This is a genomic window from Leucobacter sp. CX87, from assembly GCF_018682295.1.
Taxonomy (GTDB): domain Bacteria; phylum Actinomycetota; class Actinomycetes; order Actinomycetales; family Microbacteriaceae; genus Cx-87.
Genome location: NZ_JAFIRI010000008.1, coordinates 115,344 through 173,014 on the forward strand (window position 1 = coordinate 115,344; position 57,671 = coordinate 173,014).

The 57,671-nt window shown below is 68.1% G+C and carries 46 protein-coding genes and 1 other RNA gene (2 of these 47 cut by a window edge); 16 read left to right on the top strand and 31 right to left on the bottom strand.

Annotated features, from left to right (window positions below; genetic code table 11):
• A protein-coding gene (locus KOE53_RS12300; RefSeq protein WP_188058684.1) for an MFS transporter crosses the window boundary here: on the top strand, window positions 1–30 show its 3' portion. 1,245 nt of this gene lie to the left of the window's left edge; 30 of the gene's 1,275 nt are visible here — the last part of the coding sequence; its start codon lies off the left edge, out of view; it ends in the stop codon at window positions 28–30.
• Window positions 31–147: 117 nt separating this feature from the next.
• Here the strand turns inward: KOE53_RS12300 and KOE53_RS12305 are convergent, their stop codons facing one another.
• Complete coding sequence (locus tag KOE53_RS12305; RefSeq protein ID WP_188046380.1) at window positions 148–906, bottom strand: FadR/GntR family transcriptional regulator; 759 nt, start codon at window positions 904–906, stop codon at window positions 148–150.
• Window positions 907–1,155: 249 nt separating this feature from the next.
• On the opposite strand from KOE53_RS12305, the gene KOE53_RS12310 reads away from it, so the two are divergent.
• The 5 genes from KOE53_RS12310 (at window position 1,156) to KOE53_RS12330 (ending at window position 7,905) form a co-directional block, all read left to right on the top strand.
• Complete coding sequence (locus tag KOE53_RS12310; protein ID WP_188046379.1) at window positions 1,156–2,676, top strand: ABC transporter substrate-binding protein; 1,521 nt, start codon at window positions 1,156–1,158, stop codon at window positions 2,674–2,676.
• A gap of 106 nt (window positions 2,677–2,782) precedes the next feature.
• The gene (locus KOE53_RS12315; protein WP_188058685.1) at window positions 2,783–3,730 is read left to right on the top strand and encodes an ABC transporter permease; all 948 of its coding nucleotides are present in this window, start codon (window positions 2,783–2,785) and stop codon (window positions 3,728–3,730) included.
• A 2-nt stretch (window positions 3,731–3,732) separates the two neighbouring features.
• Window positions 3,733–4,653: an ABC transporter permease gene (locus KOE53_RS12320; RefSeq protein ID WP_188046377.1), complete on the top strand. Its 921-nt coding sequence runs from the start codon at window positions 3,733–3,735 to the stop codon at window positions 4,651–4,653.
• Entirely contained in the window at window positions 4,653–6,449 is a 1,797-nt protein-coding gene (locus KOE53_RS12325) for an ABC transporter ATP-binding protein (protein WP_188058686.1), read from the top strand. Before KOE53_RS12320 ends, KOE53_RS12325 begins: the two co-directional genes overlap by 1 nt.
• A gap of 46 nt (window positions 6,450–6,495) precedes the next feature.
• Window positions 6,496–7,905, top strand: coding sequence for an amidase (locus tag KOE53_RS12330; RefSeq protein ID WP_188058687.1), 1,410 nt, complete (start codon window positions 6,496–6,498; stop codon window positions 7,903–7,905).
• A gap of 157 nt (window positions 7,906–8,062) precedes the next feature.
• Here the strand turns inward: KOE53_RS12330 and KOE53_RS12335 are convergent, their stop codons facing one another.
• Window positions 8,063–8,863: an SDR family NAD(P)-dependent oxidoreductase gene (locus KOE53_RS12335; protein WP_188058688.1), complete on the bottom strand. Its 801-nt coding sequence runs from the start codon at window positions 8,861–8,863 to the stop codon at window positions 8,063–8,065.
• 47 nt (window positions 8,864–8,910) lie between these two features.
• Window positions 8,911–10,383 carry an aldehyde dehydrogenase family protein gene (locus KOE53_RS12340; protein ID WP_188058689.1) on the bottom strand — a complete coding sequence of 491 codons (1,473 nt, stop codon included), beginning with the start codon at window positions 10,381–10,383 and terminating at the stop codon, window positions 8,911–8,913.
• Between the two features lie 174 nt (window positions 10,384–10,557).
• Between KOE53_RS12340 and KOE53_RS12345 the strand changes: the two genes are divergently transcribed.
• Window positions 10,558–11,691: a 3-isopropylmalate dehydrogenase gene (locus KOE53_RS12345; RefSeq protein WP_188046372.1), complete on the top strand. Its 1,134-nt coding sequence runs from the start codon at window positions 10,558–10,560 to the stop codon at window positions 11,689–11,691.
• A 57-nt stretch (window positions 11,692–11,748) separates the two neighbouring features.
• Here the strand turns inward: KOE53_RS12345 and KOE53_RS12350 are convergent, their stop codons facing one another.
• On the bottom strand, window positions 11,749–12,633 hold the full coding sequence (locus KOE53_RS12350) for a hypothetical protein (RefSeq protein ID WP_188058690.1): 885 nt from the start codon (window positions 12,631–12,633) through the stop codon (window positions 11,749–11,751).
• A 212-nt stretch (window positions 12,634–12,845) separates the two neighbouring features.
• On the opposite strand from KOE53_RS12350, the gene purL reads away from it, so the two are divergent.
• Entirely contained in the window at window positions 12,846–15,185 is a 2,340-nt protein-coding gene (gene purL, locus KOE53_RS12355; protein WP_241095510.1) for a phosphoribosylformylglycinamidine synthase subunit PurL, read from the top strand.
• A gap of 231 nt (window positions 15,186–15,416) precedes the next feature.
• Here the strand turns inward: purL and tmk are convergent, their stop codons facing one another.
• The 7 genes from tmk to KOE53_RS12390 all read right to left on the bottom strand — a co-directional run bounded on the left by tmk (window position 15,417) and on the right by KOE53_RS12390 (window position 22,325).
• Window positions 15,417–16,073 (bottom strand): dTMP kinase, encoded by a 657-nt coding sequence (gene tmk, locus KOE53_RS12360; RefSeq protein ID WP_370566977.1) that lies wholly within the window; start codon window positions 16,071–16,073, stop codon window positions 15,417–15,419.
• The gene (gene topA / locus KOE53_RS12365; protein ID WP_188058691.1) at window positions 16,070–18,925 is read right to left on the bottom strand and encodes a type I DNA topoisomerase; all 2,856 of its coding nucleotides are present in this window, start codon (window positions 18,923–18,925) and stop codon (window positions 16,070–16,072) included. The genes tmk and topA overlap by 4 nt, the downstream gene beginning before the upstream one ends.
• 127 nt (window positions 18,926–19,052) lie before the next feature.
• Window positions 19,053–19,385 (bottom strand): Rv3654c family TadE-like protein, encoded by a 333-nt coding sequence (locus KOE53_RS12370; protein ID WP_188046368.1) that lies wholly within the window; start codon window positions 19,383–19,385, stop codon window positions 19,053–19,055.
• A 13-nt stretch (window positions 19,386–19,398) separates the two neighbouring features.
• Window positions 19,399–19,734, bottom strand: coding sequence for a TadE family type IV pilus minor pilin (locus KOE53_RS12375; RefSeq protein WP_188058692.1), 336 nt, complete (start codon window positions 19,732–19,734; stop codon window positions 19,399–19,401).
• Complete coding sequence (locus KOE53_RS13635; protein WP_251364331.1) at window positions 19,712–20,155, bottom strand: DUF4244 domain-containing protein; 444 nt, start codon at window positions 20,153–20,155, stop codon at window positions 19,712–19,714. Before KOE53_RS13635 ends, KOE53_RS12375 begins: the two co-directional genes overlap by 23 nt.
• A 173-nt stretch (window positions 20,156–20,328) precedes the next feature.
• Window positions 20,329–21,351, bottom strand: a complete 1,023-nt coding sequence (locus tag KOE53_RS12385; protein ID WP_188058693.1) for a type II secretion system F family protein — start codon at window positions 21,349–21,351, stop codon at window positions 20,329–20,331.
• Window positions 21,348–22,325 (bottom strand): TadA family conjugal transfer-associated ATPase, encoded by a 978-nt coding sequence (locus KOE53_RS12390; RefSeq protein ID WP_188058694.1) that lies wholly within the window; start codon window positions 22,323–22,325, stop codon window positions 21,348–21,350. Before KOE53_RS12390 ends, KOE53_RS12385 begins: the two co-directional genes overlap by 4 nt.
• 201 nt (window positions 22,326–22,526) lie before the next feature.
• Here KOE53_RS12390 and acs point away from each other — a divergent pair, with 201 nt between their 5' ends.
• Entirely contained in the window at window positions 22,527–24,518 is a 1,992-nt protein-coding gene (acs, locus tag KOE53_RS12395) for an acetate--CoA ligase (RefSeq protein ID WP_188046364.1), read from the top strand.
• A 65-nt stretch (window positions 24,519–24,583) separates the two neighbouring features.
• Here the strand turns inward: acs and KOE53_RS12400 are convergent, their stop codons facing one another.
• The 3 genes from KOE53_RS12400 to sp36 form a co-directional block, all read right to left on the bottom strand.
• Window positions 24,584–25,024, bottom strand: coding sequence for a hypothetical protein (locus KOE53_RS12400; protein ID WP_188058695.1), 441 nt, complete (start codon window positions 25,022–25,024; stop codon window positions 24,584–24,586).
• A gap of 92 nt (window positions 25,025–25,116) precedes the next feature.
• Window positions 25,117–25,593 carry a RidA family protein gene (locus KOE53_RS12405; RefSeq protein ID WP_188046362.1) on the bottom strand — a complete coding sequence of 159 codons (477 nt, stop codon included), beginning with the start codon at window positions 25,591–25,593 and terminating at the stop codon, window positions 25,117–25,119.
• Between the two features lie 3 nt (window positions 25,594–25,596).
• A complete protein-coding gene (gene sp36 / locus KOE53_RS12410; RefSeq protein ID WP_188046361.1) occupies window positions 25,597–25,773 on the bottom strand; it encodes a Sp36 family protein in 177 nt (58 codons plus the stop codon).
• A gap of 93 nt (window positions 25,774–25,866) precedes the next feature.
• On the opposite strand from sp36, the gene KOE53_RS12415 reads away from it, so the two are divergent.
• Both KOE53_RS12415 and KOE53_RS12420 read left to right on the top strand, forming a co-directional pair.
• Window positions 25,867–28,464, top strand: coding sequence for a transglycosylase domain-containing protein (locus KOE53_RS12415; protein ID WP_188058696.1), 2,598 nt, complete (start codon window positions 25,867–25,869; stop codon window positions 28,462–28,464).
• Window positions 28,465–28,468: 4 nt separating this feature from the next.
• On the top strand, window positions 28,469–29,410 hold the full coding sequence (locus KOE53_RS12420) for a metallophosphoesterase (protein WP_188058697.1): 942 nt from the start codon (window positions 28,469–28,471) through the stop codon (window positions 29,408–29,410).
• Window positions 29,411–29,414: 4 nt separating this feature from the next.
• Here KOE53_RS12420 and KOE53_RS12425 read toward each other — a convergent pair whose 3' ends face one another.
• Both KOE53_RS12425 and KOE53_RS12430 read right to left on the bottom strand, forming a co-directional pair.
• Window positions 29,415–30,878: an alanine/glycine:cation symporter family protein gene (locus KOE53_RS12425; protein ID WP_188058698.1), complete on the bottom strand. Its 1,464-nt coding sequence runs from the start codon at window positions 30,876–30,878 to the stop codon at window positions 29,415–29,417.
• 23 nt (window positions 30,879–30,901) lie between these two features.
• Entirely contained in the window at window positions 30,902–32,518 is a 1,617-nt protein-coding gene (locus KOE53_RS12430; protein WP_188058699.1) for a PucR family transcriptional regulator, read from the bottom strand.
• Between the two features lie 104 nt (window positions 32,519–32,622).
• Between KOE53_RS12430 and KOE53_RS12435 the strand changes: the two genes are divergently transcribed.
• Genes KOE53_RS12435 through KOE53_RS12450 form a run of 4 tightly spaced genes read left to right on the top strand, consistent with a single transcriptional unit; the run spans window position 32,623 to window position 36,626 of the window.
• Window positions 32,623–33,879, top strand: coding sequence for an alpha-hydroxy acid oxidase (locus tag KOE53_RS12435; RefSeq protein ID WP_188058700.1), 1,257 nt, complete (start codon window positions 32,623–32,625; stop codon window positions 33,877–33,879).
• 46 nt (window positions 33,880–33,925) lie between these two features.
• Window positions 33,926–34,858: a transporter substrate-binding domain-containing protein gene (locus KOE53_RS12440; RefSeq protein ID WP_188058701.1), complete on the top strand. Its 933-nt coding sequence runs from the start codon at window positions 33,926–33,928 to the stop codon at window positions 34,856–34,858.
• Window positions 34,859–34,860: 2 nt separating this feature from the next.
• Window positions 34,861–35,865 (top strand): amino acid ABC transporter permease, encoded by a 1,005-nt coding sequence (locus tag KOE53_RS12445; RefSeq protein WP_188058702.1) that lies wholly within the window; start codon window positions 34,861–34,863, stop codon window positions 35,863–35,865.
• Window positions 35,862–36,626 carry an amino acid ABC transporter ATP-binding protein gene (locus KOE53_RS12450; RefSeq protein WP_285895465.1) on the top strand — a complete coding sequence of 255 codons (765 nt, stop codon included), beginning with the start codon at window positions 35,862–35,864 and terminating at the stop codon, window positions 36,624–36,626. Before KOE53_RS12445 ends, KOE53_RS12450 begins: the two co-directional genes overlap by 4 nt.
• A 109-nt stretch (window positions 36,627–36,735) precedes the next feature.
• On the opposite strand, the gene KOE53_RS12455 is transcribed toward KOE53_RS12450, so the two are convergent.
• The 6 genes from KOE53_RS12455 to pta all read right to left on the bottom strand — a co-directional run bounded on the left by KOE53_RS12455 (window position 36,736) and on the right by pta (window position 45,731).
• Window positions 36,736–37,797, bottom strand: coding sequence for an aspartate-semialdehyde dehydrogenase (locus KOE53_RS12455; protein ID WP_188046353.1), 1,062 nt, complete (start codon window positions 37,795–37,797; stop codon window positions 36,736–36,738).
• A gap of 19 nt (window positions 37,798–37,816) precedes the next feature.
• Window positions 37,817–39,094: an aspartate kinase gene (locus KOE53_RS12460; protein ID WP_188058703.1), complete on the bottom strand. Its 1,278-nt coding sequence runs from the start codon at window positions 39,092–39,094 to the stop codon at window positions 37,817–37,819.
• A 169-nt stretch (window positions 39,095–39,263) separates the two neighbouring features.
• Window positions 39,264–39,860: a recombination mediator RecR gene (gene recR, locus KOE53_RS12465; protein ID WP_188046351.1), complete on the bottom strand. Its 597-nt coding sequence runs from the start codon at window positions 39,858–39,860 to the stop codon at window positions 39,264–39,266.
• 3 nt (window positions 39,861–39,863) lie between these two features.
• Window positions 39,864–42,356 (bottom strand): DNA polymerase III subunit gamma and tau, encoded by a 2,493-nt coding sequence (locus KOE53_RS12470; RefSeq protein WP_188058704.1) that lies wholly within the window; start codon window positions 42,354–42,356, stop codon window positions 39,864–39,866.
• Window positions 42,357–42,414: 58 nt separating this feature from the next.
• A complete protein-coding gene (locus tag KOE53_RS12475) occupies window positions 42,415–43,605 on the bottom strand; it encodes an acetate/propionate family kinase (RefSeq protein WP_188058705.1) in 1,191 nt (396 codons plus the stop codon).
• On the bottom strand, window positions 43,602–45,731 hold the full coding sequence (gene pta / locus KOE53_RS12480; protein ID WP_188058706.1) for a phosphate acetyltransferase: 2,130 nt from the start codon (window positions 45,729–45,731) through the stop codon (window positions 43,602–43,604). The genes KOE53_RS12475 and pta overlap by 4 nt, the downstream gene beginning before the upstream one ends.
• Before the next feature lie 238 nt (window positions 45,732–45,969).
• On the opposite strand from pta, the gene KOE53_RS12485 reads away from it, so the two are divergent.
• Entirely contained in the window at window positions 45,970–46,797 is an 828-nt protein-coding gene (locus KOE53_RS12485) for a DUF559 domain-containing protein (protein ID WP_188046347.1), read from the top strand.
• A gap of 111 nt (window positions 46,798–46,908) precedes the next feature.
• On the opposite strand, the gene ffs is transcribed toward KOE53_RS12485, so the two are convergent.
• From ffs to KOE53_RS12530, 9 genes are all read right to left on the bottom strand, one after another.
• Window positions 46,909–47,005: signal recognition particle sRNA small type (gene ffs / locus KOE53_RS12490), an RNA gene on the bottom strand.
• Window positions 47,006–47,010: 5 nt separating this feature from the next.
• Window positions 47,011–49,629, bottom strand: a complete 2,619-nt coding sequence (locus KOE53_RS12495) for a S8 family serine peptidase (protein WP_188058707.1) — start codon at window positions 49,627–49,629, stop codon at window positions 47,011–47,013.
• A gap of 71 nt (window positions 49,630–49,700) precedes the next feature.
• Complete coding sequence (locus KOE53_RS12500) at window positions 49,701–49,994, bottom strand: hypothetical protein (RefSeq protein ID WP_188058708.1); 294 nt, start codon at window positions 49,992–49,994, stop codon at window positions 49,701–49,703.
• 380 nt (window positions 49,995–50,374) lie between these two features.
• Window positions 50,375–52,456, bottom strand: coding sequence for an ABC transporter ATP-binding protein (locus KOE53_RS12505; protein WP_188058709.1), 2,082 nt, complete (start codon window positions 52,454–52,456; stop codon window positions 50,375–50,377).
• A 2-nt stretch (window positions 52,457–52,458) separates the two neighbouring features.
• Window positions 52,459–54,195 (bottom strand): ABC transporter ATP-binding protein, encoded by a 1,737-nt coding sequence (locus KOE53_RS12510; RefSeq protein ID WP_188058710.1) that lies wholly within the window; start codon window positions 54,193–54,195, stop codon window positions 52,459–52,461.
• Between the two features lie 244 nt (window positions 54,196–54,439).
• The gene (gene rplL, locus KOE53_RS12515) at window positions 54,440–54,817 is read right to left on the bottom strand and encodes a 50S ribosomal protein L7/L12 (protein ID WP_188046341.1); all 378 of its coding nucleotides are present in this window, start codon (window positions 54,815–54,817) and stop codon (window positions 54,440–54,442) included.
• A gap of 71 nt (window positions 54,818–54,888) precedes the next feature.
• Entirely contained in the window at window positions 54,889–55,404 is a 516-nt protein-coding gene (gene rplJ, locus KOE53_RS12520) for a 50S ribosomal protein L10 (protein ID WP_188046340.1), read from the bottom strand.
• A gap of 202 nt (window positions 55,405–55,606) precedes the next feature.
• Window positions 55,607–57,130 carry a sensor histidine kinase gene (locus KOE53_RS12525; RefSeq protein ID WP_188046339.1) on the bottom strand — a complete coding sequence of 508 codons (1,524 nt, stop codon included), beginning with the start codon at window positions 57,128–57,130 and terminating at the stop codon, window positions 55,607–55,609.
• Between the two features lie 21 nt (window positions 57,131–57,151).
• Window positions 57,152–57,671, bottom strand: the 3' portion of a protein-coding gene (locus tag KOE53_RS12530) for a response regulator transcription factor (RefSeq protein WP_370566978.1). It continues 206 nt past the right edge of the window; only the last 520 of its 726 coding nucleotides appear in the window; its start codon lies beyond the right edge, outside the window; it ends in the stop codon at window positions 57,152–57,154.

Consider the following 57,671-nt stretch of genomic DNA (forward strand, 5'->3'; position numbering starts at 1 on the left):
CAGCGGGCGGGAAACCCGAAGGCCTCGTAGCTCCCCGCCTGGCCCGCCAGAGCGTGCGGATCTCGTGAGCGCAATATGTTGCTTCGCGCGCCGTGAACGAGCGCATTGCGTTCAGGAGATGCGGGGTGGGGCCCTGCGCGCCGCCCGCTAGTCCGCGAGGCTGCGCAGCGCGGCGCGGTCTGCGTCACTCTCGAGCAGATCGGCGAAGCGGTCGGCGATCGCCTGCCGGGCGATCAGGCTCGCCCGCGCCGCGTCGCGCCCCTCGATCGCGTCGAAGAGCCCGCGGTCGATCTCGGCCGAAGCGACCTTCTCCGACCCGTCCATCGGGTTGGCGTCGATGCGCCGATGCATCAGGCCGCGCAGCACACCGGAGACGGCCTCGCCGCTCAGGCGCAGCACCTTGTTGCCACTCGCCGCCCAGATAGCCTCGTGAAACTCGAGGTCGGCGTCGATGAAGCCGGCGGAGTTCTCGGCGGCCTCGGCCGCCATGCGCTGCACCGCGGCGCGCATGCGCTCGAGTTGCTCGGGGGTGTGCCGGATCGCCGCGAGCCGGCTCGCGGAACCCTCGAGCACCACCCGGTACTCGACGAGTTCCGCGACGCTCAGCACGTCGGTGCCGACCATTGCCCGGAACGAACGCGTCAGGTTCTCGGACGACGGCGCGAGCACGACCGGGCCGCCCCGGGTGCCGGGGCGCGACTCAAGCAGCCCCCGACTCTGCAAGACGCGCAGGGCTTCGCGCACGGTGGGTCGGCTCACCCCGAACTGCCCCATGAGGTCTCGCTCGCTCGCCAGCTGAGCCCCCACCGGGATGTCCCCGGAGACGATTGCTTGCTCGATCTGGTCGACAATGCGCTGGTAGGTGTGCACAGGCACCGCTGGTTCAAAGCTGTGAGACGTCATCATCCGGAGCTCTTCCTGGTCTGTGAGACCGAACGTGGTGGGGCGCCTTCCGCAAGGCGCTCCCGAATCTTACCGCGTGACTAAGTGGCCTTACCATGTATCCTGGTTCGAACCTCTCGGCGCAACTGGAAGGATGCACCCGAGCCGGTACGGCTCAGCCTCTGCGCCGCCGGGCAGCTCGACGGGCAACGCAGCCCACTCCAGGACAATCCGGTCACGGGGAACGCCTCGACACCATCAAGGAAAGCAAAGATGCAACGTAAGAACACATTCCTCGCCGCCGCCGCGCTTGCGGCCACCGGCTCCCTCCTGCTCGCTGGCTGCTCCGCCGGCGCCGGCAGCACCGCTGACGCGGGCGCCGAAAAGTCCACGAAGGCAGTGCTCGCCCTCACCGGCGCACCCACCAACCTTGACTTCACCACGACCGCCGGGGCCGCGATCCCGCAGGCCATGATGTCGAACGTGTACGAGGGCCTCGTCGAGCTGAACGACGCCGGCGAGATCGAGCCGCTGCTCGCGTCCGAGTGGACCGTCAGCGACGATCGCAAGACCTACACCTTCACCCTGCAGGACGGGGTCACCTTCTCGAACGGCGATGCGTTCACCGCGGACGACGTGAAGTTCAGCTTCGACCGCGTCAAGAGCGACTGGGTCTCGAGCCTCAAGGCGAAGATGGACGTCGTCGACAATGTCGAGGTCCTCTCGGACACCGAGGTCGCCGTACACCTGAGCGCCCCCTCGAACGCCTGGCTGTTCAGCCTCGCAACGCCCGTCGGCGCAATCTTCAGCCCCGATGGCGTGGCGGACCTCGCAAACGCTCCCGTCGGCACCGGCCCGTACACGGTCGAGACCTGGACCCCGAACGAGAGCATTGTGCTCGACACCCGCGACGACTACTGGGGCGAGGGCCCCGGCGTCGAGCAGGTCACCCTGCGCTACTTCGCGGACGCCACCGCCACGACGAACGCGCTGCGCACCGGCGACGTCGACGCGATCATCAACCTGCAGGCGCCCGAACTGCTCGACAGCTTCGAGTCGGATGACAAGTTCAAGGTCATCACGGGCACCTCGAGCGGCGAGGTCTCGCTTTCGCTGAACAACCAGGCGGCACCGTTCGACGATGTGCGCGTGCGCCAGGCAGTGCTCTATGCGCTGGACGAGCAGGCCATCATCGACACCGCCTGGAACGGTTACGGCACGCCCCAGGCGACGTTCGCCACGCCGACCGACCCGTACTACGAGGACCTCACGGACGTCTACGCGTACGACCCCAAGAAGGCGAAGGCCCTGCTGGCGGAAGCCGGCTACGAGAACGGCCTGGACATCACCTACACCGTTCCGACCCGCCCCTACGCGCAGGCCGTCTCGGAGATCGTCGTCTCGCAGCTCAAGGACGTCGGCATCAACGTCACCATCAAGTCCTCCGAGTTCCCCGCGGTGTGGCTCGACGAGGTCTTCACGAACCACGACTACCAGATGACCACCGTCCTCGCGGTCGAGGCTCGTGACATCCTCACGGTCTTCAACAACCCCGAGTACTACATCGGCTACGACAACTCGGTCATCGCGCCGCTCGCCGCCGCGGCCGACCAGGCCGACGAGGCGGGCTACGTCTCGGGCATGCAGGACGTCGCACGTCAGATCGTGGACGACGCGGCATCGGGTGTGCTGTTCCTCTTCCCGAACATCGTCGTCGCAAAGGCCGGCCTTGAGGGCCTGCCCGAGAACGCCATCATCGAGGCGCTCAACCTGACCGACCTGCACTGGAAGTAGTCAGTTCGTTTTCACTCGGTCGCCCGGGTGACGCGCTCTGCGTCACCCGGGCGACCTCCCGCATCGTTCCCATGAACGAGCACCGCGCACAACCGGAGGAAGCCGCATGGCCTTACGGATCCTGATCAATCTTGCACGGTTCGCCGTGACGTATATCGTCGCGACGGTCGTCGTGTTCCTCTTCATGCGTCTGGTCCCCGGGGACCCCGCGCAGATCGCCCTCGGCGTGAACGCAACCCCCGAGCTACTCGAGCAGACGCGAGCCGAGTTCGGCACCGACCGGCCGCTCATCGTGCAGTACTTCGACTGGTTCTTCGGCCTGCTGCGCGGCGATTTCGGCACCTCCTACCTCACCCGCACCGACATCAGCCCGATGGTGGCCGACCGCGTGCAGGTCAGCCTCATCCTGGTGCTCACCGCGATGGCGATCGCGCTGCTCGTCGCGATCCCCCTCGGCACCTGGGCCGCGGTCAAGCACCGCAACCTCTCGGGCGTCGTCATCGGCGTCGGCTCGCAGCTGGGTGTTGCTATCCCCGGCTTCCTCGCCGGCATCCTGCTCGTGTTGGTATTTGCCGTGAACCTCGGCTGGCTGCCCGCGAACGGCTGGACGGCCCCCTCGGTGGACTTCGTCGACTTCCTGAGGCGGCTCGTCCTCCCGGTCGTCGCCCTCGCTTCCGTGCAGGGCGCGATCCTCACTCGCTATGTGCGCTCTGCCGTGTTGGAAGTCATGAGCGAGGACTACCTGCGCACAGCCCGCGCGAAGGGCCTGAGCAAGACCGGCGCCCTCCTGAAGCACGGTCTGCGCAACGCGGCCATCCCGGTCATCACCGTCACCGGCGTCCAAATTGCAGCCCTCATTATCGGCGCCGTGGTCATCGAGCGGGTCTTCGTGATCCCAGGTCTCGGCTCCATGCTGCTCGACGCGGTCGGCAACCGTGACCTCCTCACGGTGCAGTCCGTCGTGATGGTGCTCGTCGCGATCACGCTGATCCTCAACCTCGTCGTCGACCTGCTCTACACCGTCGTCGATCCGCGCATGCGAAGGAGTGCCTAGCCATGAGCACGCAGAACATCCCGACCCCTCCGGTCCAGGCGCCGCGCACCAGCGCGCTCTCGGCCCCGGGGCGCGCGACCACCAGCCCCCGGGCGCCGGGGCGCGGCAAGCTCTCCCCCACGCTCCTCATCGGGACCGCCCTGATCGGGCTGGTCGTGCTCGCCGCGATCGTCTCGTACATCTGGACGCCATACGACCCCGTCCAGGTGGACGCCGCCGCGCGCCTCCAGGGCTCGAGCGCCGCGCACCTCATGGGCACCGACAAGTACGGCCGAGACGTATTCTCGGCGATCCTGTACGGCGCCCGCATCACCCTCCTGGTCGGCGTCATCTCCGTCGGCATCGCGATCCTGATCGGCACCCCGCTCGGCATCCTCGCCGGCATTCGCGGCGGCTGGATCGAAGAGGTCATCATGCGCACTTCGGACATCGCGCTCGCCTTCCCCGCGCTGCTGCTCGCCATCATGTTCAGCGCCATCTTCGGTGCTTCAACGATGACCGCGATGGTCGCGATCGGCATCTCGACTGTGCCCGGCTTCGCCCGCGTGGCCCGCTCCGGCACTCTGCAGGTGATGGGCACCGAGTACGTGCTCGCCGCCCGCGCGGCCAGCCAGTCGCGGTTCCGGATCGCGCTGCGCCACGTCTTGCCGAACATCATCGGCATCGTGGTCGTGCAGTGCTCCGTGTCCTTCTCGCTCGCGGTGCTCGCCGAGGCTGGCCTCAGCTTCCTCGGCCTCGGCACCCCGCCGCCCACCCCCTCGTGGGGGCGCATGCTGCAGGAGTCGCAGCAGTTCCTCGGCACCGAGCCCATGCTCGCTGTCTGGCCCGGGCTCGCCATCGCGATCGCCGTCATGGGCTTCAACCTGCTCGGCGACGGACTGCGCGACCGATTCGATCCGAAGCTCAACGGGAGCCACAGCTGATGAATACGCTTACCAAGCCCAAGGTACAGGACGCCTCGCCCCTGCTCCGCGTCGACAACCTCACGGTGCGCACGCCCCATCGCCCGCTAGTGCAGAACTTCTCGCTGCACATGCAGCACGGCGAGCGCATCGGCCTGATCGGCGAGTCAGGCTCCGGCAAGTCGATGACCACGACCGCGCTGCTCGGGCTGCTGCCCGCCGGCGTCTCGGCAGAGGGCTCGGTGCGGCTCGACGGCTACGCCGGGAACCTGCTTGAGGCGTCCGAGTCGGACCTCTCGAAGATTCGCGGCAAGGACGTCGCGATGGTCTTCCAGGAGCCGTTGACCGCGCTGAACCCGCTCATGCGGGCCGGCGCCCAGGTCGCCGAGATCATCCTGCAGCACCGGCTCGCGCCGAACAAGGCCGAAGCGATGCGCCGCGCCGTCGAGATGCTCGACGCCGTGCACCTACCCGACCCGGCGCAGGCCGCGAAGGCGTACCCGCACCAGCTTTCGGGCGGGCAGCGTCAGCGCGTCATGCTCGCGATGGCCCTCGCCAACGACCCCTCGCTGCTGCTCTGCGACGAGCCGACGACCGCGCTCGACGTCACCGTGCAGCGCCAGGTCCTCGACCTCATCCTCGAGCTCGTGCGCGAGCGCGGCACCGGCCTCTTGTTCATCACGCACGACCTCGCCGTCGTCGCGAACATGTGCACCCGCGTGCTGGTGATGAACCAGGGCGTTGTCGTCGAGGAGGGCACGACCGAGGATGTCTTCACGCGCCCCCAGCACCCCTACACGCGCGGCCTGCTCGCCGCGTCCGACCTCGATGCGGTCGATGCGAACGGACGCCTGTTCACGGTCGCGACCGCGCAGGAATACGTGCCCCCGACGGTTGCCTCGACGAACGTCCAGCGGGATCCTGCCGAAGACGCCGCTGCCGAGCCGAGCGTGGCCCCGGAGCCGGCCCCCGCCCCGGCCCCCGCGCACCCGCCGCGTCCCGATGCGGAGCCCGTGATGCGCGTGACGGACCTAGTCCGCACGTACTCGCGCGGCAAGACCAGTCTGTTCAAGCCGGCGACCGAGGTGCGGGCCCTGAAGGGCATCTCGTTCGAGGTCCCCGAGGGCGGCCGTCTCGGCGTCGTTGGCGAGTCCGGATCGGGCAAGTCGACGCTGCTCCGGATCCTGGCGGGCCTCGACCAGCCGACCTCGGGCAGCGCGATCGTCGCGGGCAACGAGGTGTCGGGCGCGAAGGAGTCGGAGCTGCGCGAGCTGCGCCAGAACCTGCAGATCGTGTTCCAGGACCCGATGGGCTCGCTCGACCCGCGCATGACCGTCGAACAGATCATCTCCGAACCCCTGCTCGTGCGCGGTCGCAACGAGTCCGCGCGCGATCGCTCGCGCATGGTCGCCGAGATGCTCGAGTCGGTGGGACTGCCTGCTGAGGCAGCCACCCGCTACCCGCACCAGTTCTCGGGCGGGCAGCGCCAGCGCATCTCGATCGCCCGTGCGCTCATCTGCCGGCCTCGCGTAGTGGTGGCCGACGAGCCGGTGAGCGCCCTGGACGTGTCCGTGCGCGCGCAGGTGCTCAACCTGCTCGCCGACCTGGTCGACGAGTATGGTCTCACCCTCGTCTTCGTCTCGCACGACCTGAACGTCGTGCGGCACCTGTGCGATTCGGTCGTCGTCATGCAATCGGGCGAGATCGTCGAGGCGGGCGAGACCGAAGAGGTCTACCGCAACCCGCAGCATCCGTACACGAAGCGCCTGATTGACTCGTCACTGACGCTGCGCCAGGAGCTCACCGGTTCCCGGTAGCTCCGCCCGTTTGACTCTCGCTGAACCGCTCCATCGAAAGGACCGTATGTCTTCCGCCGCGACCCCCCGTCTCGCAGATCTCGACGCCGGAACGCTCAGCGAGCGCTACGCGAGCGGGGACCTGACCCCGAGCGAGGTGGCCGAGGACGTCATCGCGCGGGTCGAGGCGCGCGAGCCCGAGCTCAACGCGCTCTACCTCTTCGACGCCGCGCAGGTGCGCGCGGACGCCGCGGCGTCTTCTGCGCGCTGGGCCGCGGGCAGCCCCCGTAGCCCCTTCGACGGCGTCCCCGCGACGGTCAAGGAGAACATTGCCCGCGCGGGGCAGCCGAAGCCGTCTGGCACGGCCCTGCCGAACCCGGTGATCGCGGCGCGCAACGCCCCGACCACGGACCGACTGCTCGAGGCGGGCTGCGTCATCATCGGCTCGACCACGATGCCCGACTGGGGCATGCTCTCGTCGGGCGTCTCGAGCCTGCACGGGATCACCCGCGGCGCGCTCAACCCGGCCCACACCTCGGGCGGCTCGAGCGCGGGCGCGGGCACCGCCGCCGCAGCGGGCTATGGCCCGCTGCACATCGGCACCGACATCGGCGGCTCGATCCGGCTGCCCGGCACCTGGCAGGGTCTCACGGCGCTCAAGCCAAGCGAGGGCCTCATCCCCCTCGACGTGCCCTACGACGGTCGCGCCGCGGGCCCACTGACCCGGACGGCCGCCGACTCGGTACGCCTCATGTCGATCGTCGCCCGCCCCGACGAGCGCGACTATCTGACGCGCCCGTACCCGCCCATGGACTGGTCGACCGAGCCGCTGGCCCCCGCGGGCCTCCGCGTCGCCCTCCAGCTCGATGCGGGCTCGGGTCTCGCGGTCGAGCCCGAAACGCTCGCCATCGTGGAGCGCGCGGCCCAGCTCTTCGCTGACGCGGGCGCCGTGGTCGAGCCGCTGGCCCCGTTCGTCGGCCCCGAGGTGCTCGACGGCCTCGTCGGGTTCTGGCGCAGCCGCTCCTACGCCGACTTCGAGCTGCTGAGCGAGTCCGACCGCGCGCTCGTGCTGCCCTTCATCGTCGACTGGTGCGTCGCCGGCTCGAACTTCACGGCGGCCGAGACCATCCGCAATCGCAACCAGATCGACGAGATGGCGCGCCTCACCCGCGCGGCCACCGCGCCGTACGACCTCGTGCTCTCTCCCGTGTCGCCCGTCGCGGCGTTCGCGGCGGAGGACCCGATGCCGATCACCGACCCGCTCGAGACGATGGGCCATATCTCGTTCACCGTGCCGTACAACATGTCGGGACAGCCCGCGCTGTCCATCGGCGCCGGCATCCAGGCGGACGGGCGCACCGTCGGCCTGCAGATCGCCGGGCCCATCGGCACCGACGACACGCTCATGCGCGTTGCCTGCTGGTTCGAGTCGGCCCGTGGTGCGGACGCCGAGGTTGATTGGTCGCTGCTGCCGTAGGGCTCCATCGCCCGCCGTTCCCGGAGCGATCACACTTCCCGGAGCCGCCCGAGCCACATTTCCGCTCCGGGAACTCAGAAAGCTCCGGGAAGTGCGGCGCGGGGCCGAGAACGCAGAAGGGCCCGGGCAAGTGCCCGGGCCCTTGCTGTACCTGCCGCTAGGAGGACGGCGGCGTGTAGCGCCCGTCGATCGCGGTCCAGCCGCCGTCGACGGTCAGCGTCGTGCCCGTCACGAACGTCGAGGCGTCCGACGCCAGGAACACGACGGCTCCCGCGAGTTCATCGGGGCGAGCCCAGCGGCCGAGCGCGGCCTTCGACGCGTAGGCGCCGTACCACTCGTCATTCGCCTTGATCTGCGCGGTCAGCGGGGTCTCCACGACGCCCGGGGCGACGACGTTCACGCGCACCCCCGCGGGGCCGTACTCGGCCGCGCCCGTCTTCGCGAGCTGCACGAGCCCCGCCTTGGTCGCCGCGTAGACGCCCTGGCCGGGCTCGACGACCTGCGCGCGAATCGACGCGAAGCCGATGATCGAGCCGCCGCCGTTCGCCGCGAAGCGCGTGCCAAACTTCCGGATCAGCTGGAACGAGGCGCGCAGGTTGAGGTTCACGACGCGGTCGAATTCGTCCATCGAGTAGTCCGCCATGCGCTTGCGCACGTTCGTCGCGGCCGTGAACACGAGCGACGAGGCGTTGCCGAAACGCTCAACGGCGGCATCGATCGCCGCGTCGTCGAGGACGTTCAGCTGGTAGGCCTCGGCCGAGCCACCCGTGCCCGAGATGAGCGCGGTCGTCGCCTCTGCGGCCTCCAGGGAGTAGTCGGCAATCACGACGTGCGCGCCCTGCGCGGCCAGCGCCTGCGCCGCCTCGCGGCCAATGCCGCTGCCGGAACCGATCACCACAATCGTGCGGTTATCGAGCCGGAAGAGCTGGGTGTAGTCGATCTGCGGGAATTCGCTCATGTGGGGGTCTCCAGAAGGGGTGAGGGGTCGATGGGCGGCGGAGCTTGCTAGCGGCGCGCCTTGGGGCGAATCATGGCCATGCGCGTCACGGTGAACTCTTCGACGGCGAAGCGCGGGCCCTCGCGGCCGATGCCCGAGTCCTTCACCCCGCCGTAGGGCATGATGTCGGAGCGGAAACCGGGGATCTCGTTGACGACCACGCCGCCGACCTCGAGCCGGTCGATCGCGTCGAACGCGCTCTCGAGCGAGGCCGTGTAGATCGCGGCCTGCAGTCCGTAGCGCGAGTGGTTGACGAGGTCGATCGCCTCGTCGACCGAGTCGACGGTGGCGAGGCAGACCACGGGACCGAAGATCTCTTCGTTCCACGCCTCGGCGTCGGTCGGCACGTCGCCGAGCACCGTGGGGCGCACGAGCGCGACGTCGCCGTCGCCCGGCCCGGCGCCGAGCACGCGCGCGCCAGCCTCGACCGCGGCGGAGATGACCGCGCGGATCCGGTCGCCCGAGCCCGAGTTGATGACGTGCGCGACGTTCGTGTCCTCGCTGCGGGGGTCACCCACGACGACTTCGCTCAGGCGCTCGACCAACCGACTGGTGAACTGCTCGGCGATCGGGCGCTCGAGCACGACGCGTTGCACAGAGATGCAGGCCTGGCCGTTGGCGTAGAACGCGCCGCGCAGCACGGCGTCGACCGCCGCGTCGACATCAGCGTCCGCCGCGACGATGAAGCCGGTGTTCGAGCCGAGTTCAAGCACGGCCTTGCGCGGGGCCGCCTGTCGGGCGATGAGGTGGCCGATCCTTGCGGATCCGGTGAAAGAAACGACCTGCGCCCGGGGGTCGGTGACCAAGACCTCGCCGACCTCGGGGCCGCCGTTGACGAGCTGCACCGCGGCGGCCGTCACGCCGTGCGCGGCGAGCACCTCGCGGGTGATCGCAAGCAGCTCGAGCGTCGCCAGTGGCGTGTTCGGCGCGGGCTTGATGATGACGGGGCAGGCCGCCGCGATCGCCGGCGCGAGCTTGTGGGTCGCGAGCAGCAGGGGGTAGTTAAAGCCGGCGATGCCGATGACGACGCCCGCGGGCTTGCGCGTGAAGTAGCCGATCATGCCGCGGCCGGTCTCCTGCAGATCGAGCGGCACGGTCTCGCCGCGCAGGTGTGCGACCTCTTCAGCCGTCGCTTCGAGGGTGACAATCGTGCGGTTGACCTCGACGCGGCAGTCCCGGCGGGGCTTGCCCGTTTCCAGGATCAGGAGGTCCTCGAGGCGGGCGGCCTCGGCGCGTACGCGCTCAGTGATCGCGACCAGGATCGATCGGCGCTGCGCCGTCGAGAGCGCGGCGACCTCGAAACGTGCAGCCTCAGCGGCGTCGAGTGCATCGCGCGAGTCCTGCACCGTGCTGACGGGGGCGTTCGCAACCAGGCTGCCGTCGAACGGGAACACGACCTGTGCGCTCGTCTCGGACGTGCGCCACTCGGTGCCGATCGGCAGCGCGCCCGCCGGGGCGAGCAAAGACAGGGTGTCTGACATGGGCGAGTTCCTTCGCTGCTGGACGGGCACCCCCGCGCCCAGGCGCTTCGGCGTCACCGCTGACTGAAATCAACCCTCGCAATGAGTGGTCTTACCATTTAATATAGTTCACTAGGGCCGCAATGCCAATGCACCTTGCCCGACTCAGGCTCCGCTTCCCAGAAGGATTCCTCAATGACTCGCAGCTATCGCATCGCAGTACTCCCCGGTGACGGAATCGGGCCGGAGGTCGTGGGCTCTGCGCTCGAGGTCCTCGACGCCGCCGAAAAGCGATTCGGATTCCACACCGACCGGAGCGAATACGCCGCCGGGGCAAACCACTACCTCGAGACCGGCGAGCTCTTCGACGAGCTCGAGGCCGAGCTCCGCGACAAGGACGCGATCCTGTTCGGATCCATGGGCGACCCACGCGTCACCCCCGGGATCCTGGAGCGCGGCTTCATCCTGGAGATGCGCCAGCGCTTCCAACAAGCCGCGAACGTCCGCCCCGTGCGTCTGTACCCCGGTGTCCCGACCCCGATCGTCGACCTGACTCCCGAGCGCTGTGAGCTCGTCATCGTGCGCGAGAACACCGAGGGCGCCTACGTCGGCCAGGGCTCGACCGTGCACCGCGGCACCCCGAACGCGGTCGCGATGCAGGAGTCCCTGAACACCCGCGCAGGCATCGAGCGCGTCGTCGACTTCGCGTTCCGCCTCGCGGTGAGTCGCCGGAAGAAGCTCACGCTCTGCCACAAGACCAACATTCTGGTCGCCGCCGGCCAGCTCTGGCAGGAGGTCGTGAACGACCTCTCGGCCCACTACCCCGAGGTCGAAACCGACTACGTGCACGTCGACGCGATGTGCTTCCACCTGCCGCTCACGCCCGAACGCTTCGACGTCGTCGTCACCGACAACCTGTTCGGTGACATCATCACCGACCTCGGCGCCGTCATCCAGGGCGGCCTCGGCGTCGCCACGAGCGCCAATCTCAACCTCGACGGCAGCGCGCCCAGCATGTTCGAGGCCATCCACGGCTCGGCCCCCGACATTGCGGGCAAGGGCTGGGCGAACCCGTCGGGCTCGATCCTGTCGCTCGCCCTCATGCTCGGTCACCTCGGCGAGGGCGAGGCCGCGCAGGCCATCGAGGCGGCGACCGTGCAGGTGCTCGGCGAGCTCCCCGCCCTAGCCGGTGCCGCGATGGGTGCCAGCACCGCCGAGGTGGGCGCCCGCGTCGCCGAGATCGTGCGCGGTGGCAGCTACGACACGGCGCTCGTCCCGAACTCGCTGCTCGGCACGCTCGCGGAGCTCGCCCCCACGCGCCTGAGCTAGACCCCGCAACGCACGAGCGCCCCTGACCACGAAAGTCGGGGGCGCTTGTGCGTGTCGCTACGCCTGCGGCGGCTGCAACACCGAGAAGTCCGGCTGGCCGTTTGCATCGGCGGGCAGCGGGGTGCCATCGGCGTAGAGCGGCCAGGGCAAAAGTTCCGGCTGCGGCGCGGGCGCCGAGGCAGGATCCTGCTGGCCCGGGTACTGCCCGGCGGGGTACTGCGCCAGCGGGGCCGGCTGCACCTGCGGAAGCGGGGCAGGCTGTGCAGGCGCGGCGGCCCGGCGGGCGTCGCGCTCGTCAGCGGCGTAGTTCCAGCGCAGCAGCAAGGTAATCGCGAGGCCGAGGGCGGTCAGGATCAGCGTCGCGACGGCGATCTTCCAGTACAGATCGGGGATCGTGACCTTGAACGCCTCGATGCCGGTGGGCGCCGTGAAGAGAATGCCCGAGAGCACCGCGAGCACGCTCGTAATGAACGCGAAACGGCCGAGCGGCGCGGGCCGGTTGTTGCCGAGGCGCAGCAGCAGCTCGCAGCCGATGATGACGATGCGGGTCACCCCGATAATGAAGACCGACTTCCAGAAGATCGTGAAGATCAGGGTGAAGTCGTACGGCGTGATCCAGATCACGATGAGGGCGAGGCCCAAAATGTATGTGTTCGCAATCAGGGCGACCGGCGCGTACCACTCCGAGCGGGTCTCGCGCCGGGTATCGAGCGCCGTGAACGTCGTGAAGACGGCAAAGAGAATGAAGGTCGAGAACACCCGCTCGAACTTGCCCTCGAAGTCGCCCAGGAAGAGCAGCGCGATCGAGGCGATCGAGACGACCGCGAGCAGGCCGATGCTGACCTTCAAGAACGGCGAGAGTTGGCGGTGGGCCGCGGGCCGTGTCTGAACCGAGGCCGACTGAGGCGTCGCAGCCGGGGCCGCCCCCTCGGGTGTGGACACGTCAGGAGTGTGAGGCTGCTGTGTACTCATAATGTTCAGTGTTGTCGCTTCGCCACCGAATCGCCAGCCCCACGCGCCGAATGCACCGCATTCCCAGGCCGGCCCGGCCCGCGCGAGCACACTCACACGGACGGGTAGACTGGCCGAAGGCCCAACCCAGGCACCGGCACTGCGCTGCCGCGCGCCACCTCGAGCAACGGAGAGCCCCGAGCGTGACTGAGTCCCACGTCCCCGAAGTGCATGCCCCCGACACGGTCGCGAACGCGACCCAGACGCCCGACAAGGAGCAGCCATACGGCGCTCTCGGGCTGAAGGACGACGAGTACGCGAAGATCCGCGAGATTCTGGGGCGCCGCCCCACCTCCGGTGAACTCGCAATGTACTCCGTCATGTGGTCCGAGCACTGCTCGTACAAGTCCTCCAAGATCTATCTGCGCCAGTTTGGCCAGAAGGTCAACGACAAGATGAAGGAACGCCTGCTCGTCGGCATGGGCGAGAACGCCGGTGTGGTCGACGTGGGCAACGGCTTCGCCGTGACCTTCAAGGTGGAGAGCCACAACCACCCCTCCTACATCGAGCCCTTCCAGGGCGCGGCCACCGGCGTCGGCGGCATCATCCGCGACATCATCTCGATGGGCGCACGCCCGGTCGCAGTGATGGACCAGCTGCGCTTCGGTGACATCGACCACCCCGACACCGCGCGCGTCGTGCACGGCGTCGTTTCGGGCATCAGCTCCTACGCGAACTGCCTCGGCCTGCCCAACATCGGCGGCGAGACCGTGTTCGACGCGGTCTACCAGGCGAACCCGCTCGTCAACGCCCTGGGCGTCGGCGTGCTACGCCACGAGGACCTGCACCTGGCCAACGCCTCGGGCGTGGGCAACAAGGTCGTCCTCTTCGGCGCCCGCACGGGCGGCGACGGCATCGGCGGCGCGTCGATCCTTGCCTCTGACAGCTTCGACGAGGGCGGCCCCACCAAGCGCCCCGCCGTGCAGGTCGGCGACCCCTTCGCCGAGAAGGTGCTCATCGAGTGCTGCCTCGAGCTGTTCCGCGGCGAGTTGGTTGAGGGCATTCAGGATCTCGGCGCGGCCGGCATTTCCTGCGCCACGAGCGAGCTCGCGGCGAACGGCGACGGCGGCATGTTCATCGAGCTCGACAGCGTCCTGCTGCGCGACCCGTCGCTCACCGCCGAGGAGATCCTCATGTCGGAGAGCCAGGAGCGCATGATGGCGGTCGTCGCGCCTGAGAAGCTCGACGCGTTCCTCGCCGTCACCGAGAAGTGGGACGTCGAGACCAGCGTGCTGGGCCACGTCACCGACACCGGCCGCCTCGTCATCAACTGGCACGGCGAGGAGATCGTCAACGTGGACCCGTCGACGGTCGCCGTCGACGGACCGGTGTACGAGCGTCCCGTCGCCTACCCGGCATGGATCGACGCGCTGCAGGCGGACACCGCCTCGGCGCTGCCACGCGCGAACTCCGGCGCCGAGCTGCGCGAGCAGCTCCTCGCCGTGGCTGCCAGCCCGAATCAGGCAGACGTGTCCTGGATTACGAACCAGTACGACCACTACGTCATGGGCAACACCGCGCTCAGCTTCCCCGACGGCGCCGGCATGATCCGCGTCGACGAGGAGACCGGGCTCGGCATCGCCATCGCGACCGACGCGAACGGCCGCTACTGCCAGCTCGACCCGTACGCGGGTGCGCAGCTCGCGCTCGCCGAGGCCTACCGCAACGTCGCGACGTCGGGCGCTGTGCCCACCGCTGTGACGGACTGCCTGAACTTCGGCAGCCCCGAGAACCCCGAGGTGATGTGGCAGTTCTCACGCGCCGTTGAGGGCCTTTCTGACGCGTGTCTCGCGCTCGAGGTACCCGTGACCGGCGGAAACGTGTCGTTCTACAACCAGACGGGCGACACCCCGATTCACCCGACCCCCGTGGTCGGCGTGCTCGGGATTATCGACGACGTCGCGAAGCGTGTCCCGAGCGGCTGGCAGGATCAGGGCGAGAACCTCTACCTGCTCGGCACCACGCGTGAGGAGCTCGACGGTTCGGCCTGGGCCGGCACCATCCACAGCCACCTCGGCGGCACGCCCCCCACGGTGGACCTCGCGGGCGAGCGCCGTCTCGCGGAGCTGCTGCAGGCGGGCGTCCAGGGCGAACTCATCTCGGCCGCGCAGGACCTCTCAGACGGCGGCCTGGCCCAGGCCCTCGTCGATGCCACTCTGCGTTTCGGCGTCGGCGCGCGCGTCTGGCTCGGCGAGATCATGGAGCGCGACGGCGTCGACGCGACCACCGCTCTCTTCTCGGAGTCGCAGGGCCGCGTGCTCGTCTCGGTGCCCCGCGAGGAGGACGTGAAGTTCCGCGGGCTGTGCGAGGGTCGGAACTACCCCGTGCTGCGCGTGGGCGTCACCGACGGTACCGGCGTCGATGCGGCCCTCGAGGTGCAGGATCAGTTCACCGTTACGCTCGGCGAGCTGGCCGGAGCACACCGTGGCACGCTTCCCGAGCGCTTCGGCGCGGTCGTCGGCGAGGTCGCTGTCGGCGCGTAGCCGAGACGCAGAAAAGGGCCCCGCGGCTTGCCGCGGGGCCCTTTTCGTGTAAGTCTGATGTGAGCGGGGCTGACACTGGGGGGTGCTGAAATTGCCCCGCTCACGAGTAGAACGATAGATTCGGTTGCGAATCGCGAACCGATTTCAATTGCTCTATGTACTAGTAGAACAGGACTGAAGCGAGGCGTGGCTGCGATGACCGCGGTTTCATCCCTCGCTTCACCCTTGGGGTCAGTCGGCCAGGATCGCGCCCGCGCGCTGCACGATATTCGCATGCAGTTCGGCAACCGGTAGCGCCGCATCGAGCGTCAGGAAGCGCCCTGGCTCGGCAGCCGCGAGCGCCAGGAAGCCCTCGCGCACCGCCGTGTGAAAGTCGTTTGCCTCGCGCTCGAGGCGGTCGGCCACTCCCCCGGCTTTCGCGCGCCGCTCGACCGCGAGCTCGGGTGACACATCAAGTAGCACGGTGAGATCCGGCTGCAGCGAGTCACTCGCCCAGGCACTGAGCCGGCGCACATCGTCGACCTCGAGCACGCGGCCCGCGCCCTGGTAGGCGAGGGACGAGTCGATGTAGCGATCCTGCACGACGATCGCCCCGCGCGCGAGCGCCGGCCGCACCACCTGCGCCACGTGCTGCGCACGATCGGCCGCGTAGAGCAGGGCCTCGGCGCGCGGGTCAATCGGCTCGTCGCCGTGCAGGAGCAGTTCACGGAGCTGTCGACCGAGCGACGTGCCTCCGGGTTCGCGCGTGCGCACGACCTCGTGGCCGCGGGCCCGCAGCCACGCTTCGAGCAGCTCGGCTTGGGTCGTCTTGCCCGCGCCATCGCCGCCCTCGAGCGTGATGAAACGACCCGTCAGTCCGTGTGCCGTGGCGGCGGTGGCCCCGCTCACTCCCCTGCCGCCTCCGCCGCCGCCTTCTTGGCGGCACGCGTCGCCGCCGCCTTCTTCGCGGCTGCGGAGCGGACCGGATCGACGGCCTTCGCCGCCGAGGCCTTCTTCGCCGCAGGCTTCTTCGCAGCGGCCTTCTTCACCGGAGCCTTCTTGGTGGGCGCCTTCTTTGCGGGCGCCTTGCGCTTCACCGGGCCCTTCGCGCGCTTGATCGCAAGCAGCTCGATGGCGCGCTCAAAGGTGATGCTCTCGACCTCTTCGCCGCGCGGAATCGTGGCGTTCGTCTCGCCGTCGGTGACGTACGGGCCGAAGCGTCCGTCCTTCACCTTGATCGGCTTGCCGCTGACCGGGTCTGCCTCGAACTCCTTCAACGCGCTTGACGCGCGCTTCGCGCCGTACTTCGGCTGGGCAAAAATCTCCTGTGCTCCGGCGAGGTCGACGGTGAAGATCGCGTCCTCGCTGGGAAGGGTACGCGTGTCAGTGCCCTTCTTCAGATACGGGCCGTAGCGGCCGTTCTGCGCCGTGATTTCTGCCCCCGTCTCGGGGTCCGTGCCCACCACGCGGGGCAGGTTGAGCAGGGCGAGCGCGGTATCGAGGTCGATCGTGTCGAGCGACATCGAGGCGAAGATTGAGGCGGTGCGCGGCTTTTCCGCCGCAGCCTTCTTCGCCTTCGGCTTCGCGTCCGGATCGACCGGCGCCTCGGGGATCGCCTCGGTCACGTACGGGCCGAAACGGCCCGTCTTCGCAAGGATCTCCCGCCCGTTCTCGGGGTTCACGCCGATCACGCGGTCCTCGATCGGCTCTTGGTCCGCGAGCTCGTGCGCGCGCGCCGGGGTGAGCTCGTCGGGGGCGAGCCCCTCGGGCAGGTTCACGATACGAGGCTTGAGTTCCCCGTTCTCGTCGACCTCGCACTTGTCGTCGAAGACCTCGAGGTACGGGCCGTACTTGCCGTTGCGCAGCGAGACCGCGTCGTCGATGCGGATCGTGTTGATGGCGCGGGCGTCGATCTCGCCAAGGTTGTCGACGACGCCACGGAGGCCTGGGTGGCTGTCGGAGCCGAAGTAGAACTCTCGCAGCCACTCGGTGCGGTCGGCTTCGCCAGCCGCGATCCGGTCGAGGTCGTTCTCCATCTCGGCAGTGAAGTCGTAGTTCACGAGCGCCGAGAAGTACTCTTCGAGCAGGCGCACCACCGAGAAGGCGATCCAGCTCGGAACCAGAGCCTGGCCCTTCTTGGTGACGTAGCCGCGGTCCATGATCGTGCTGATGATCGCGGCAAATGTCGAGGGGCGGCCGATGCCGAGGTCCTCGAGGCGCTTCGTCAGGCTGGCCTCGGTGTAGCGGGGCGGCGGGCTCGTCTCGTGGCCCTTCGCCTCGGGATCCTGCACGCCAAGGGTCGCTCCCTGGGTGAGCGGGGGCAGGGCGACGTTGCGTTCGGACTCGCCGCGCTTCTCGTCCTTGCCCTCTTCGTAGGCGAGGAGGAAGCCCTGGAAGGTGATGACGGTGCCGCTCGCGGTGAACTCGGCGTTGACCGTGCCCGCCGCGTCGGGGTCCGGGAGGTTGACGCCGAGGGTGACCGTGTCAGTCGAGCCCTTCGCGTCGGCCATCTGGCTCGCGACGGTGCGCTTCCAGATCAGCTCGTAGAGGGCGAACTCGCCCTGGGTGAGCTTGCCCTTGAGCTCGGCTGGGCGCTGGAACTCCTCGCCCGCGGGACGAATGGCCTCGTGCGCCTCCTGGGCACCCTTCGCCTTGCCCGTGTAGACACGCGGGGCGTCCGGTACGGTCTCGGCGCCGTAGAGCGCTTTGGCCTGCGTGCGCGCCGCCTGAATCGCCTGCTGCGAGAGCGTCGGCGAGTCGGTACGCATATAGGTGATGTACCCGTTTTCGTACAGGCCCTGGGCGAAGGACATGGTCTGGCGCGAGCTGTAGCGCAGCTTGCGCGAGGCCTCTTGCTGCAAGGTCGACGTCGTGAACGGAGCTGCGGGGCGACGGGTGTGCGGCTTCGTCTCGACCGCGCGCACCTCCGCCTGCGTGCCGTCCGCGGCGAGTGCGGTGGCGAGCGCCTGTGCGCGGTCAGCCGCGAGCACGAGCACGTCGGCCTTCGCCGCCTTCTCGGTCAGCTTGCCGTCGTCGCCGAAGTCTCCGCCGCCCGCGAGCTTCTTGTCGTTCAGGCGCACCAATCGAGCTTCGAACTGTTCGACGCCGCCGACGGGCTCGGCCAGCGTGAACGCCGCCGTCAGGTCCCAGTATCCGGCGGCCGTGAAGGCGAGACGCTCGCGTTCTCGGTCGACCACGAGCCGGGTCGCCGCAGACTGCACGCGCCCCGCCGAAAGCTTGGGCGCGACCTTGCGCCAGAGCACGGGCGAGATGTCGTAGCCGTAGAGACGGTCGAGGATGCGCCGGGTCTCCTGCGCGTCGACCAGCGAGGTGTCGAGTTCGCGTGTGTTTGCCTTGGCGTGCTCGATCGCGTCCTTGGTGATTTCGTGGAACACCATGCGGCGCACGGGCACCTTCGGCTTGAGTACCTCGAGCAGGTGCCAGGCGATGGCCTCTCCCTCGCGGTCCTCATCAGTGGCGAGCCACAGCTCGTCCGCATTCTTCAGTGCGCGCTTGAGGTCGCTGACGGTCTTCTTCTTGTTATCCGCCACCACGTAGTAGGGCGCGAAGTCGTTGTCGACATCGACGGCGAACTTACCGAAGGGACCTTTCTTGAGCTCTGGCGGCAGCTCGGAGGGTTCCGCGAGGTCGCGGATATGTCCGACTGAGGCGATGACCTCATAGTCGTCACCGAGATAGGCGCCGATCGTTTTCGCCTTGGTCGGCGACTCCACGATGACGAGCTTCTTCGTCCCCTTCACGGGTCTCCTTCTTCGCTCCGCGTTGCGGTCCTGGTACTCCAGTGCGATTACCAGGGCTCAGCCCACTGCCCTCGACACGATACACAAGTGCGGCTCGGAGTCCGATGCCACCCGCTTTCTCCCGATTCTAGGGCCCGTCTGCCCGCAAATCCTCCGGGCCCGCCCGAGAGCGCGCTAAGGCCGGGCCGAGCGGCGTGCCCGCACGCACCCAAACGCGCACCTCAAGCCCGCTGATCTCGCAGCGAACCAGTTCGACGCGAGCGGCAGCGGCGACCTCCCCGGCGACCACACAGGGGTCGTCCGCGAGCCACCCCGATAGTGCATCGGCGGCGGCGATCGCCGCGGCATCGGCGGCGCCCGCCGCGCGCTGGCGCGCCTCGAGCGCGCCGGTCGCCGCGACCACCGGCAGCCCGATCAGCATGGCGGCCGCGGCGAGCCCCCACCCCAGCGGCACGCTCATGCTCGACCGATCGTCATGATCTCGCCGCGCAGGCCGTCGCCGAGACGGTCAACGCACGCAGCGGCCCGTTTACGGGCGAGGCCCGCAGGGTGACGCAGGTCAGCCCTCCTTGCTCGGACCGGCTCACCCGCGTGCCTCCCGGCAACTGCCCGAGACGCTCGGCGGCGAGCGCCGCATCGCCCCTCGCCTCGAGCCGCGCAACATCGGCGGCGGCGGACGTCAGCGCGACACGGTGCGCGCCAAGCAGCACCCCGCCGAGGACGAAGCCCAGCACCAGCAGCGCCGTCGGGAGCACGATCGCAAACTCCGCGGTGACCGCGCCGCGGTCACCCAGCCGAGCCCAGTGCATTCTGCACGAGTTGCACGAGCATCGCCCGCACCTCGTCCGAGCGCAAAATGGCGACCAGCAGGCCTGCGAACGCGACCGCTGCCAGAATCACCACCGCGTACTCGGCGGTCACCGCCCCGCGGTCGTCGCCGACCGGGCGCGCCAGCTGACGCAGGCGCGCGCGATCCCGGCGCAATCCCGCTGGTGCGACCCGCTGCGGACTGGTCCGTTCGACCTCGTCGGGTTGCGGAGTTCGTGAGGGACGCATGAGTTTCGGCAGTGTGGACGGCCAGCGCGCGACGCGACGCACACGAATGTCCACCGCGGGCAGTACCGGGCCGCGCGTGACCCCGAACTCGCGAGCAGGCACGCCCCCGGGGGGTTCCTGGTCACTGGGCTGGTGCGAGCGCGGAATGGGGAGGGTATGCAGGGTCGCGAGCATGGGTGTGCCTTTCTCAGGAGGGGCACGGCCCGGCAGGTACCGGTGTGACCATTCTCCGCGCGAGTCCACCTCGCGGGCGAGACCAGGTCGGATCTGTGGACAACTCGCCAGTTGCGCGGTCGGTGAGTGAGCAGCGGTCGGTGAGTGAGCAGCGGTCGCCGCCCACGCAGCATTCACACGCCGCCCAGCATCGCGATGAGGACCGGAATCACGCCGAGCACCACAAACGCCGGCAACACGCAGGTGCCGATCGGGAGCAAGATCGTGACCCCAAGCCGTTCTGCCGCACGCTCGAGGGTCCGCAGCGATCGTTCCCGTTCGCCGACGGCCTCGGCGAGGAGCAACGGACCGGCCGCGACGCCGGTCGCCGAGGCGGTCGCAAGGGCGCGCCTGGTCGGCCCACCGGCCACGAGCGCGTCGGCACTCACCCACTCGGCGGCCACTTTGGCACCCGCGTCGGCGACGAGCCGGAGCGCGGGCCCCGGTGGCCCGCCGCCCTGCAGAGCGATCCAGGTGAGCTCGAGCTCGACGCCCACGATTCGCTGCGAGCGCTCGATGCGGCGCACCAGGGCCGAGGCCCACGCCACCCCTGCCGCCAGTAATCCGACGCCGGCGGGTATCAGGAACGCCCCGGTGGCGCCGAACAGCACCCCGAACGGGTCGAAGCCAAGCAACGCGCCACAGGCTGCCGCCAGCAGCGGCAGCGATCCGACCAGCGCGATGGTCGCACGTGGCCCCGTGAGCAGCACTCGACGCCGCTCGGCCGCCGATTCGATGGCGGACAGGCTCTCCGACATGCGCTCCATTGCGGCCGCCTGCGGAGCACCGCTGCGCTCGGCAACGAGCAACGCCGCCGCGAGCACGCGCCACGAAGGATGGTTCTCTCCCGCGACGGCGTCAGCCATCGAGGCGCCCCCGGCCACGCGCCTCGACGCGCGCCGCGCGACCAAACGCAGCTCATCTGCGACGCTCGCGTCCGCTGGGTCCAAGTCACCGCCTCCGCGCGCAGGGCCGACGGCGGGCGTCGGTGGACCGGGGCCACGCGCGATCACGGAGAGGATCCTGCCCAGGGGTACCCCGCCGCGCAGGAGCGTCGCGCTGCGGAGCGCGAATGCTGCCGCGACGACGCCGGAAGCCGGCGCCCGTTTTCCCGGCCAGGGAAGGAGCCCCCGCCGCCGACTGCCTCGACCGTTCACGCACGCACCTCGAGCGCGCCACTGGCCCCGATACCCAACTGGCCGACCGCGGCGATCCGGTTGCCTGCCGCGCCGCGTTCGAGGTGCACGACCACCCGGAGCGCGGCGATCACCTGGCGAGCGAGCGGCTCGGGGCCGAGACCCGCGAGTGCCCCGAGCGCTTCGAGTCGTGCCGGGACATCGGCGAGCGCGCTCGCGTGCAGCGTCCCGGCCCCGCCGTCGTGGCCGGTGTTGAGGGCCGAGAGCAGGGTGAGGACTTCGGCGCCACGGCACTCCCCCAACACGATGCGGTCGGGACGCATCCGCAGCGCTTCCCGCAAGAGTTGCTCGAGCGAGATGCCGCCCGCGCCCTCGGTGTTTGCCTGCCTCGCCTCGAGGGCCACCCAGTGCGGGTGCCCGATGCGCAACTCCGCGACGTCCTCGATCGAGATGATGCGCTCACCCCGGGGCACGAGCCCGAGCAGCGCTCCCAAGAGCGTCGTCTTCCCCGTGCCCGTCGCCCCCGAAATCAGGAGGTTCTCTCGACCGCGCACGGCGTCTGTGAGCCAGCGGGCGGTGCCCGGGTCACACAGCCCTCCGCGCACGAGGTCGGCGAAGCTGAGGGGGACGAGCCGCGGCACCCTGATTGAGATCACCGTCCCGGCGACCGCGATCGGCGGGAGGACGGCGTGCACGCGAAGCCCGCCGTCGAGCGCGACGTCCGCGCACGGGTTGCGCTCGTCAAGGTGCCTGCCCCCGGCCGCGATGAGCGCCACGGCGAGCTCGCGTGCCGCCTCCGCCGGGAGCTCGAATCCGGGCACGGGCTCAACCCCACCGCCGCGGTCGCGCCAGAGGGCCGCCTGGCCATGCCCGCCAAGGACCAAGAGATCGCGCAGTTCGGGGTCGTCGAGGTGCGACACGAGCGGCCCCAGCGCCCGCCGGGTGTCCGGGCGCAGCACCGCGCTGCGCTGCAACGGGGGGAGGTGGGACGGCATGGCTTCAGTATTTGACCGACGGCAGCCCCGCGTCGAGAGACGGGGCAATCTGTGGAGAACCCGCCCGAATGGCCCCCTGTGTGCGGCGAAACCCCGCCAAAGGTTGCCACGCGCAAGGAATATATTCTACGCTGGCGTCACCGCGCAGCGCCTTTCCCGGCGCCGCCCGCGAATCAATGGAGAGATTGGATAATGGCGTCCATGTCAGAAGATCAGCGCACGACAGATCAGGGCACGATCGAGAGCCACCCGCTTGACGGGACGAGCTACCCGCCCACCGACGCGTTTCGCGCACAGGCAAACGTCAACGATCCTGCGGTCTATTGGCGCGCAGCGGAAGACCCCGATGCGTACTGGGCAGAGCGAGCACGCGAGCTGCACTGGACCAAGCCGTTCACCGAGACCCTCGACTGGTCAAACCCGCCCTTCGCCCGCTGGTTCCAGGACGGCGAGCTCAACGTCGCGGCGAACTGCCTCGACCGCCACCTCGCAGCTGGCCTCGGCGACCGCGTCGCGATCCATTTCGAGGGCGAGCCGGGCGACTCCCGCTCCATCACCTACGCCGAGCTGACCCACGAGGTCAAGCGCGCGGCGAACATGCTCACGAGCCTCGGGGTGGAAGCCGGCGACCGCGTCGCGATCTACATGCCGATGATCCCCGAGACCGTCATCGCGATGCTCGCCGTCGCGCGCCTCGGTGCCGCGCACTCGGTCGTCTTTGGCGGATTCAGCGCCGAGAGCCTGCGCGCCCGCATCGACGACGCCCAGGCCGAGATCGTCATCACCGCCGACGGCGGGTTCCGCAAGGGCCGCGCATCCGCACTCAAGCCGACCGTCGACGACGCCCTCGCGCTCGACACGGGCGGGGAGCTCTCGGTCAAGCGCGTGCTCGTCGTCGAGCGCACAAAGAACGACATCTCGATGCAGGCGGGACGCGATCTCTGGTGGCACGAAGAGATCTCCGCGTACGACGGCGACCACGTCGCACGCGGCTTCCCGGCGGAAAACCCCCTCTTCATCCTCTACACCTCCGGCACGACCGGGAAGCCGAAGGGGATCCTGCACACCTCGGGCGGCTATCTCACCCAGGTCACGTCGACCTTCCGCGACGTGTTCGACCACAAGCCCGAGACCGACGTGTTCTGGTGCACCGCGGACGTCGGCTGGGTCACCGGACACAGCTACGTGGTCTACGGACCCCTCGCAAACGGCGCGACGCAGGTGATGTACGAGGGCACCCCCGAGACCCCGAACTGGGGTCGCTGGTGGGAGATCATCGCGAAGTACGGCGTCACGATCTTCCACACCGCGCCGACCGCGATCCGCTCGTTCATGAAGGTTGGCCGCCAGGTCGTTGAAGCGCACGATCTCTCAAGCGTGCGCCTCCTCGGCTCAGTCGGCGAGTCCATCAACCCCGAGGCGTGGCGCTGGTACCGCGAGGTCATCGGTTCGGGCACCGCCCCCATCGTCGACACCTGGTGGCAGACGGAGACGGGCGCGATGATGATTTCGCCGCTGCCCGGCTTGACCGCCACGAAACCGGGCAGTGCCCAGGTGCCGCTCCCCGGCATCTCGATCGATGTCGTCGATGAGGCCGGCAACCCCGTCCCCCGCGGCACCGGCGGGCTGCTCGTCGTCAAGCGCCCCTGGCCCGCGATGGTGCGCACGATCTGGGGCGATCCGGATCGTTTCGTCGAGACCTACTGGTCGAAGTTCGGCGACATGTACTTCGCTGGCGACGGCGCGAGGCGCGACGAGGACGGCGACATCTGGCTGCTCGGCCGCGTCGACGACGTGATGAACGTCTCTGGCCATCGCCTCTCGACCACCGAAATTGAGTCGGCGCTCGTCGGGCACCACTCCGTCGCCGAGGCCGCCGTGGTCGGCGCCGACGACGAGACGACGGGGCAGGCGGTCGTCGCCTTCGTGATCCTGAAAAGCCAGCAGACGCTGCTCACCGTGGACAGCGCCGAGGGCGAGCTGCGCGCGCACGTCTCGGCACAGATCGGTGCCATCGCGCGCCCACGCCAGGTGTTCATTGTCACCGAGCTCCCGAAGACCCGCTCAGGCAAGATCATGCGCCGCCTGTTGAAGGACGCGGCCGAGGGGCGCGACATCGGCGACGTGACGACGCTCGCCGACACCATGGTCATGCAGACGATCTCGGACCGCGTGCGGAAGGCGCGCGGCTAGTCCGCACGCCCCTCGATGGTGAGGCGGTGCTTTGCCGGGCGGTCCAGCGGCAAGCTAGCGGCAAGCTAGTGAGCAGGATCCGCCCGGCCGAGCCGGCGATCGACCAGCTCGGCGAGTTTCTGCAGCACCGTCAGCACCACCACTACGAGGAAGATCCCAGCGAACCCCGAGATCTGCACCTGCTCTCGGAAGACCACCTCGACCACAGCGAGAAAGACAAACTTCGACGAGAACATCACGAGCCACACCCCGAACACGAGGCCGAACTTCGCCCCGCGACCCGGGCGCCCGCCAAACTTCGCCTGCACGACGTCCTTCGCCGCAAAAGTCAGATAGGTCAGCACCTGCAGCACGAAGGCCAGCGAGAAGGTGACCGAGTACGAACTCGTGTGCAGCACGTCGGTGTAGTCGTTGAAGAAGCCGAGCACGACGCTGTAGATCAGCGTCCCCAACAGCATGGTGCGATAGAACGCCTGGGCGCGGCTGGGGACGGCGGGTACGGGCATGTCTTGATGGTACGGGTTGCCGGGGCTCGTCAGAAAGAAAATCGGGCCCGAAACCGTGCTGGTCTCGGGCCCGAAATGTTCAGAGAGGCAGGTTACTCAGCCGCCGCCTCGAACGTGAACTCGATCTCGACGGGGGCGTCGAGCGGCAGCACTGCCACGCCGACGGCCGAGCGCACGTGAATGCCCATGTCGCCGAACACCTTGCCGAGGAAGACCGAGGCGCCGTTGGCGACCCCGGGCTGGCCGGTGAACGAGGGGTCCGAAGCGACGAATGCCGTGACCTTGACCACCTGGGTGATCTTGTCGAGCGAGCCGAGCACGCCGCGGGCGGCCGCCAGGCCGTTCAGGGCGCAGAGGCGCGCGAGCTCCTCCGCCTGCTCGGGCGACACGAGGCCCTCGCCGATGCCGACCTTGCCGGTCGCGGGCAGCGCGCCGTCCACGAACGGCAGCTGGCCGCTTGTGTGGACGTAGATGCCGTTTCGGGCCGCCGGGACGTAGGCCGCGACGGGTGCTGCGACGCTCGGAACTTCGTAGCCCAGTTCGCGGATGCGATCTTCAATCACTGACATTGCTTAGTGTGCCTCTCTCTTCAGGTATGCGACGTTGCCACCGGCCGGCCCGGCAATGATCTGCACGAGCTCCCAGCCTTGCGCGCCCCAGTTGTTCAAAATCTGCGCCTCGCTATGCAGCAGCAGCGGGGTCACGAAATACTCCCACCGCTGGGCCTCGCCCTGCTGTTGTTCACTCACGTCACATCTCCTTCACCAGTTCGCGCCGAACAACTGGCTCCACACCTCGCTGACCGAGGTGGATTGCCAGTTTTGTCGCCTAGGGTTGAGTCTATGACTGAACAGCCATCGACGCCGTCGCGCGCCCGAAAGCCAGCGGTCCGGACGACGAAGAAGCGTACTGCCGGGGGCGCCCTGGGCGGGATCCTCGGAGCAATCGCCATGAGCGTTGTCGCCGGCCTGCTCGTCACCGCCGCCGTCACGCCGCTCGTCGCCGTGAGCGGGGCCGCCGCCACGTCGGCCATCAGCATCTTCGAGAACCTCCCCGATCACCTCGACCCGGGCAAGCTCGCCGAGCCGTCGACGATCTATGCGCAGCAGTCCGACGGCAACCTCGCGAAGATCGCGCAGTTCTACGCGCAGGATCGTGTCCCCGTCGCCTGGGACCAGATTCCGCAGTACGTGAAAGACGCCGCGGTCGCCGAGGAGGACCCCCGTTTCTACACGCACGGGGGCGTGGATATCTTCGCGACCACCCGCGCGGTGCTCCAGAACCTCGTGGGCTCGAGTCTGTCGGGCGCCTCGACGATCACCATGCAGTACGTGCGCAACGTGCTCGTGCAGGAGGCCGAGTCAATCGCCGACCCCGTCGAGCAGGAGAAGGCGTACGAGAACGCCATGCGCCAGGACGCAGATCGCAAGCTCAAGGAGATGAAGTACGCGATCAGCATCGAGAAGAAGAGTTCGAAGGATGAGATCCTCCTCGGCTACCTGAACATCGCCCTGTTCGGCCGCCAGATCTACGGCATCCAGTCCGCCGCGCAGTACTACTACGGCAAGGAAGCGAAGGACCTGACGCTCGCCGAGTCAGCCAGCCTTGTCGCGATCGTCAACAACCCGTCAAAGCTGCAGATCGATATCCCGGACAACATCCCGGCGAACACCGAGCGCCGCGACAAGATCCTCGACTCGATGCTGCGCACCGGCAAGATCACCGAGGCACAGCACGCAGAGGCTGTCGCCACCGTGGTGACCCCCGTGATCACGCCGAAGGTCGCCGGCTGCACCACCGCCGCGATGGGCCTCGGCCAGTTCTGCAAGTACGTCCAGCTGCAGATCCAGAACGACCCGGCATTCGGCAACACCGCCGAGGAGCGGATGTTCAACTTCCAGCGCGGTGGCTACAACATCGTCACGACGATCGACCTCGACATGCAGGCCTCCGGCCAGGACGCGGTGAGTAGCACGATCCCCGCGGTCATGGACGGCATCGACGTCGGCGCAGCGGGCGTAAGCACCGAGGTCGGCACGGGCAAGATCCGCGCGATGGTGCAGAACCGCGCCTTCAGTGAGGACCCTGAAAAACTCGCGTCTGACCCGACGCTCACGAGCATCAACTACAACACCGACTTCGAGTACGGTGGATCCTCCGGGTTCCAGGTCGCGTCTACGTTTAAGCCGTTCACTCTCGCCGAGTGGATCCGCACGGGCCACTCCGTCCGCGACATCGTGAATGTCAACGGCCGAACCGAAAAGTACCAGAATTTCCGCGCCCAGTGCCTGCCCGAGGGCGTCTACGGCTACGGGACCTGGAAGTTTGAGAACGACAACAACGGCACACGGGGCAACCAACCCGTACTCACCGCGATCTCGCAGTCGGTCAATGGCGGCCTCGTGTCAATGCAGCAGAAGATGGACCTCTGCGACACCATCGATCTGGCCGAAAAGATGGGCGTGCATCGGGCATCGAAGCAAACCAATCCGGAGATGGGCAACTTCGGCACCACCGATCTCTCGATCACGCCGTCGAATGTTTACAGTGGCGTCGATGAAATCGCGCCGCTCACCATGGCGCTCGCCTACGGCGGATTCGCCGGAAACGGCACCGTCTGCACCCCCACGGCAATCGAGCGCATCACTGACACCGACGGGAACGAAGTACCGTTCACCGCGCCTAAGTGCACGCAGGCCATCGAGCCAGAGGTCGCGGCTGGCGTCGCGTACGCCTTGGAGTACACCGTGAACAACGGCCTCGCACGTCACGCCCGCTCGCCGTTCGGCATCCCGCACATCGGTAAGACCGGCACGAGTGATGACGTCGTCGACAACTGGACGGTGGGCGGCAGCTCGAAGGTCACCACCGCGGTCTGGGTCGGTAACGTCACCGGCAAGGTGTCCACCAGGTTCTTCGGGAATCTCATGGTCGCCGACCAGAGGATCTGGCCCGCGCTGATGAACGTCGCCGACCAGAAGTACGGCGGCGACGCCTTCCCCGAGCCGAACGCTGCCGCACTCAAGACGACCATGCAGTCCGTCCCAGATACCCGCGGCAAGTCCTACGAGGAGGCCGAAGCGATGCTCTCGGCACTCGGCTTCAGTGCGGTGGACGGCGGCGAGGCCGACTCCGAGCAGCCCGCCGGCACGGTCGCACGCACCGATCCCGACGGCGGCGGCCAGGCCCCCGCCGGCTCCGGCATCACGATCTACCGCAGCAACGGCAGCATGTCGGCGGTGCCCGACCTGGGTGGCGGCACTGGCAACGACGCGCGCACACGGTTGCAAGACGCTGGCTTCAGCGCCACCGCGTTCGTCTGCGCTCCGGGAAACAACTCCGGCAATCCGGGCAGCAAGCCGTTCGTGAGTTCGAGCCCGGCAGCCGGCGAGATCGCCAAGCGCAGCAGCCAGGTCACGATCACCGTCGACTGCGCGTAGTCACGTGAGCCACACATCAGGACGCGGGTTCGCGGTCGCCCTCGGGGCGGCCGCGGCCGGCGTCGTGGTGTGGTCCACGATCATCGAGCGCCAGCTGTTCACGGTGCGTCGGCACACCCTGCCACTGCTTCCGGCGGGCACTGCCCCGGTCCGGATCCTGCAGCTGTCGGATCTGCATCTCGCACCCTGGCAGAACGGGAAGATTGACTGGGTGCGCTCGCTCGCCGAGCTGCGTCCCGACCTCGTCGTGCTCACGGGCGACCTGCTTGGCCACCTCGACGCGATCCCCGCCCTTGAGCGCGCGCTGCGCCCGTTTGCCGAGCTCGGCATCCCGGGTGTCTTCGTACACGGCTCGAACGACTACTACGGCCCGATCGCGAAGAACCCGATGCGCTATCTCCGCGAGCCGAGCCGAAAGAGCACGCGCCACCCCGACATCGACAACGCGCGGCTCACCCGCATGCTGTCCGATGAGCTCGGCTTCACGGGCCTCAACAACGATGCGACGTCGCTCGAACTGCGCGGCCAGCGCTTCGAGCTGTTCGGCATGAACGACCCGCACATCGGGTACGACGACGCCGCGAAGATGCGTAGCGCCCTCGACCACACACGCGCACAGCACGAGTCAGCGGACGGGCCCGCACCCACCCGCATCGGCGTCGTCCACGCCCCCTATCAGGCGCCCCTCGGCGCACTGCTCGCAGGCGGCGCGGAGCTGATCCTGGCAGGCCACACGCACGGCGGCCAGGTGCGCGTGCCCGGCCTCGGGGCCCTCACCGCGAACTGCGACCTCCCGGTCAGCCAGGCGCGCGGGCTCAGCGTCTGGTACGACGCTCACCGCGCCGCCTTCCTCAACGTGAGCGCCGGCCTCGGCAACTCTATCTATGCGCCCGTGCGCTTCGCGTGCCGCCCCGAGGCCTCCCTGCTGGTGCTCGAGGCGGCGTAGTCTTCTACTTCGCCGTTCGCTCCCGGATAGGGATCGGCCCGGTGACGCTGAGTTCGTCCTCCCAGCACTCGATGCCGGTCACGCCCGGCAGCCGGTCGCGCGTGAAGACCGGGTTCAGCCCGGCCCTGCGCTGCTCAGAGTAGTCGCGCATGAGCTTGAAGACGAGGCCCGACAAGAGCCCGATCGCGATCAGGTTCACGAGCGCCATAATGCCCATGATGCCGTCGGCCGTGTTCCAGATCAGGTCCGCCGAGGCGATCGAGCCGAAGAAAATCGAGGCGACCGCGAGCACACGGTACCCGAGCAGCACGCGCCGCCCCGTCGAAATGAACTCGATGTTGGACTCGCCGTAGTAGTAGTTGCCCAGGATCGAGCTAAATGCCAGCAAGAAGATGATGACGCTGAGCAGAATGTTCGACCAGGGCCCGAGGTTGCCCACGATCGCGTTCTGGGTGAGCCCGATGCCACGCGTGGCGCCGGCGAGATCCGGGGTAGAGACCAGGATGATGAAGGCGGTGATGCTGCAGATCAGGAACGTGTCGAAGTAGACGCCGAGCGTCTGGACGAGGCCCTGCTTCACCGGGTGGGTCACCGCGGCGCTCGCGCCGGCGTTCGGCGCGGACCCGAGGCCCGCCTCGTTCGAGAACATGCCGCGCTTCACACCCGTCATCAGGATCATGCCGAAGGTCGCACCGACGACCTCGTTGAACCCGAACGCCTCCGTGTAGATCGAGGCGAACACCTCAGGGAGCTTGTCGAGGTTCATGAACACGATCACGAGGCCGAGCAGCAGGTAGAGCAACGCCATCGCCGGGACGACCGCCTGCGTGACGCTCGCGATCCGACGCACGCCGCCGAACACCACGAGCGCGGTGAGCACGGCAAGCACCGCGCCGACGACCCACGGGATCCACCCGATGTCGCCACCGATGCTCGAGGAGACCGTCGCGCTGATCGTATTGGCCTGCAGCGAGCTGAACGCGAAGGGGAAGCAGACGATCAGGATCCCGGCAAAGAGCGTTCCCATCCAGCGTGACTTCAGGCCGTGCAGCATGTAGTACGCCGGGCCACCGCGGAAGCCTGAGGCATCCTTGACCTTAAACAGCTGGCCGAGCGTGGACTCGACAAAGCTCGAGGCGCCCCCGATGAACGCCATCGTCCACATCCAGAAGATGGCGCCCGGGCCACCGATCGCGATCGCCGTGCCGACGCCGGCGATGTTGCCCACGCCCACCCGCGAAGCTGCGGAGATCGTGAACGCTTGAAAGGCGGAAACCGACTGCGGGGAGCCGTCGTCGTTGGTCGGCGTCTTGTCGAGCAGGGTGCGAATCATCTCGGGGAACCAGCGGAACTGGACGACGCCCGATCGGATCGTGAAGTAGAGGCCGAGAATAACGAGGACGGGCAGCACAGCCCAGGTCCAGAGCTTGTCGCCGCCGGCGAGCACGAGTTCGTTGAGCGTATCCACGGCTTCAGTATGTCAGCGGCGCGTTAGCCAGGGAAGCGGTCGGCGTTCCTCGCGGTCATGAGGCGCAGCCAGAGCCACAGCCTGGTCGCCGGGTCTTCGAGGCGGATCCCGAGCTCGGCGCCGAGCCGATCCATCCGGTATCGGACGGTGTTCTGGTGCACCCGCAGCCGCTCAGCCGTCTCACGGATGCTGCCCTGAGCGTCGAGGTAGACGGCAAGCGTCGCCTCGTACTCGGTGTCGTGGCGCGCGTCGTAGCGGCGGATGCGCTCGAGCTCGTCCGCCGCGGTGAGGCCCTGATTCGCCAGGAACTCCCCCACTCGCGCGAGTCCCAGCTCGACGCGCACCTCATCGAACGTCGCGGTGCGCCGGGAGCGAGCGTGGGCGTGATCAGAGTGCATCGGCTGCAGCATGACGCGGTAGGTGCTCAGCGCCTCCCGGTATGACCGCGCGATCTCGGGCACCGTCCCCGCTTGTCCACCGATCCCGGCGCGCACCGCGCCGCTGGACGCCTGCGCCACCCCCTCCGCGAATGCGCGCACCGCATCGGTGTCGTCGCTCGCCACGAGTGCCACCGTCACGCCGCCTATCAGCGCACAGCGAGACCAGCCGAAGTTCACGCTCGCACTCACCTCGGCGACGTGCAGGAGCTGTTGATGCTGGCGCACCGGGTTGCTCGACGGCCCCTCGTCGAGCCCGAAGCAGACCACGGCATGCGCCCGGCCAGGTCCGATGGCGAGTTCGTCGGCCGCCTGCAGCGCAAAGCCCTCGTCCGCAAACAGCGCCCGCAGCAAGTCCGAGCTGCGGCGCTCTTTCGATGTCGCGGTCGTGCGCGAGTGCGCCATGTGCAGCGCGACCAGCGGTTCGACCGATTCCAGCAGGGCCGCGGTCTCGCGCCACGTCGCGTCCTCGACCTGGATCACCCAGACGGTGCCGAGCATCTCGCCAGCGCTGCGCACCGCGATCGCGACGCGGCCGAAGTGATCGCCGATTCCCGCGAAGTACGCCGCACCCGCGGTCCGGGTCAACCTCCGGTAGTCCTCGTCTCGCGAGGGGTGCACGAGCTCCTCGAGCGCGAGGGTCGACGCACGACGCACCTCGTCGATCGGGTGGCCCGCGTGGGTGGAGTATCCGAGCACTCGCCCCGGCACGTCGACGATGCTGACCGCGCCGTCCAAGAGCGCGGAGAGCGTATTCGCAAGCCCAAAGAGGTCCCCGATCGGGATCCCGGTGGCGACCTTCGAGGAATAGGCAGTGTTCGCCGCTCGCAACAACTGGGCAAGCTGGACCCAGTCGGTGTCCGCCCGCACCACGACGAGCGCGAGACCGGCAGGATCTTGCTGCTCGAGTGTCGCTCCCACGGACCGCTCGGGGTCGTCGCGGACAATCAGGGCCGCGGCGCCGGCTGCGGCGATCTCGAGGACGGACGATGCGAAGCCCGGGTCGCCGGGGCGCAGCCCGAGCCCGAGCACCACCTGGTCGCGGTAGCTTTCCTGGGAAGAAGGCGCCTCCGCCAGCACCACACCGGCGCAGCGCCGCGCGCGCTGCCCGTCGTCGACGAGCGCCCGGACCATCGCGGGCTCAATCTGGTCAAGCAAGTCCCCGAGATTCGCCTCGTCCCGAGCGCCCGTGTGGCCAGTCATTGGAGGATTCTACGGGACTCTTCGTGTAGGTTCAAAGTATTCTCCATGGGATTCCGACCCGGTTCCGCGCAGAATCGACCCATTAGTCGATCACCAGGAGAGTAATGAAGCTCAAGGACCTACTCCAGCTCGCGCAGCAGCCGCCCCGCCCGACCACTCCGGCCGAGCGCCTCGCGAAGCGCTACCTCAATGTCGAAGACATGCGAAAGGCCGCTGGTCGCCGGTTGCCCGGAAGTATTTTCGACTACATCGAGGGCGGGGGTGAGGACGAGTCCTCGCTGCGCCGCAACCGCGACGCCTTTGGCGAATGGGCGCTCGTCCCCTTCTGGGGCGGCGTACAGGGCCCCGACCTGTCGACCACGATTCTCGGTGAGACCAGCACACTGCCCATGACACTCTCGCCCACCGGCGGCACCCGCCTCTTCCACCCACAGGGCGAAGTCGCCGTCGCGCGCGCCGCGGCGAAGGTCGGCCTCCCCTACGGCCTCGCGCACCTGAGCACCACGACGCTCGAGGACGTCGCGGAAGCGGCCCCGAGCGGCCGGCGCTGGTTCAACATGGAGCTCGTGACCGACCCGGTCGAGCTGCAAGCCATGCTCGATCGCGTCGAGGCGTCGGGCTACGACACCCTGCTCGTGAACCTCGACGTCCGCGACATCGGGCACCGCGAGCGCGACTACCGCAACGGCTTCACCGCGCCGCCGTCGATTCGGCCGAAGTCGGTGGTCGAGGGCGTCTTCCACCCGGGCTGGTCGCTCGGCTTCGTCATGAACGAGGCCATCGCCTTCCCGAACCTCGACTCGGTCCGCCCGACTGGCCCGCTCTCGTCGAGCCCGGACATGTGGCGCACGCTGCTCTCGGGCTCGTACACTCCGACGGATTGGTCGCACCTCGCGGAGCTGCGCCGCCGGTGGAAGGGCAAGATCGTGCTCAAGGGCGTCGTGAGCGCGGCCGACGCTGTGACCGCCATCGAGTACGGCATGGACGGCATTCAGATCAGCAACCACGGTGGCCGCCAGCTGGACCACATGGCCACTCCCCTCGATGTGCTGCCCGAGATCGCCGCCGCAACTGGCGGGCGCATCGAGCTGATCCTGGACGGCGGCGTCCGCCGCGGCACCGACGTCATCAAGGCCCTCGCTCTCGGCGCCCACGCCGTCGCCATTGGCCGCCCATACCTGTACGGCCTCGCCGCCCACGGCCAGGTCGGGGTCGAGCACGTGCTCGAGCTGTTCCGCTCGGAGATCGCCCGGGCGATGCTGCTGCTCGGCTGTTCGAGCATCGAAGAGGTCCGTTCCCGAGGCCCCGAGATCGTGCGCCGCCACGGTCCCGGTCTCGTGCGGGCACCCCAGGCCGTCTAACCCCATTCCTCCATCCCCCACCACACACGTCGAAGGAGACGTTCTCATGAATTCATTCACCCGCAAGACCACCGTCAAACACCGCACGGTGACCCTGCTCGGCGGGATCGCCGCGGCGGCCCTGCTGCTCACCGGCTGCGCGGCGGCCACGTCCGACACCGGCGCGGCCGAAAAGCCTGCCGCCGCGGACGAGCCGACGATGGCCCCCATCGCCGAGGCCGTGGCCCTCGTCCCCGAGGCGCTCGCCGAGAGCGGCACCCTGCGCGTGGCGATCCCCACGAACGAGCCCCCGACCCAGTTCTACCGCGAGGGCACCAAAGACATGACGGGCATCAACCCCGACATGGCCCGCCTCGTCGCCGGCGCCCTCGGACTCGAGATCGACATCGTCGTGAGCAACTTCGACTCGATCATCCCGGGACTTGCCGCCGACCGCTTCGACATGACCGTCTCGTCGATGACGCCGACCGAGGAGCGGATGGAAAGCCTCGACTTCGTCGATTACATGAACATGGGCAGTGCGATCGCCGTTCCCGCCGGAAACCCGGGCGACTTGTCGTTCGACAACCTTTGCGGCAAGCAGGTCGCGGTACTCACCGGCTCCTACCAGCTCACCACCTACGTCCCCAGTCTGGACGAGGCATGCAAGGCTGCGGGCAAGGACGGGCTCACCATCCAACAGTTCCAGGACACCCGTCAGGCCATCAGCGCGCTCGTGAGCGGACGTGCGGATGTGGTCTACGCCGACCAGCCGATCCTCGGCTACGCGGCGACCCAGAACGCCGACATCGAGGTCGCCGAGGTCAACAACCTCGACGCCGTCGCGGTCGGCTCGCCGAACTCCACGACGCTCGTCGATGCGATCGCCGAGGCGATGAAGGTCATCATCGTCTCCCCCGAGTACACGGATGTCCTCGCCACGTACGGCATGGACTCCTCAGCACTCACCGAGGTGCGCGTCAACTTCCCCCAGGGCTAGTCATGACCGCCCGCACTCCCCTCCAGGCAACACCCTCGCACGATGCGACACCGACCACGGTGTCGCGGACGCTGACGAGCCTCGACATCCGCCCACGGCGTCACCCGTGGCGGGTGGCGAGTGCCGTCGCCGTCGGCCTCCTCCTCGTCTTCGCGCTGTTCGACGTCGCCACCAATCAACGTTTCGGCTGGGCGACGGTCGGCGAGTACCTGTTCAACCCGCAGATCCTCCAGGGTGCCTGGCTGACGCTGTTCCTCACCGTCATCTCGATGACCATCGGGATCCTGCTGGGCGCCTGCCTCGCCATCATGCGGCTCTCGTCCAACCCGGTGCTCTCGAATGTGAGCCGCGGCTACATCTGGTTCTTCCGCGGTACCCCGCTGCTCGTGCAGCTCATCTTCTGGTACAACATCGCGGCCCTGTACCCGGTCATCGCGCTGGGGCTGCCGTTCGGCGGGCCGAGCATCGAGCTCGGCTCGGCGAACGTCCTCATCACTCCCCTCGTCGCGGCCCTCCTCGGGCTCTCGCTGAACGAGGCGGCGTACATGGCGGAGATCATTCGCGGCGGCATCTCGTCGATCGACCCGGGTCAGCGTGACGCGGGGCGAGCGATCGGCATGAAGCCGGGGCTCATGATGACCCGCGTGATCCTGCCCCAGGCGATGCGCGTCGTCCTGCCGCCCACCGGCAACCAGGTAATCTCCATGCTCAAGGGCACGTCGCTCGTGAGCGTGCTCGCGATCTCCGACCTGCTCTACTCGGCACAGATCATCTACGCCCTCAACTACAAGACGATTCCCCTCCTGCTCGTCGCGTGTATCTGGTACCTCGCGATGACGACCGTCCTCACCTTCTTCCAGGGCAAGCTTGAGCAGCGCTATGGGCGCGGCTTCCAGCCCCGCAAGCTCGAGAAGCGTTCGGGTGCGCGAGGCAAGGCCGCGGCCCTGGCTGCCTCGGCGCCGGATCCTGTGGCTGAGGCAGAGATTGAGCGAAAGGACCTCGCATGAGCAAGACAATGGTGGAGGTGCGCAACCTCCGGAAGTCCTTCGGGCACGCGACCGTACTACAGGACATCTCGTTGGTCGTCCGCGAGGGCTCGGTGACCTGCCTGATCGGCCCCTCCGGGTCGGGCAAGACCACCCTGCTGCGATGCCTGAACCGGCTGGAAACGCTGGACGCGGGCATCGTGCTCATCGACGGCCAACTCGTCGGGGTCGAGAACAAGGGCGGACGCCTCGTCGAGCAGTCCGAGAGCCAGATCGCGAAGTCGCGGCAGCTCGCGGGCATGGTCTTCCAACGTTTCAACCTGTTCCCGCATCGGACCGTGCTCGAAAACATCATCGAGGGCCCGGTGTATGTGCAGAAGCGCAAACGCGCAGAGGTCCTCCCGGAGGCGATGCGGCTGCTCGAGCAGGTCGGCCTGGCCGACCGCGCGGGCGCCTACCCCCAGGAGCTCTCGGGCGGGCAGCAGCAGCGCGTCGCGATCGCCCGAGCCCTCGCGATGCAGCCGAAGCTGATCCTGTTCGACGAGCCGACCTCCGCGCTCGACCCCGAGCTCGTGGGCGAGGTGCTCGCGGTCATGAAGGATCTCGCGGCGCGCGGCATGACGATGATCGTCGTCACGCACGAACTCGGCTTCGCCCGCGAAGTCAGCGATCAGGTGGTCTTCATGGACGGCGGCCTCGTCGTCGAAACCGGCCCGCCCGAGGAGGTGCTCGTCAACCCGCAGCACGAGCGCACCCGCGAATTTCTCGCGCGGGTGCTCTAGCGGGGCCTCGCCCGCCACAGACCACGGCCCAGGTGCCGCGCGATGCTTCCCTGGAGGGGAGTGTGTCTCGCGCGGCGCCTGGGCCGTCTGTTCGTCTCGTGTGTTTCGGCTACGCCGCGAGCAGCTTGGCGGCGACCAGCTCTGCGATCTGCACCGCGTTGAGCGCCGCGCCCTTGCGCAAGTTGTCGTTCGAGACGAAGAGCGTGAGGCCACGCCCCTCGGGCGCCGACTGGTCCTGACGGATGCGGCCTACGAAGCTCGGATCCTGCCCGGCAGCCTCGAGCGGGGTCGGAACGTCCGAGAGCTCGACGCCCGGGGCGCTCGCGAGCACCTCGCGGGCGCGATCCGGCGTGATGGGGTTCGCGAACTCGGCCGTGATCGAGAGCGAGTGGCCGGTGAACACCGGCACGCGCACGCAGGTGCCGCTCACGCGCAGCTCGGGCAGCTCGAGGATCTTGCGGCTCTCGTTGCGGAGCTTCTGCTCCTCGTCGGTCTCGCCGGAGCCATCATCGACGATGTTGCCGGCCAGCGGCAGGACATCGAACGCGATGGTCTTCGTGTAGACCTCGGGGGCCGGGAAGGTGATGGCCGAGCCGTCGTGCACGAGTGCCTCGATGCCGCCAGCCTCGACCGCTGCGGTGATCTGCCCGGCGAGCTCGCGCGCGCCGGCGAGCCCCGAGCCCGAAACCGCCTGGAACGTGGTGACGATGAGTCGCTCGAGGCCCGCCTCGGCGTCAAGCGCCTTCATGACGGGCATCGCGGCCATCGTGGTGCAGTTCGGGTTCGCGATGATGCCCTTGACTGCCTCGTCGATCGCGTGCGGGTTGACCTCGCTGACCACGAGGGGGACCTCGGGGTCGAGGCGCCAGGCGCTCGAGTTATCGATCACGATCGCGCCAGCCGCGGCGAAGCGCGGGGCGTGCACCTTCGAGGGGCCGCCGCCCGCCGAGAAGAGCGCAATGTCGACGCCGGCCGGGTCGGCAGTCTCGACGTTCTCGACCTCGATCTGCTGGCCCTTGAACTCGATAAAAGTGCCAGCCGAGCGCGGGCTCGAGAAGAAACGAATCGTGTCGACCGGGAAGTCCCGCTCGGTGAGCAGGCGGCGAATGACGGCGCCGACCTGACCGGTGGCGCCGACGACGGCGAGCGTGAGTCCCTGCTGTGCAGCCATGATCTGTGTGTCTCCTTGGTTAGCGGCCGGTGCCGGCGTAGACGACGGCCTCGGCGTCACCGTCGAGCCCGAATGCGGTGTGCAGCACGCGCACTGCCTCGTCGAGCAGGTCGGCGCGGGTCACGACCGAGATGCGGATCTCGGAGGTCGAGATCATCTCAATGTTGATGCCCGCGTCGAACAGGGCGCGAAAGAGCATCGCCGAGACGCCAGCGCTCGTGCGCATGCCGGCGCCGACCACGGCGAGCTTGCCGATCTGGTCGTCGTACTGGAGGTGCTCGAACGCGACGTCCTCGCGCTCGGCCTCGAGCGCATCGATGACCTTCTTGCCGTCGGCAAGTGGCACCGTGAACGAGATGTCAGTGCGATTCGTGTCGGCGGCCGAGACGTTCTGCACGATCATGTCGATGTTCGCCATCGTCTTCGCGACGATCTCGAAAATCTGGGCGGCCTTGCCCGGGACGTCAGGAACTCCACCGACGGTGATCTTGGCCTCGTTCTTCTCGGCCGCGATCCCGGTGATGATCGACTCTTCCACATTGTCTCCCTTCGGGTGCCCGTGCTCCGGGTCATAAACGATGGTGCCCTCGACGTTGGAGAACGACGAGCGAACGTGCAGGGTCACGCCGTGGCGACGCGCGTACTCGACGGCGCGGATGTGCAGCACCTTGGCGCCGGACGCGGCGAGTTCGAGCATCTCTTCACTCGTGATCGAATCGATCTTGCGCGCCGCCTTCACCACGCGCGGATCGGTCGTGAAGATACCGTCGACGTCGGTGTAGATCTCGCAGACGTCGGCACCGAGCGAGGCGGCGAGGGCAACTGCGGTCGTGTCGGATCCGCCGCGGCCGAGCGTCGTAATGTCGCCGGTGCCGCGGTTGAAGCCCTGGAAGCCAGCGACGATCGCGATCGCGCCCTGGTCGAGCGCCTCCCGAACGCGACCCGGGGTCACATCGACGATCTTCGCGGCGCCGTGCGTGGCGTCGGTGATCATGCCGGCCTGGCTGCCGGTGAAGGAGCGGGCTTCGACGCCCATCCCCTTGATGGTCATGGCGAGCAGCGCCATAGAGATGCGCTCGCCCGCGGTGAGCAGCATGTCGAGCTCGCGGGGAGCCGGGATGGGGGTGACCTCGGCGGCGAGGTCAAGCAGCTCGTCCGTCGTATCGCCCATCGCGCTCACGGCGACAACGACCTCGTTGCCCGCGCGGCGGGTCTCAACGATGCGCTTCGCGACGCGCTTGATGCTCTCGGCATCAGAGAGCGAGGAGCCACCGAACTTCTGCACGATCAAGGCCACGTTGACATCCTCCCGGGGTTCTCGGGGTTTCACCCCAGCGTCCACCTTACCGCGGGATATATGCACTTTTCCTTACGGATGGGCGCGACGGGCCTGCGGCGCGGGTTCCGTCTCGAGTTCGGGCACCGGCGACGGGCGCGCTCGCAGGATCCGGACCAGTCTTGGAAATCTATTCCATCGTGCGGCGGCCCTCGAAGGCGCGGCCAAGAGTGACCTCGTCCGCAAACTCGAGGTCGCCGCCGACGGGGAGGCCGGAGGCCAAGCGGGAGACCGGAACCTCGATCGTCTTGAGGAGCCGCGACAGGTACGCCGCGGTGGCCTCGCCCTCGAGGTTCGGGTCGGTCGCGATGATGACCTCGCGGATGTCGCTCTCGCCCAGGCGGCGCATCAGCTGCGCGATCGTCAGGTCATCGGGCCCGATGCCGTCGATGGGGCTGATTGCCCCGCCGAGCACGTGGTACAGGCCGCGGAACTGCCGGGTGCGTTCGACCGCGACGACGTCCTTGGGCTCTTCGACAACGCATATGAGGCCGGGGTCACGGCGGGGGTCGCGGCAGATCGAGCAGCGGACGTCCTCGGTCACATTGCCGCAGACCTCACAGAATCGCACGCGCTCGCGAACGGTCGAGAGCAGTTCGGCGAGGTGGGCCACATCGAAGTTCTGCGTCTGCAGGATGTGGAAGGTGATGCGCTGCGCCGACTTCGGCCCGATGCCGGGGAGGCGACCGAACTCGTCAATGAGATCCTGAACGATTCCGTCGTACATGCGCTACCGCCCCATTCCGCCGTCGCGCGGCACTTCCTCGAGGAACGTCGCCCCGAGCACCTCGCGCACGACCGCCTCACCGTAGCGGGTAAAGCTCGGGCCTGCGCTCGCGGCGGGCGTGCTTGAGGCGGGGGTGCTTGAGGCGGGGGACGATGCCTGGGACGGTGCGGCGGGCGACGCCGCCGCGGCGACTGACGTTTCCGAGGCCGTGGGCGATTCTGGGGGGTGCGGCGGCTCCGGGGCCTCGAACGGGGGCTCCGGCTCTTCGTCAGGTTCAGGTGGCTCGGGAAGATCGTCCGGCCCGGTGAACTCGGTGTTCGTGCCGGGGGCCTGGGCGGCCGAAACCGACTCAGCAGGCGCTTCTGGCGACGCCTCAGCACCTCCGGATGTCGCAGTGTCGACTGCCTGGGTCTCGGCAGGAGCGGACCCGATTGACGAAGCGCCGTGCCCGGCCACCGCGGGCCAGCCTCCGACTGTCGCCGAGGGGGAGCTAGCGGCGCTGCTCGAGGGGTCCTCGGGGGCGGCCGCTGGCGCGGCCAGGTCGGAGAGTGCAGAGGCGCCCGGCGTCGCCGGAGGCGCACCGACAGACAGGTCGGCAGACGATGCCTGGTCAGCGTCTGCCGCCGGGCGGGGCAGGTCGCCGGGTCGGCTGCCGCGGGGGTGGTAGCGGCGGACGGCAATACCGGTCACCGACTCGATCGCCACGGCGAGGGTCGGCTGCGCATCCCCCGAGAGGAATACGTCGCGCTCCGTCTGGGTGTCGAAGGCGATCCCCAGCATGCCGCCTGGCAAGAGCGCCAGCGGGTTCACCGCGCGCGAGGCCAACCAAGCGACGCGGTTGGCGTCGAGCACGCTCTGCAGAATCTGAGCCCAAACGTCCCGGATCTGTTCGATGGTGCCCTCGGGCCCGGCTGTTGAATCAGCGGATGAGGCGTCGCTTGCGGGGTGGGCACGTATCGCCTGCTCGTCTTCCGTCTGCTCCGGCTCGGACGCGTCGGGCTCTGCGCCGGACGGAACCGGCGGTGCAGCCTCCGGCACGGCACGCTCGGGCTCGGGGGGCTCGGACATCGGCTCCGGTGCGGCAGCCGGGGTCGGGGGTTCCGAGAGCAGCGCGCGAGCCGCAGCGGCGGCGGATGCGAAGCTCACCGGTTCGGTGGATGCCACGGCGGCAGGCGCGGGTGCGGACGGCGCGGCAGTGGTCTGCTCGGCAGTGGTCTGCGGACCCGCCGGCGGCGTTGCCTGGACGGCGGGTGCTGCGCGCACGGGCGAGGCGGCCGGTGTGCCCGCGGCGGGCGCCGCGGCGCCGCGATCCTGCGCGTGAGCCTGGCCCGTGGCGGGACGCGGCGTCGCCTGCCGTGCAGCAGCGGCAGGAGCGGCAGTCGCCGGCACCGTATCGGCCGAGACGAGCGCTCGCGCCACCATGAGTTCAAGGTGCAGTCGGGGGGCAGTGGCGCCCCGCATGCGATCGAGGCCGGCAGCGATCGTGTCGGCGACGCGGGACAGTTCCCCGTGGCTGAACAGCTGCGACTGCTCGAACATGCGGCGCAGCTGGTCCTCGGGGACCCCGCGGAACACCGCGGCAGCGCCGTCGACGTTGGTCGCGCCGATCACGATGAGGTCGCGGAAGCGCTCCAGCAGGTCTTCGACGAACCGCTGCGGGTCCTGTCCGGTCTGCACCACGCGGTCGACCGCACTGAACGCCGCCGCCGCATCGTGGGCGCCAAACGCTGCGACTGCCTCGTCGAGCAGGTCCTCGTGGGTGAAGCCGAGCAGGCCCACCGCGCGTTCGTAGTCGACGGTGTCGCCCTCGGAACCGGCGATCAGCTGGTCCAAGATCGACAGCGTGTCACGGGCTGACCCGCCGCCGGCGCGCACGACGAGCGGCAGGACGCCGGTCGCGACGCCCACCCCTTCGCTCTCGCACAGCGTCTGCACGTAGTCGAGCAGCGCGGCGGGCGGGATGAGTCGGAACGGATAGTGGTGGGTGCGCGAGCGGATCGTGCCAATGACCTTGTCGGGCTCGGTCGTCGCGAACACAAACTTCACGTGCTCCGGCGGTTCCTCCACGATCTTGAGCAGGGCGTTGAAGCCCTCCTTCGTGACCATGTGGGCCTCATCAATGATGAAGATCTTGAAGCGGTCGCGGGCCGGGGCGAAGACCGCACGTTCACGCAGGTCGCGCGCGTCGTCGACGCCACCGTGGCTCGCCGCGTCAATTTCGATCACGTCGAGCGATCCGCCGCCGTCCCGGCTCAGCTCGACGCAGCTGGGGCACGTGCCGCAGGGGGTGTCGGTGGGGCCCTCGGCGCAGTTCAGGCAGCGCGCCAGAATGCGGGCCGACGTCGTCTTTCCACAGCCGCGCGGACCGCTAAAAAGGTATGCGTGACCGACGCGCCCCGTCCGGAGCGCGGTCATCAAGGGATCCGTGACCTGTGACTGTCCGATCATCTCGGAGAAGGTCTCGGGCCGATAGCGTCTGTACAGTGCGGTGACCACGACCCCATGCTAGCGGCGACCACCGACAGCGAACCCGGCAGTTCACACCGGGCACGAGTTACCGCAGCGCGTCGAGCGTCTGGGTCGCGATCTCTCGCTCCTCGTCCGTCGGGACGACGAGGACCTCCACCCGCGACTCGGGCGTGCTGATTCGCCGCACTCCCCCGCCGGAAACGGTATTGAGGGCGGGGTCGATCGCGATACCGAACCACTCAAGGCCAGCGATCACGTCCGCTCGCAGCACGGCAAGGTTCTCCCCGATTCCCGCGGTAAACAGGATCGCGTCTGCGCCGCCGAGCTCGACCAGGTACGCACCGAGGTAGTGCCGGATCCGATGCACCGTAACGTCGTACGCGAGCTGAGCGTCCGCGTCCCCGGCCTCGGCGGCCGAGCGCACGTCGCGCATGTCGCCCGACCCGGCGAGCCCGTAGAGGCCCGAGCGCGCGTTGAGCAAAGTATCAAGTTCATCGACCCCGAACCCGCCCTCTCGCGCGAGGTGGAAGAGGACCGACGGGTCGATGTCCCCCGAGCGCGTGCCCATCACGAGCCCCTGCAACGGGGTCAACCCCATCGAAGTGTCCACCGAGCGCCCGCCGTCGATGGCGCACATCGAGGCGCCATTGCCGAGGTGCAGCACGATCTGTTTGAGCTCCTCGGTGGGCCGGCCGAGGAACTCGGCGGCGCGACGCGAGACAAACGCGTGCGAGGTGCCGTGGAACCCGTATCGGCGCACGCCGTACTCGCGGGCCACCTCGCGGTCGATGGCGTAGGTATATGCCGCTGGACTCATGCTCTGGTGAAATGCCGTGTCGAACACCGCGACGTGCGGGATATCCGGGAAGGCCGCACGCGCGGCGACGATCGCCTGGTGTTCGCCCGGGTTGTGCAGCGGCGCCAGCACTGAAAGCTCGCTGATGCGATCCGCCACCGCGTCGTCGATAATCGTCGGCTCGAAGAAGTCGCTTCCGCCCTGCACCACGCGATGTCCGACAGCGGTCAGCTCGTCGAGCGAGACGCCCGCCCGCGCGAAGGTGGCGAGCATGGCGGCAAATCCGGTCGCGTGGTCCGGAATCGGCGCCTCCCACTCCCACTCGACGCCACTGCCCGGGGCGCCGCGATGCTGGAGGTGACCGGAAGGTTCACCAATACGTTCGACGAGGCCCGTCGCGAGACGACCGCCGTGATCCGGGTCAATCAGCTGATACTTGAACGAGGACGAGCCGCCATTCACCACGAGCACGAGACTCATGCGGGTGTCCCCTCGCTCCGCGCGAGCCCGGCCTGCACCGCGGTGATCGCGACCGTGTTCACGATGTCCTCGACCGTGGCCCCGCGGGACAGGTCGTTCACGGGTCGATTCAGACCTTGCAGCACGGGTCCGACCGCCACGGCGCCCGCCGAACGCTGCACCGCTTTGTAGGTGTTGTTTCCGGTATTCAGGTCGGGGAATATGAAGACCGTTGCGCGGCCGGCCACGGGCGACCCGGGCAGCTTTGACGCGCCAATCTCGGGGTCGCTCGCCGCGTCGTACTGCATCGGCCCGTCGACCAAGAGCGCTGGCCTGCGCTCACGCACGAGCGCGGTCGCACGGCGCACGCGGTCGACCTCGGCCCCGCTGCCGGAGGATCCCGTCGAGTACGAAAGCATCGCGACGCGAGCCTCTACGCCAAACTGCGCGGCCGTCTCGGCGGACGAGATCGCAATGTCGGCGAGCTGTTCCGCGGTCGGGTTTGGGTTGACGGCGCAATCGCCATAGACGAGCACCCGGTCCTCGAGCAGCATGAAGAACACGCTCGAGACCACGGAGACCCCCGGCCGGGTGCGGATGATCTCGAAACTGGGCTTGATGGTGTGCGCGGTCGTGTTCGCGGCGCCCGACACCATCCCGTCAGCGAGCCCCAAGTGCACCATCATCGTGCCGAAGTAGCTCACGTCCGTGACGCGGTCGCGGGCCGCCTCCAGCGTCACGCCCTTGTGTGCCCGGATGCGCGCGTACTCCTCGGCGAAGCGCTCGCGCAGCGGGGACTCGTTCGGGTCGATGACGTCGGCAGCGTCCAGGTCCAGCCCCAACTCGCCCGCGCGCTGGCGCACCAGCGCGGGCTTCCCAAGAATGGTCAGTCGAACGGTACCCCGCGACAACAGCGTGCTCGCGGCGCGCAGGACCCGGTCGTCCGTCCCCTCTGGCAGCACGATGTGCGCGCCGAAGGCGGCGGCCCGCTCGAAGAGTTCGTAGGCAAACATTACCGGCGTCACGACGCCGCCGGCGTACACGCTCAGCCGGGAGCGTAGCTCGGCGACGTCGACGTTCGCGCGGAACAGCGCGATCACCGTGTCGATCTTCCGCTGCGAGCCGGGCGTGAGCAGCCCCCTGGCGCGGACGATGCGCTGCGCGGTGTCGAAGGTGCCCAGCGCGGTCCGGATGATCGGCAGCCGCGAGTCGATGCCGTCGAGCAGTCGTTCGACGTCGGGCGAAAGCGCGAAATCGCCGTTCAGCACCACTGCCGCGAGTGTTGGGAAGGTCGCCGCCTCGTGCGCCATGACGACGGCGAGCAAGGTCTCGGCGCGGTCGGCGGCGACCACGATCGCGGCGCCCTCGATCAGACGGGGCAGCACGTGCTCCATTGACATACCCGCGATCACGACACCGGGAACCTCGCGGCTCAGCAGCGCTTCGCTGCCGCGCACCAGGGTGCCCTCGACCGCGTCGAGTACCCCGGCCACGGTGGGCGCGACGAGCAGCACCTGCTCGGGGATCGCCCAAACCGGGGTGCCCGCGGGAAGCGCCGCTCCGACCGCTGAGGTGATCTCCGTGAGGACCCCCGGATCCGCGCGATTTACGAACGCGGCGAGCAGCGTGGCGTGTGCTGCCTCGAGCTGCTGGAGGCCGAGCTCGGCGAGTTGGGCGAGCTCCCCCGCGCTGCGGGCGGCGGACTGCCCGAGCATCTCTGGTCCGTTCTGGGACGAGCGACCGCCCAGCACGAGAAGCACCGGCGCATCGAGATGCGCCGCCACCCGCGCGTTGAAGGCGAGTTCGCTCGGGGCGGCGACATCGGTGAAGTCTGATCCGACAATGACGACGGCGTCGCACTGCGCCTCGAGCGCCTTGTAGCGGGCCACGATCTGCACCATCGCGGCGTCCGGGTCATGTCCGGCTTCCTCGTAGGTCACCCCGACACAGGCCTCATACGGGATCGTGCTGCCGGCGCGCTCCCGCAGGAGCTCGAGCACTCGGTCACGCTCGTTCCCTGAACGGATCAGCGGACGGAAGATCCCGACCAGTGGCACGTCGGCAAGCAGGGCGTCGAGCACCCCGAGCGCCACCGCACTCTTGCCGGTGCGTCCCTCGGCGGATGTCAGATACAAGCTCTTGGCCACGTGTCCAGCTTAGTGAGGGGCAGGGGCGCCCCACCCATCGCCCCCGTCGTGAAACTCCAGCAGAATTGCCTTGGATCAGCAGGATCGGGCAGGATCCTGCCGAACTTCGCTGGAGTGCCGGGGAAAGCGATGCGCGAGCGGACACCCAGTCGTCCCTCACAAGTGGCGCAGTCATTGAGTTCTCCACATTCTCGACCTGAACTCCCGCCAACGAGCGGCGTCACCGGAGGCTGATGTCATGTCTCTCGAACTCGATGTGCGCCACGCGCGCGGCGTGACCCGATCCGCCGACTTGCTCAGCCTGGGATGGAGCGCCCGCAAGATCTCCCGAGCGGTCTGCGCCGGCCGGCTCATCCAACCCAAGCGCGGCTGGGTTGCCCTGCCGGACGCCGACCCGCTGCTCTTGGTCGCGGTGCGGCGGGGAGCCGTAGTAACCTGCATCACCCAGGCGAAACGCCTGGGTCTCTGGGTGCTGGCGGAATCCGAGCCCCACTTTGCCGCGCCGCGCCGCGGCTCAAGGCCCGTGGGCGAAGGATGCGTCATGCACTGGGGTAAGCCCCTCAGCACCCGGGTCCCGGGCGTGCTCGAGGACCCCATAGAAAACGTCCTCGGCCACGTTGCCGACTGCCAACCTTACGAGGCCGCGCTCGTCGTGTGGGACTCAGCCCTCAACCGTGGACTCATCGACAAGCCGACCATTCGGAGGTTTCCGCTTCGTCCCCGCGCACGCAGGCTCCTCGAGGATTGCAGTCCATTGGCGGACTCGGGCCTCGAAACGCTGGTGCGCACTCGCCTGCGATTCCTTCGCCTACGGATCATTGCCCAGGCCTGGGTACTCGGGCACCGCGTCGACTTCCTTATCGGCGAGCGGCTGATCCTGCAGGTCGACGGCGCCCACCACGTCGGGGTGCAGCGCAGCGCGGATATTTTGCACGACGCCCGGCTACGGCTGCAGGGCTACACCGTCTTTCGGGTGAGCTATGGCCAGATCATTGACGACTGGCCCGCGGTTCAGGAGCTGATCGTGCGCGCCGTTGCCCAGGGGCTACACCTCACCGAGGGATAGGGCCTGTGCCCAAAGCTTCAGCGAAACCCGCCAGAATCAGCAAAATCCGGCGGAACTCTGCCGGGATACGCGAAATTGCTGTCCCAACGCACAGACCAGGGGGCCGAGGGCAGCAAAGACCCCCCGCGTACCCAGCAGAGCCCGGCTACCCTTGCTTCGTTTCCGATCTAGGGGAGTTCACCGAGGTGCCGCCACGCGGGGGGCCTTTCTAGTCTAGCTGATCTCGGCGGGTGGTTCTGCCGCGACCACCTCCGCATTGCCTGAGCCTGCCGTGGCGCGGCGCCGCTTGGCGGCGACGAGCCACCCGCCGACGATCAGGCCGATGCCGAGCACCAGCACCGCACCGCCCGCGACGAACCACAGGGTCATGTCCTGACTACCGGTGGCACTCAGGCCGGCGCCCGAGCCGCCCTTGGCAGGTTGGCCGGCGCCTCCCTCGCCGCCGGGGCCCGGATCCGGCGCGGGGGCCGCGGTGCGAGCACCGATCGTCGCCGGGGTGCCCACGGTGCCGAGCGCACCGACGGGAGTCAGCCGCACGGTGTACGCCGTGTTCGCGGGGAGCCCCGTAAACGAACGGGCACTTACGGTTGCCGCCACGCGCTCGCTCGCCACGAGTGTTCCGGAGCTCGGGTCGCCCGCGAACAGCTCGATGAGATGGCGTTGGCCGCTCGCTGCCCAGCTCGCGTTGAATGACGAGACCGTCGCACCCGTGATCGCGAGATCGAGCGGCGCGGTCGGGCGTGCCGGAAGTGACTCGATCAGCCCCATTGCATCGACGATTCCCGCGCCAAAGACGTGTTTGTCTGGGAACACGGCTGGGTCGGCCGTATTGAGCAACCCGTATGCGCTGTCGGGGCCGAACGGATTGACGGGCCCTCCATCGCTCGTGCCACGGGCAGTCGCCAGCACGCTATCGCGCAGCTGAGCGCCGGTGAGCTCAGGCGCGTAGGAAAGTCCGAGCGCCGCGACCGCGGCGGCGTTCGGCGCCGCGGCTGACGTGCCGTAGAAGCGATACACACCGGGTTCAGCCGGGTCCTCCTCACCAAAGAAGGTGGTCTGCACGCCATCAACAGAAGCGATCTGGGGCGAGTCGACAATGACCGGCGACACCTTGCGCGCCGCGGGCGTCGGGAACTCGAGCGACGCCGTGTCGTAGATCAGCGTGCTCGGGCCCAGTGAGCTGTAGCCGCGCAGCTCCGTTGGGTTCGCCCAGTCGAGCGAGGCCGTGCCGATCGCCGAGCCGTCGCCGGAGTGACCGAACACCATCTCGCCGACCCAGTCGGTCACGCCGTTCCCCATGAAGGCACGCTCGGCGATCGCGCCGCCGCCCCGCATGAAGCCGAGAAACACCGCGGGAGGGCGGGCCTCGGCCGCATCGTGCGCGGTGCGGACCATCACCATGCGTACCTCGCCACCGCGCGGCACCTCCACTAATCCGGACAGCCCGGGAAAGGGGCCGCCGAACGACGAGAGCGTCGAGATGAGCGCCGGCTCGGGGAGCGCCGGGTCTGCATTGTAGAAGCGCAACTCGTACGAGGTGGTCACGCCAAACACCGGCTCGCTAATCGAGGCGATCGGAGTCAGCTCAATGTCGGCACCGGGCTGGGTGCCCTTGATCTTCAGGGTGTCAAACGGCGTCTCCACCGCCGCATCAGGGTCAAAATCGAGGCAGTCTGCGCCGGCGGCGACCGCGACCCAGGCGGGGCATGCGGCAGGGCGGTAGGCCGTGGTCTGCCACGACGCAACTGGCTTGCCGGAGCTCGCGCCCGAGGAGCCCACCCCGTTCGAGTTGCCCGCCGAGGTGAAGTAGGTCACTCCGTGCTCGCGCTTTGCCTGTTCGATCGCCGCCGAGAGAAAGCCCTGCTGGTAGTAGGCCTCGGAGTACCAGGTGAGGTCGTCGACGATGACGGTCGCGCCGGCCTCCGCCAGGCCCAGGATGTTCTGCGCCATCTCAAGCTCACTGTTGCCCCCGCCCGCGAACATCAGCTGCGCGCCCGGCGCAATGCCGTGCACAAGCTGCGCCATGGCGCGGCCCTCGTCGGCGCCGCCGCTGGCGGTGAATGATCCGGGCAGGATCTCGACCGGGGTCGTGCGCCCACAGGGGTTCCCCGCGCCCGGCAGGGCGCCCGCGGCGACGTCGTCGGCCCACGAGGTGGGCGAGACGGTCTGGTCGAATGAGTCAGAGAGGATGCCGATGGTCACGCCCGTGCCGTCGACACCAAACGCGGCGCGCGCCGCGTCGGAACGTAGCGGGGCGTCGGCGTCGATCGGGATGGGCCCGCAGGCCGCGCCGGCGGGCGTCTGCGCCGCGGGACGCAGCGTGCCGGTTGCCGGCAGCTCCCCCGTCCCGGCTTGCGGGCTCAGGGCCGGCGTGACACTGACGACACCCGAAATCGCCTCGATCGCCGAGATTTGATCGGGCGCCACGCGAATGGTGGCCGCGGGGAACGGGCTGAGCAGGCTCTCGACGACCGCGAGGCTCTCGAGCTGGGCGAGCACAGCGGCATCAGGGGCGCCCGAAAAGATGACGGTCGCGGTGATGCGCTGCGCGTCGTCGAACGTCAGGCTGCCACCGCCCTCGACGGGGAGCGAGACCGCCTCGGCGATCTGCTCAGGTCCGACCGCCCCGCCTTCTGCCGCCTCGGCAATGCGCTCGCCGAGCGAGGTGGGCTCCCCCACCACGCCCGGTTCCTCGGCCTGCGCGACACCCGGCAGGGCAAGGACAACGAGTAGCGGAATTGCCGCAATGACGGCGATCATCGCACGAGACTTCTGACGCATGTAGCTCTCCCCCAGCGCGGCAGGGTCGATCCGGTTGATCTCGCTTCGCACCGCGCAGTCCACAGAGTATCGACGCGGAGTGGATCCTGTCCATAAAAAAACTGAATCCGAACTATTTCTCGCTAGTATCGGTGCAGCGCTGCGAAGAGCGCGTCCGTCGGGACGGTGTACCCGTCGGCGGTGAGCATCTGCACCCCGTGGAGGGGTCCGCCCGCACGCAAGGTCAGCCGGATCATCGGGATATCCTGCCCGCGCCCCTGTTCGAAGGCCAGCGCGTCGACCCCCACGATGTCGGTCCACAGGATCTCGACGTCCCGCCCGGGAACCCACACCGCGACGCTCGCCTCGCCGAGCGCCACCCACTCGGTCGCGAACCGTGGCCGCCAGCGCGCAGCCGTCGCGCAAGCAGGAGGCACCCGACCCCGCCGCCGACACCCTTGGGTACCGCGAAGAAGCGCATCCCCAGGAGCGGGCCAACCTCGCCTACATCTTCATTTAGCTGCGGGATGAAGCCGAACACTTGAGCTCCCGCGAACACCGCGGCCCCCGGGCCGCGGCGAGCACCACTCACATCAACCCGAGCAGCAGCGCCACGCGCATAACCCGAGTCGGTGCAACATGCACCCGGGAATCAGCGGTCGGCTGCTCTGCATGAGTCATCACGATCGAGCTCAGGTACCGAAATTGCGCATTCGGAGGGGATTGTGGAACGACGCCGAAGACATAGGTGAACGAGCGACTCTGACGGCTCAGCGCGGGCCGGGGGTAGCGCTCAAGGCTATCCCCAGCCCGCAGATCAGGACTCGTTACCCGTGACTGCGGATGGCGCCACAGCGTCAGACCCGGCAGGATCCTGTCGGCCTTCGATCTCTGCAGTAGCGGCCAGCTCTTCCTCGTCAACGCCCGCGAACTGGGTCATGTAGAGCGTGTAGTACGCGCCCTTGCCCGCGAGTAGCTGCTCGTGCGTGCCCTGCTCGACAATCCGTCCGCGCTCCATCATCAGGATGGTGTCGGCATCGCGAATGGTGGAGAGCCGGTGCGCGATCACGAACGACGTGCGGTCGCTGCGCAGCGCCGACATTGCCTGCTGCACGAGCACCTCGGTGCGCGTGTCGACCGAGGACGTCGCCTCGTCGAGGATCAGCAGCGACGGCGCGGCGATGAACGCCCGCGCGATCGTGAGCAGTTGCCGCTCGCCCGTCGACAGGCTCGAGCCGTTCTCGTCGAGGACGGTGTCGTAGCCGTCGGGCAGCTGACGCACGAAGCGATCCACCATGGTGGCCTTCGCGGCGTCTACGACCTCTTGGTCGGTCGCGTCGAGCCGGCCGTACCGGATGTTCTCGCGGATCGTGCCCGTGAACAGGAACGCGTCTTGCAGCACCATGCCGATATGTCCACGCAACTCGGCCCGCGAGAGGGTCGTGATGTCACGACCGTCGAGCAGGATCCTGCCGCTGTTCAGCTCGTAAAAGCGCATGACGAGATTGACGAGTGTCGTCTTGCCCGCGCCGGTCGGTCCCACAATTGCCACCGTGTGGCCCGGGCGAGCCTCAAATGAGAGGTCCGTGATGAGCGGGGTCTCGGGGTCGTAGCTGAAGCTGACGTGCTCGAACTCGACGTGTCCATCGGTGCGCTCGGGCAACGTGTCGGTCGCGGTCTCCGGATCCTGTTCGTCTGCGTCGAGCAGCTCGAAGCTGCGCTCGGCAGACGCGACGCCCGATTGCAGCATGTTCGCGATGCCGGCCATCTCACCGATCGGCTGCGAGAATTCGCGCGAGTACTGGATGAACGCGGTCACGTCACCGAGCGTCATCTGCCCAGCCGCGACCCGGAGCCCGCCCACGACGGCGACCGCGACGTAGGTGAGGTACGACACGAACTGCATCGCGGGCATGATGGTTCCTGACAGGAACTGCGCTCCAAACGAGGCGCGGAACATCTGATCGTTGCGACGGTCGAACTCCTCCGTCATGACGTCGTCTCGGTTGAAGATCCGCACGAGTTCGTGGCCGGTGAAGGACTCCTCGATGTGGCCGTTCACCTCACCGGTGTGCTTCCACTGCGCGGCGAAGAGCTTCTGCGAACGCACACCGACGACGCCGGCAACGATCGCCGAGAGCGGCAGGGCGACGAGCGCGATCAGCGCGAGCTGCCACGACACGATGAACATCATGGCGGCAATACCGAGCACAGTGAGCACCGACTGCACGAGCTGCGAGAACGCCTGCTGCAGCGCCGACTGAATGTTGTCGACGTCGTTCGTCACGCGCGACAGCACGTCTCCGCGCTGGCGCGAATCGAAGTAGCTCAGCGGCAGGCGGTTGATCTTCTGCTCGATGTCCTGGCGCAGGTTGTAGACGACGCGCATCACGAGCGCGTTGAGGACGTAGCCCTGCAGCCACATCAGGAGCGACGCGACCAGGTAGAGCGCGAGGACGATGATGATGAGACGGCCGAGCAGACCGAAATCGATCCCTTCGCCCGGCACGATCGTGGTGCCCTCCAGCATGTTCGCAAAGTCATTGTCGCCGGAGGCTCGAAGGCCCGCGATGACGTCGGTGAGCGGCACGCCGGCGGGAAGCTGTGAGCCGAGCACGCCGTTGAAGATGACGTCCATCGCCTGGCCCAAAATCTTGGGGGCGATCACGGTGAGCACGACCGACCCGACGACCAGCAGCACGACGATGCTGAACCAGAACTTCTCGGGCTTGAGGAGCCCCATCAGGCGTTTCGCCGACGGCCAGAAGTGCTTGGGCTTGCGCGCCGGGGTGCCGCCGAACATGTCGCCGTCGGCCTCGGTGGGCATGTACTGCTCGGTCTCGTCGACCGTCTCGGCCGCCTCCGCGGGGGCGGTGGAATCTGCTGAACGCTTCGCCATGGTTACGCCACCTCCGTCGTATCGAGCTGCGATCGAACAATTTCTTGGTACACGGAGCTCGTTTCCAGCAGTTCCTCGTGGGTGCCGCGGTCGACGATCTCGCCGTCCTCCATCACCAGAATCTGGTCGGCCTCGGTGATCGTCGAGACGCGTTGCGCCACGATGATGACGGTCGCACCGTCGGTCGCTTCGGGCAGGGCGGCCCGCAGGCGTGAGTCGGTCGCCACGTCGAGCGCCGAGAATGAGTCGTCGAAGAGGTAGACGCGGGGGCGCGCGACCAGGGTCCGCGCGATCGAGAGTCGCTGACGCTGACCGCCGGAGACGCTTGTGCCACCCTGCGCGACGGGCTCGTCCAGCTGCAGCTCCTTCTCGCGCACAAAGTCGGCACTCTGGGCGACGCGCAGCGCCTCCCACAACTCGGCGTCGGTCGCGTTCTCCCGGCCGAAGCGCAGGTTCGAGCCGATCGTGCCCGAGAACAGGTACGGCCGCTGGGGAACGAGGCTCAGCGCGCCGGCCAGTTGCCCGCGCGTGAACTGCTCGATCGGGGTGCCGTCGACCGAAATCGTCCCGCTCTGCGGGTCAAAGAGGCGAAGCAGCAGGTTCAGCAACGTGGTCTTGCCTGATCCGGTCGAGCCGATAATTGCCGTCGTCTTGCCCGGCTCGGCGACAAACGAAGCCTCCTTGATGACCGGGCTGTCGGCGCCAGGGAATCCGAAGGTGACCGACGAGAACTCGACCCGCCCGGCAGTGGGGTTGGGCGCGGTCTCGACGGCCGGGAACCGCTGGGTCGACTCGGTCTCGAAAAGCTCGCGCAGACGCTCGGCGCACACCGCGGCGCGCGGAATCATCATGACCATGAAGACGCCCATCATCACAGCGACGAGGATCTGCAGCAGGTACTGGAGAAACGCGGTGAGCGAGCCGATCTGCATCTCGCCGATATCGACCCGTTGACCGCCAAACCACAGCACCGCCGCGGTAGCGAGATGCAGCACCATCATGATGACAGGGAACATGAGCACGAAGAGGTTGCCGACCTTGACGGAAACTTCGGTGATCGCCCGGTTGGCCTTGCCATATCGCTCAAGCTCGAAGGGCTCACGCACGAAGGCACGCACCACCCGGATGCCCATAATCTGCTCGCGCAGCACCCCGTTGATGTCGTCGACCCGTGCCTGCATGGTCTGGAAGAGCGGCAGCAGGCGGAAGACCAGGAAGCCGACGACCACGAAGAGGACGATGACCGATGTCCAGACGAGCCAGGACAGGCCCAGGTCCTCGCGCAGCGCCATGATGATGCCGCCGATACACATGATCGGGGTGGACACCATGAAGTTCAAGGTCATCAGCGCAAGCATCTGCACCTGCTGCACGTCGTTCGTACCGCGCGTGATGAGCGGGCCGGCACCGATCTGAGTCGTCTCGAGGACCGTCAGCGAGTTGACCTTCTGGTACACCTCGCGGCGAAGGTTGCGGCCCATCGCCATCGACGTGCGAGCCCCGAAGTACACGCCGCCGATCGCGGCCAAGACGTTCACCAGGCAGACGACGAGCATGATCATGCCGGTCGACCAGATGAAGGCGCTATCTCCCTGTGCGATGCCCTTGTCAATGATCTGGGCGTTCAGGCTCGGCAGGTAGAGCGCCGCGAGCGTCGCGATGAGCTGGAAGATGACGACTGCGACGACAAGCGGCCAGAACGGTTTCGCGTGTCGCAGAAGAAGTTTGAGGAGAGCCAATGGAGTCCTTAGGGGTTGATCGCGCCGCCAAGAGGGGGCCAGGGTACACCTCGTTTGCGACCTTACGGTGCGGCGCGAGTGGAGAGTTTAGCAGCGCACCACCAGGCAACACCGAGAACTCCCCTGCGAGTATCCAATCTGCACATTCGCAGGTGTCCAGCGTCGCACACACCTCCGACACACACGCAAAAACGGCCCCACCCGAAGGTGGGGCCGTTCTCAAATCACTACTGAAGCAGTGAAATTAGACGAGCTCGACGGTTGCGCCGGCCTCTTCCAGCTTTGCCTTGGCAGCCTCAGCGGCGTCCTTGGCAGCGCCCTCGAGGATCGGCGTGGGAGCCGCCTCAACGAGTGCCTTTGCTTCGCCCAGGCCGAGGCTGGTGAGCTCACGCACGGTCTTGATGACCTGGATCTTCTTGTCGCCAGCAGCCTTGAGCACGACGTCGAAGGAATCCTTCTCCTCGACGACCTCAGCAGCAGCAGCCGGAGCAGCAGCAACAGCAACGGGGGCAGCAGCGGAAACCTCGAAGGTCTCCTCGAACGCCTTAACGAACTCCGAGAGCTCGATGAGGGTCAGGCCCTTGAACTGCTCGAGCAGCTCTTCAGTCGAAAGCTTAGCCATGATGTATCTCCCTAATCAGTGTTTGCCCGCACCTGCGTGACGAGCGATGGAATGAACCGCGCCAACCGAAGTTAGGCTGCGGCCTCCTGCTTGTCCTGCAGCGCACCGAAGCCGCGAGCGGCCTGTGCGAGCGGGGCGTTGAACAGATAAGCGGCTCCAACCAGCGAGGCCTTCATGGCACCGGCGGCCTTGGCCAGCAGTACCTCTCGGCTCTCGAGATCGGCGAGCTTACCTACCTCAGCGGCGGTCAGAGGCTTGCCATCGAAGTAGCCTGCCTTCACCACCAAAAGAGGGTTTGCCTTGGCGAAGTCACGAAGACCCTTTGCGACAGTAACCGGGTCACCGTGCACGAAGGCGAGAGCGGAAGGACCCGCGAGCTCGTCATCAAATGCAGTGATGCCGGCACGGTTTGCCGCAATCTTGGTCAGCGTGTTCTTCGCCACGGCGTACGTAGCGTTCTCACGGATGTTGTTGCGGAGTTCCCGCAGCTGAGCAACCGTGAGGCCGCGGTACTCGGTGAGCAGAACGGCGGTCGACTCTTCAAACTTCGTCTGAAGGTCGGCTACCGTAGCTTCCTTTGTCGCCATGGCGCTCCCTAGCTTGTGGAACCCGTTCGACGGATGTCAATCGGGGGCCAAACACACGGAGAAAGTAAAAAGAGCTCCGGCGCGGACGCACAGAGCTCGAGTGATTCGCATTGCGAATCTGCTTTCACACCTGCGCAGGTCTTTGCTTTCGCAAACGTTACGGTGTCCTTGCGGACAACCACCAGCGGTCTTTGGCCAAGGGTCAGCCTAGCGGATTCTGCCCGTCCAGGCAAACCAGCCGCAATTCGACCGTGATGATCGCGCCGCCCGAGCCGCCTGCGGCGCGCACCTCCCCGCCGAAGGCGTGCACCAGCGCGGCCACAATAGGCAGCCCCAAGCCGGTGCCCCCGTCGTCCGTGCGCACTCGCTGCGCGTCGCCGCGCACGAAGCGCTCGAACACGCGTGGCAAGACGTCCGCCGGAATACCGGGGCCGTTGTCCGCAATCTCGACCGCGACGCGCTCAGCCTCGTAGTCGATCCGCACCCGTACCGCCACCCGCGTACCCGAGGGCGTGTGCGCTCGCGCATTCCCCAACAGGTTCGCGAACACCTGGTGCAGGCGGTGCGGATCGGCATGCACGAAGATCGGTGCGGGATCGGTCAACTCGGCACCCTCCAGCACCCAGGTCCGATCCGGATCAGCCATCGCGGCGTCCGCGATTGCATTTCGCAGCACCCCCGTGAGGTCCACTGATTGCAGCCGGAGCTCCTGACCCTGATCGATCCGGGTCAGTAGCAGGAGGTCTTCGACCAGCGCCTGCATGCGCAGCGACTCGGCCTCGATCCTGCCAATCGAGCGCACGATGTCCTCGGGAAGGTCATTCGAGCCCATCCGCCGGACGAACTCCGAGTAGCCACGTATTGAGGCGAGCGGGGTGCGCAGCTCGTGGCTCGCATCAGCGACGAACCGGCGCACCTGCTGTTCGCTCTCCTCGCGATCGCGCAGGGCTCCCTCGACGTTTCCGACCATGCGGTTGTATGCGGTCAGCACCCGACCGACCTCGCTGCGCGGGTCTGCCCCGGCCAGGTCGATGCGATCGAGACCGATATCACCGCCCGTGGCAAGCTGCCGCGTCGCCGCCTCATCCGCCGTGCGTGCAAGGGTCTCCAGCGGGCGCAGGCTCCGCCGGATCATCAGTGAGCCGACCACCAGCATCGCGAGGACCGCCACGGCCGTGCTCAGCCCGACTGTCAGTGCAATGCGCGCGCTCGTCGCTTCGACCGGGGCAAGCGGGAGCCCGACGACGACAGTCGTGCGATCGGCCTGTCCGGCGATCAGACGGTAATTACCGGATTCGGGGCCGAGCTCGAGCGTGTGCATCGTGCCGTCGAGGGGCAGCCCGACGAGCCCATCGAGGATGTCGCGCGGCAGCGGCAACACCTCGCCCTCCTGGCCGATCGTGCCGCCGGTGAGCGTCCCCTCGCGCAATACGACGGCGAGGGTTCCGGGCGCCTGGGCCGGGCCCTGCAGCACCGTCGTCGCGTCAAGCGGACCCTGCGTCGACCAGAGCGACGTCGGGCCGGCACCGGCGACGACATCGGCCGCGCGACCGAAGGCGTGCTCAAGCTGGTTGTCCACCTGCGCGGAGAGGCTGCGCTGCAGTTCCCCCACGGCGATTCCGCCGACAGTCAGGATCGCGAGCGCCGCGAGCATTGAGCTCGCAATCAGCAGGCGCGCCCGCAGCGAGAGGACGCGGCGTGCCCGCGACGCACGTTCCGCCGTCATCTTCTCCTCGTGGGGCCGTGTCTAGCTGTCGGCCGGGCTATTGCCCGCCGGCTTCAGCAGGTATCCGGCACCGCGGACGGTGTGAATCATGGGCTCGCGGTTCGCGTCGACCTTCTTGCGCAGGTACGAGATGTACAGCTCGACGACGGTCGGCTTGCCCGAGAAGTCGTAGCTCCAGACCCGATCCAGGATCTGGGCCTTGCTGACGACCCGGCGCGGGTTGCGCATGAGGTAGCGCAGCAGCTCGAACTCGGTGCTCGTGAGCTCGATCAGCTCGCCCCCGCGCGCCACCTCGTAGCTTTCCTCGTTCAGCGTGAGGTCTCCCACACGCAGCACCGGATCGGGTGCCTGGGCAAGCGCAAGCAGGGAACGCCGCACGAGGCCGCGCAGCCGAGCCACCACTTCCTCGAGGCTGAACGGCTTGGTGACGTAGTCGTCCCCGCCCGCGGTCAGCCCGGCCACGCGATCATCGACCGAGTCGCGAGCCGTCAAGAACAGCACCGGGATCGTCGACCCCTCGGCGCGCAGCCGCGAAAGCACC

Coding starts and splice junctions, on each gene's coding strand:
- rplJ (WP_188046340.1), bottom strand. CDS start 55,404: ATGGCGACAAAGGAAGCTACGGTAGCCGACCTTCAGACGAAGTTTGAA.
- KOE53_RS12310 (WP_188046379.1), top strand. CDS start 1,156: ATGCAACGTAAGAACACATTCCTCGCCGCCGCCGCGCTTGCGGCCACC.
- rplL (WP_188046341.1), bottom strand. CDS start 54,817: ATGGCTAAGCTTTCGACTGAAGAGCTGCTCGAGCAGTTCAAGGGCCTG.
- KOE53_RS12305 (WP_188046380.1), bottom strand. CDS start 906: ATGATGACGTCTCACAGCTTTGAACCAGCGGTGCCTGTGCACACCTAC.
- KOE53_RS12375 (WP_188058692.1), bottom strand. CDS start 19,734: ATGCACTGGGCTCGGCTGGGTGACCGCGGCGCGGTCACCGCGGAGTTT.
- KOE53_RS13635 (WP_251364331.1), bottom strand. CDS start 20,155: ATGCTCGCGACCCTGCATACCCTCCCCATTCCGCGCTCGCACCAGCCC.
- KOE53_RS12335 (WP_188058688.1), bottom strand. CDS start 8,863: ATGAGCGAATTCCCGCAGATCGACTACACCCAGCTCTTCCGGCTCGAT.
- acs (WP_188046364.1), top strand. CDS start 22,527: ATGTCAGAAGATCAGCGCACGACAGATCAGGGCACGATCGAGAGCCAC.
- KOE53_RS12430 (WP_188058699.1), bottom strand. CDS start 32,518: ATGACTGGCCACACGGGCGCTCGGGACGAGGCGAATCTCGGGGACTTG.
- KOE53_RS12370 (WP_188046368.1), bottom strand. CDS start 19,385: ATGAGCGTGCCGCTGGGGTGGGGGCTCGCCGCGGCCGCCATGCTGATC.
- KOE53_RS12320 (WP_188046377.1), top strand. CDS start 3,733: ATGAGCACGCAGAACATCCCGACCCCTCCGGTCCAGGCGCCGCGCACC.
- KOE53_RS12455 (WP_188046353.1), bottom strand. CDS start 37,797: ATGGCTGCACAGCAGGGACTCACGCTCGCCGTCGTCGGCGCCACCGGT.
- KOE53_RS12450 (WP_285895465.1), top strand. CDS start 35,862: ATGAGCAAGACAATGGTGGAGGTGCGCAACCTCCGGAAGTCCTTCGGG.
- KOE53_RS12340 (WP_188058689.1), bottom strand. CDS start 10,383: ATGTCAGACACCCTGTCTTTGCTCGCCCCGGCGGGCGCGCTGCCGATC.
- KOE53_RS12325 (WP_188058686.1), top strand. CDS start 4,653: ATGAATACGCTTACCAAGCCCAAGGTACAGGACGCCTCGCCCCTGCTC.
- KOE53_RS12415 (WP_188058696.1), top strand. CDS start 25,867: ATGACTGAACAGCCATCGACGCCGTCGCGCGCCCGAAAGCCAGCGGTC.
- KOE53_RS12390 (WP_188058694.1), bottom strand. CDS start 22,325: ATGCCGTCCCACCTCCCCCCGTTGCAGCGCAGCGCGGTGCTGCGCCCG.
- recR (WP_188046351.1), bottom strand. CDS start 39,860: ATGTACGACGGAATCGTTCAGGATCTCATTGACGAGTTCGGTCGCCTC.
- KOE53_RS12485 (WP_188046347.1), top strand. CDS start 45,970: ATGTCTCTCGAACTCGATGTGCGCCACGCGCGCGGCGTGACCCGATCC.
- KOE53_RS12345 (WP_188046372.1), top strand. CDS start 10,558: ATGACTCGCAGCTATCGCATCGCAGTACTCCCCGGTGACGGAATCGGG.
- KOE53_RS12445 (WP_188058702.1), top strand. CDS start 34,861: ATGACCGCCCGCACTCCCCTCCAGGCAACACCCTCGCACGATGCGACA.
- KOE53_RS12400 (WP_188058695.1), bottom strand. CDS start 25,024: ATGCCCGTACCCGCCGTCCCCAGCCGCGCCCAGGCGTTCTATCGCACC.
- KOE53_RS12505 (WP_188058709.1), bottom strand. CDS start 52,456: ATGGCGAAGCGTTCAGCAGATTCCACCGCCCCCGCGGAGGCGGCCGAG.
- KOE53_RS12435 (WP_188058700.1), top strand. CDS start 32,623: ATGAAGCTCAAGGACCTACTCCAGCTCGCGCAGCAGCCGCCCCGCCCG.
- KOE53_RS12330 (WP_188058687.1), top strand. CDS start 6,496: ATGTCTTCCGCCGCGACCCCCCGTCTCGCAGATCTCGACGCCGGAACG.
- KOE53_RS12315 (WP_188058685.1), top strand. CDS start 2,783: ATGGCCTTACGGATCCTGATCAATCTTGCACGGTTCGCCGTGACGTAT.
- KOE53_RS12405 (WP_188046362.1), bottom strand. CDS start 25,593: ATGTCAGTGATTGAAGATCGCATCCGCGAACTGGGCTACGAAGTTCCG.
- KOE53_RS12440 (WP_188058701.1), top strand. CDS start 33,926: ATGAATTCATTCACCCGCAAGACCACCGTCAAACACCGCACGGTGACC.
- KOE53_RS12525 (WP_188046339.1), bottom strand. CDS start 57,130: ATGACGGCGGAACGTGCGTCGCGGGCACGCCGCGTCCTCTCGCTGCGG.
- KOE53_RS12475 (WP_188058705.1), bottom strand. CDS start 43,605: ATGAGTCTCGTGCTCGTGGTGAATGGCGGCTCGTCCTCGTTCAAGTAT.